General features: G+C 64.0%; 51 protein-coding genes, 1 tRNA gene and 1 pseudogene (2 of these 53 running past the window's edge). 19 read left to right on the top strand and 34 right to left on the bottom strand.

What is annotated here, in order from left to right:
- From AC2CQI_RS22315 to hutC, 16 genes are all read right to left on the bottom strand, one after another.
- On the bottom strand, window positions 1-293 hold the 5' portion of the coding sequence (locus tag AC2CQI_RS22315) for an amino acid ABC transporter permease (RefSeq protein WP_484577910.1). 670 nt of this gene lie to the left of the window's left edge; only the first 293 of its 963 coding nucleotides appear in the window; the start codon lies at window positions 291-293; its stop codon lies beyond the left edge, outside the window.
- A gap of 77 nt (window positions 294-370) precedes the next feature.
- Window positions 371-1,171: a transporter substrate-binding domain-containing protein gene (locus tag AC2CQI_RS22310; RefSeq protein WP_484577909.1), complete on the bottom strand. Its 801-nt coding sequence runs from the start codon at window positions 1,169-1,171 to the stop codon at window positions 371-373.
- Window positions 1,172-1,358: 187 nt separating this feature from the next.
- A complete protein-coding gene (gene mdoH / locus AC2CQI_RS22305; RefSeq protein WP_484577908.1) occupies window positions 1,359-3,932 on the bottom strand; it encodes a glucans biosynthesis glucosyltransferase MdoH in 2,574 nt (857 codons plus the stop codon).
- Window positions 3,925-5,667, bottom strand: a complete 1,743-nt coding sequence (locus AC2CQI_RS22300; RefSeq protein WP_081430305.1) for a glucan biosynthesis protein G — start codon at window positions 5,665-5,667, stop codon at window positions 3,925-3,927. Before AC2CQI_RS22300 ends, mdoH begins: the two co-directional genes overlap by 8 nt.
- 264 nt (window positions 5,668-5,931) lie before the next feature.
- Window positions 5,932-6,369, bottom strand: a complete 438-nt coding sequence (gene dtd, locus AC2CQI_RS22295) for a D-aminoacyl-tRNA deacylase (RefSeq protein WP_075804885.1) — start codon at window positions 6,367-6,369, stop codon at window positions 5,932-5,934.
- Window positions 6,366-7,340: a prolyl aminopeptidase gene (gene pip / locus AC2CQI_RS22290; RefSeq protein WP_075804886.1), complete on the bottom strand. Its 975-nt coding sequence runs from the start codon at window positions 7,338-7,340 to the stop codon at window positions 6,366-6,368. The genes dtd and pip overlap by 4 nt, the downstream gene beginning before the upstream one ends.
- A gap of 195 nt (window positions 7,341-7,535) precedes the next feature.
- Window positions 7,536-8,336, bottom strand: coding sequence for an N-formylglutamate deformylase (gene hutG, locus AC2CQI_RS22285; RefSeq protein WP_484577907.1), 801 nt, complete (start codon window positions 8,334-8,336; stop codon window positions 7,536-7,538).
- 9 nt (window positions 8,337-8,345) lie between these two features.
- Complete coding sequence (hutI, locus tag AC2CQI_RS22280) at window positions 8,346-9,551, bottom strand: imidazolonepropionase (protein ID WP_484577906.1); 1,206 nt, start codon at window positions 9,549-9,551, stop codon at window positions 8,346-8,348.
- Window positions 9,552-9,565: 14 nt separating this feature from the next.
- On the bottom strand, window positions 9,566-11,101 hold the full coding sequence (gene hutH, locus AC2CQI_RS22275) for a histidine ammonia-lyase (RefSeq protein ID WP_484577905.1): 1,536 nt from the start codon (window positions 11,099-11,101) through the stop codon (window positions 9,566-9,568).
- 21 nt (window positions 11,102-11,122) lie between these two features.
- On the bottom strand, window positions 11,123-12,646 hold the full coding sequence (locus AC2CQI_RS22270; RefSeq protein WP_075804890.1) for an HAL/PAL/TAL family ammonia-lyase: 1,524 nt from the start codon (window positions 12,644-12,646) through the stop codon (window positions 11,123-11,125).
- A gap of 8 nt (window positions 12,647-12,654) precedes the next feature.
- Window positions 12,655-13,485 carry a quaternary amine ABC transporter ATP-binding protein gene (locus tag AC2CQI_RS22265; RefSeq protein WP_484577904.1) on the bottom strand — a complete coding sequence of 277 codons (831 nt, stop codon included), beginning with the start codon at window positions 13,483-13,485 and terminating at the stop codon, window positions 12,655-12,657.
- Window positions 13,482-14,333 (bottom strand): ABC transporter permease, encoded by an 852-nt coding sequence (locus AC2CQI_RS22260; RefSeq protein WP_075804892.1) that lies wholly within the window; start codon window positions 14,331-14,333, stop codon window positions 13,482-13,484. The genes AC2CQI_RS22265 and AC2CQI_RS22260 overlap by 4 nt, the downstream gene beginning before the upstream one ends.
- 31 nt (window positions 14,334-14,364) lie before the next feature.
- The gene (locus AC2CQI_RS22255; protein WP_484577903.1) at window positions 14,365-15,333 is read right to left on the bottom strand and encodes an ABC transporter substrate-binding protein; all 969 of its coding nucleotides are present in this window, start codon (window positions 15,331-15,333) and stop codon (window positions 14,365-14,367) included.
- A gap of 116 nt (window positions 15,334-15,449) precedes the next feature.
- The gene (gene hutU / locus AC2CQI_RS22250) at window positions 15,450-17,129 is read right to left on the bottom strand and encodes a urocanate hydratase (protein ID WP_484577902.1); all 1,680 of its coding nucleotides are present in this window, start codon (window positions 17,127-17,129) and stop codon (window positions 15,450-15,452) included.
- 322 nt (window positions 17,130-17,451) lie between these two features.
- The gene (locus tag AC2CQI_RS22245; protein ID WP_484577901.1) at window positions 17,452-18,030 is read right to left on the bottom strand and encodes a HutD/Ves family protein; all 579 of its coding nucleotides are present in this window, start codon (window positions 18,028-18,030) and stop codon (window positions 17,452-17,454) included.
- Window positions 18,027-18,737, bottom strand: coding sequence for a histidine utilization transcriptional repressor HutC (gene hutC, locus AC2CQI_RS22240; RefSeq protein WP_178392032.1), 711 nt, complete (start codon window positions 18,735-18,737; stop codon window positions 18,027-18,029). The genes AC2CQI_RS22245 and hutC overlap by 4 nt, the downstream gene beginning before the upstream one ends.
- Window positions 18,738-18,880: 143 nt before the next feature.
- On the opposite strand from hutC, the gene AC2CQI_RS22235 reads away from it, so the two are divergent.
- A complete protein-coding gene (locus AC2CQI_RS22235) occupies window positions 18,881-20,245 on the top strand; it encodes a formimidoylglutamate deiminase (protein ID WP_484577900.1) in 1,365 nt (454 codons plus the stop codon).
- Window positions 20,246-20,355: 110 nt separating this feature from the next.
- On the opposite strand, the gene AC2CQI_RS22230 is transcribed toward AC2CQI_RS22235, so the two are convergent.
- On the bottom strand, window positions 20,356-20,919 hold the full coding sequence (locus AC2CQI_RS22230) for a lipocalin family protein (RefSeq protein ID WP_075804990.1): 564 nt from the start codon (window positions 20,917-20,919) through the stop codon (window positions 20,356-20,358).
- Complete coding sequence (gene bamE, locus AC2CQI_RS22225) at window positions 20,919-21,173, bottom strand: outer membrane protein assembly factor BamE domain-containing protein (RefSeq protein WP_075804898.1); 255 nt, start codon at window positions 21,171-21,173, stop codon at window positions 20,919-20,921. The genes AC2CQI_RS22230 and bamE overlap by 1 nt, the downstream gene beginning before the upstream one ends.
- A 224-nt stretch (window positions 21,174-21,397) precedes the next feature.
- On the opposite strand from bamE, the pseudogene AC2CQI_RS22220 reads away from it, so the two are divergent.
- Together AC2CQI_RS22220 and AC2CQI_RS22215 are read left to right on the top strand one after the other, a co-directional pair.
- Window positions 21,398-22,387: pseudogene (locus AC2CQI_RS22220) on the top strand (cache domain-containing protein); the annotation flags it as partial.
- A gap of 72 nt (window positions 22,388-22,459) precedes the next feature.
- Window positions 22,460-23,290 carry a methyl-accepting chemotaxis protein gene (locus tag AC2CQI_RS22215; RefSeq protein ID WP_484580654.1) on the top strand — a complete coding sequence of 277 codons (831 nt, stop codon included), beginning with the start codon at window positions 22,460-22,462 and terminating at the stop codon, window positions 23,288-23,290.
- Between the two features lie 113 nt (window positions 23,291-23,403).
- On the opposite strand, the gene AC2CQI_RS22210 is transcribed toward AC2CQI_RS22215, so the two are convergent.
- The 3 genes from AC2CQI_RS22210 to AC2CQI_RS22200 form a co-directional block, all read right to left on the bottom strand.
- Complete coding sequence (locus AC2CQI_RS22210) at window positions 23,404-24,000, bottom strand: DUF924 family protein (RefSeq protein WP_075804900.1); 597 nt, start codon at window positions 23,998-24,000, stop codon at window positions 23,404-23,406.
- 7 nt (window positions 24,001-24,007) lie between these two features.
- On the bottom strand, window positions 24,008-25,018 hold the full coding sequence (locus AC2CQI_RS22205) for a class 1 fructose-bisphosphatase (RefSeq protein ID WP_075804901.1): 1,011 nt from the start codon (window positions 25,016-25,018) through the stop codon (window positions 24,008-24,010).
- Between the two features lie 142 nt (window positions 25,019-25,160).
- On the bottom strand, window positions 25,161-27,611 hold the full coding sequence (locus AC2CQI_RS22200; protein WP_075804902.1) for a glycogen/starch/alpha-glucan phosphorylase: 2,451 nt from the start codon (window positions 27,609-27,611) through the stop codon (window positions 25,161-25,163).
- Between the two features lie 210 nt (window positions 27,612-27,821).
- Between AC2CQI_RS22200 and AC2CQI_RS22195 the strand changes: the two genes are divergently transcribed.
- Window positions 27,822-28,226, top strand: a complete 405-nt coding sequence (locus tag AC2CQI_RS22195; RefSeq protein WP_009396120.1) for a YkgJ family cysteine cluster protein — start codon at window positions 27,822-27,824, stop codon at window positions 28,224-28,226.
- Window positions 28,227-28,492: 266 nt separating this feature from the next.
- Here the strand turns inward: AC2CQI_RS22195 and typA are convergent, their stop codons facing one another.
- A complete protein-coding gene (gene typA / locus AC2CQI_RS22190; RefSeq protein ID WP_484577899.1) occupies window positions 28,493-30,316 on the bottom strand; it encodes a translational GTPase TypA in 1,824 nt (607 codons plus the stop codon).
- 115 nt (window positions 30,317-30,431) lie between these two features.
- A complete protein-coding gene (thiI, locus tag AC2CQI_RS22185; RefSeq protein ID WP_484577898.1) occupies window positions 30,432-31,886 on the bottom strand; it encodes a tRNA uracil 4-sulfurtransferase ThiI in 1,455 nt (484 codons plus the stop codon).
- A 330-nt stretch (window positions 31,887-32,216) separates the two neighbouring features.
- Here thiI and glnA point away from each other — a divergent pair, with 330 nt between their 5' ends.
- The 4 genes from glnA (at window position 32,217) to ntrC (ending at window position 37,103) form a co-directional block, all read left to right on the top strand.
- The gene (gene glnA, locus AC2CQI_RS22180; RefSeq protein ID WP_075804905.1) at window positions 32,217-33,623 is read left to right on the top strand and encodes a type I glutamate--ammonia ligase; all 1,407 of its coding nucleotides are present in this window, start codon (window positions 32,217-32,219) and stop codon (window positions 33,621-33,623) included.
- A gap of 223 nt (window positions 33,624-33,846) precedes the next feature.
- The gene (locus tag AC2CQI_RS22175) at window positions 33,847-34,290 is read left to right on the top strand and encodes a cupin domain-containing protein (protein WP_075804906.1); all 444 of its coding nucleotides are present in this window, start codon (window positions 33,847-33,849) and stop codon (window positions 34,288-34,290) included.
- A gap of 294 nt (window positions 34,291-34,584) precedes the next feature.
- Entirely contained in the window at window positions 34,585-35,670 is a 1,086-nt protein-coding gene (glnL, locus tag AC2CQI_RS22170) for a nitrogen regulation protein NR(II) (RefSeq protein ID WP_075804907.1), read from the top strand.
- Window positions 35,667-37,103: a nitrogen regulation protein NR(I) gene (ntrC, locus tag AC2CQI_RS22165; protein ID WP_484577897.1), complete on the top strand. Its 1,437-nt coding sequence runs from the start codon at window positions 35,667-35,669 to the stop codon at window positions 37,101-37,103. The genes glnL and ntrC overlap by 4 nt, the downstream gene beginning before the upstream one ends.
- Before the next feature lie 294 nt (window positions 37,104-37,397).
- On the opposite strand, the gene AC2CQI_RS22160 is transcribed toward ntrC, so the two are convergent.
- Window positions 37,398-37,838 carry a hypothetical protein gene (locus AC2CQI_RS22160; RefSeq protein WP_075804909.1) on the bottom strand — a complete coding sequence of 147 codons (441 nt, stop codon included), beginning with the start codon at window positions 37,836-37,838 and terminating at the stop codon, window positions 37,398-37,400.
- Here AC2CQI_RS22160 and trmL point away from each other — a divergent pair.
- On the top strand, window positions 37,837-38,292 hold the full coding sequence (gene trmL / locus AC2CQI_RS22155; protein WP_075804910.1) for a tRNA (uridine(34)/cytosine(34)/5-carboxymethylaminomethyluridine(34)-2'-O)-methyltransferase TrmL: 456 nt from the start codon (window positions 37,837-37,839) through the stop codon (window positions 38,290-38,292). The genes AC2CQI_RS22160 and trmL overlap by 2 nt on opposite strands.
- A 164-nt stretch (window positions 38,293-38,456) precedes the next feature.
- Here the strand turns inward: trmL and secB are convergent, their stop codons facing one another.
- Genes secB through AC2CQI_RS22140 form a run of 3 tightly spaced genes read right to left on the bottom strand, consistent with a single transcriptional unit; the run spans window position 38,457 to window position 39,650 of the window.
- Entirely contained in the window at window positions 38,457-38,936 is a 480-nt protein-coding gene (gene secB / locus AC2CQI_RS22150; protein ID WP_075804911.1) for a protein-export chaperone SecB, read from the bottom strand.
- Between the two features lie 41 nt (window positions 38,937-38,977).
- On the bottom strand, window positions 38,978-39,232 hold the full coding sequence (grxC, locus tag AC2CQI_RS22145; RefSeq protein ID WP_075804912.1) for a glutaredoxin 3: 255 nt from the start codon (window positions 39,230-39,232) through the stop codon (window positions 38,978-38,980).
- 1 nt (window position 39,233) lies between these two features.
- Entirely contained in the window at window positions 39,234-39,650 is a 417-nt protein-coding gene (locus AC2CQI_RS22140; RefSeq protein WP_484577896.1) for a rhodanese-like domain-containing protein, read from the bottom strand.
- 214 nt (window positions 39,651-39,864) lie between these two features.
- Here AC2CQI_RS22140 and gpmI point away from each other — a divergent pair, with 214 nt between their 5' ends.
- From gpmI to AC2CQI_RS22120, 4 genes are all read left to right on the top strand, one after another.
- The gene (gpmI, locus tag AC2CQI_RS22135) at window positions 39,865-41,400 is read left to right on the top strand and encodes a 2,3-bisphosphoglycerate-independent phosphoglycerate mutase (RefSeq protein WP_484577895.1); all 1,536 of its coding nucleotides are present in this window, start codon (window positions 39,865-39,867) and stop codon (window positions 41,398-41,400) included.
- A 151-nt stretch (window positions 41,401-41,551) separates the two neighbouring features.
- On the top strand, window positions 41,552-42,862 hold the full coding sequence (locus tag AC2CQI_RS22130; RefSeq protein ID WP_484577894.1) for a murein hydrolase activator EnvC family protein: 1,311 nt from the start codon (window positions 41,552-41,554) through the stop codon (window positions 42,860-42,862).
- An 88-nt stretch (window positions 42,863-42,950) separates the two neighbouring features.
- Complete coding sequence (locus AC2CQI_RS22125) at window positions 42,951-44,288, top strand: S41 family peptidase (protein ID WP_484577893.1); 1,338 nt, start codon at window positions 42,951-42,953, stop codon at window positions 44,286-44,288.
- Window positions 44,288-45,055 (top strand): divergent polysaccharide deacetylase family protein, encoded by a 768-nt coding sequence (locus AC2CQI_RS22120; protein WP_484577892.1) that lies wholly within the window; start codon window positions 44,288-44,290, stop codon window positions 45,053-45,055. The genes AC2CQI_RS22125 and AC2CQI_RS22120 overlap by 1 nt, the downstream gene beginning before the upstream one ends.
- Here AC2CQI_RS22120 and AC2CQI_RS22115 read toward each other — a convergent pair.
- From AC2CQI_RS22115 to AC2CQI_RS22085, 7 genes are all read right to left on the bottom strand, one after another.
- Window positions 45,046-45,774, bottom strand: coding sequence for a substrate-binding periplasmic protein (locus tag AC2CQI_RS22115; RefSeq protein ID WP_484577891.1), 729 nt, complete (start codon window positions 45,772-45,774; stop codon window positions 45,046-45,048). The genes AC2CQI_RS22120 and AC2CQI_RS22115 overlap by 10 nt on opposite strands.
- Window positions 45,775-45,881: 107 nt before the next feature.
- A complete protein-coding gene (gene hisF / locus AC2CQI_RS22110) occupies window positions 45,882-46,652 on the bottom strand; it encodes an imidazole glycerol phosphate synthase subunit HisF (protein WP_042120547.1) in 771 nt (256 codons plus the stop codon).
- A 101-nt stretch (window positions 46,653-46,753) separates the two neighbouring features.
- Complete coding sequence (gene hisA / locus AC2CQI_RS22105) at window positions 46,754-47,485, bottom strand: 1-(5-phosphoribosyl)-5-[(5-phosphoribosylamino)methylideneamino]imidazole-4-carboxamide isomerase (RefSeq protein WP_484577890.1); 732 nt, start codon at window positions 47,483-47,485, stop codon at window positions 46,754-46,756.
- A gap of 41 nt (window positions 47,486-47,526) precedes the next feature.
- Window positions 47,527-47,787, bottom strand: a complete 261-nt coding sequence (locus tag AC2CQI_RS22100) for a DUF2164 domain-containing protein (RefSeq protein WP_075804920.1) — start codon at window positions 47,785-47,787, stop codon at window positions 47,527-47,529.
- Window positions 47,787-48,425 (bottom strand): imidazole glycerol phosphate synthase subunit HisH, encoded by a 639-nt coding sequence (gene hisH, locus AC2CQI_RS22095; RefSeq protein WP_484577889.1) that lies wholly within the window; start codon window positions 48,423-48,425, stop codon window positions 47,787-47,789. Before hisH ends, AC2CQI_RS22100 begins: the two co-directional genes overlap by 1 nt.
- Window positions 48,425-49,018 carry an imidazoleglycerol-phosphate dehydratase HisB gene (gene hisB, locus AC2CQI_RS22090; protein ID WP_075804922.1) on the bottom strand — a complete coding sequence of 198 codons (594 nt, stop codon included), beginning with the start codon at window positions 49,016-49,018 and terminating at the stop codon, window positions 48,425-48,427. Before hisB ends, hisH begins: the two co-directional genes overlap by 1 nt.
- 237 nt (window positions 49,019-49,255) lie before the next feature.
- Window positions 49,256-50,914: an OFA family MFS transporter gene (locus tag AC2CQI_RS22085; protein ID WP_484577888.1), complete on the bottom strand. Its 1,659-nt coding sequence runs from the start codon at window positions 50,912-50,914 to the stop codon at window positions 49,256-49,258.
- Window positions 50,915-51,245: 331 nt separating this feature from the next.
- Between AC2CQI_RS22085 and AC2CQI_RS22080 the strand changes: the two genes are divergently transcribed.
- The 6 genes from AC2CQI_RS22080 to ppk2 all read left to right on the top strand — a co-directional run.
- Window positions 51,246-53,480, top strand: coding sequence for an AsmA family protein (locus AC2CQI_RS22080; RefSeq protein ID WP_484577887.1), 2,235 nt, complete (start codon window positions 51,246-51,248; stop codon window positions 53,478-53,480).
- A complete protein-coding gene (gene mutY, locus AC2CQI_RS22075) occupies window positions 53,477-54,544 on the top strand; it encodes an A/G-specific adenine glycosylase (protein WP_484577886.1) in 1,068 nt (355 codons plus the stop codon). The genes AC2CQI_RS22080 and mutY overlap by 4 nt, the downstream gene beginning before the upstream one ends.
- A complete protein-coding gene (locus AC2CQI_RS22070) occupies window positions 54,541-54,813 on the top strand; it encodes an oxidative damage protection protein (protein WP_484577885.1) in 273 nt (90 codons plus the stop codon). Before mutY ends, AC2CQI_RS22070 begins: the two co-directional genes overlap by 4 nt.
- A gap of 91 nt (window positions 54,814-54,904) precedes the next feature.
- A tRNA-Phe gene (locus AC2CQI_RS22065) sits at window positions 54,905-54,980 on the top strand.
- A 125-nt stretch (window positions 54,981-55,105) separates the two neighbouring features.
- On the top strand, window positions 55,106-55,507 hold the full coding sequence (locus tag AC2CQI_RS22060; protein ID WP_075804927.1) for a hypothetical protein: 402 nt from the start codon (window positions 55,106-55,108) through the stop codon (window positions 55,505-55,507).
- Between the two features lie 408 nt (window positions 55,508-55,915).
- On the top strand, window positions 55,916-56,149 hold the 5' portion of the coding sequence (ppk2, locus tag AC2CQI_RS22055) for a polyphosphate kinase 2 (protein WP_484577884.1). Its footprint extends 813 nt past the window's final position; the window shows 234 of its 1,047 coding nt (coding positions 1-234); it begins with the start codon at window positions 55,916-55,918; its stop codon lies off the right edge, out of view.

Below are 56,149 nucleotides of genomic sequence, written 5' to 3'. Positions count from 1 at the left end.
CCCTGGGACAGCTGCACGCTGGCCTGGTCGACTTCCAGCACCTGGTCGTTGCCGTCTTCATCACGCAGGGTCACCACGGCAGTGTCGCCCTTGCGCACGATCTCCTGCACCGTGCCGTAGCCGGCAGCGCGATGGGCTTCTTCGGCCTGGTAGGCGAAGTATTGCGGCACACGGTTCCAGCGCCACTCGTAGGAAATCATCGAGGTGGCGAAATACAGACTCACCGCCAGTCCGACCAGGACCAGCGCGGTCAGCCCGTGCCAGGGCCACTGGGCTTTCTTGTGTTTGATCACGTTGAGGGTTCCGTAAATGCGAACGCGCAGGACAAGCCTGCGCGTCGGGTTTCAAGCCTGGGCGTGGAGCCTGGGCCTTATTCCATGTCCTTCAGCCACTCGGTCTTCTTGAACCACTTGTCGTGGATCCGCTCGTAGGTGCCGTCGTGCTTGATCTGGTGCAGGAAGTTGTTGATGAAGTTGATGCTGTCGTAGTCGCCTTTCTTCAGGCCGAAGGCCAGCGGCTCGTAGGTGAACGGCTCCTCCAGGTAGACCAGCTTGCCGTTGCCGACCTTGGTCAGGGCCACGACGTTGTACGGGGCGTCGTAGACGAAGGCGTCAGCCTTGCCGTTGACCACGTCCAGCACGCCCTCCTGCTCGTTGTCGTAGCCGTGGTACTGGGCCTTGCTGATCATTTTCTTGGCCATCATCTCGCCGGTGGTCCCCAGCTTGGAGGTCAGGCGGTACTCAGCGCTGTTCAGGTCCTTGTACGACTTGACCTTGCCTTCCAGTTCCTTGCGGATCAGCAGGGTCTGGCCGACGACGATGAAGGGCTCGCTGAAGTTCAGCTTCAGGTTGCGCTCCTGGGTCAGGGTCATGCCGCTGCCGATCATGTCGAACTTGTTGGTCATCAGGGCCGGGATGATGCCGTCGTAGCCAGTGGAAACCAGTTCCAGCTTGACGCCCATGGACTTGGCCATGGCCTTGAGGATGTCCACTTCGAAGCCGATGATCTCACCGCGCTTGTTGGTCATCTCGAAGGGCATGTAGGTCGGGTCCATGCCGACGCGCAGGGTGCCGCGCTTGGTCGCGTCATCGATCACGCCAGCCTGGGCGGAGCACACCGCCACGGTGGCCGCGACGCCGGCCAGCAGCATCGACAGATACTTTTTGAACATCACCACTTCCCCCAAACAGAAAACCGCTCGAATTTTATTGTGTGCGCGAAAAGTCCTACAGACGACGCGCCATAGTCGGGGTGGGATGCTAACGCATGAGCGGCACGGGACCTAGCGTCCGTGAAGACTTTGTTACTTATTGATACCAGAAAACGCAACGGGGCGACGAATGTCGCCCCGTTGCGGGTCAGGCGTTGGCCAGGGCCGGCTGCGGCGCCGGCTCGGGGTGCAACGGCAGCAGCGGCGAGTGCGGATCGCTGGCGATGGACTTGCGCCACACGTCCAGCCAGGCCGGGGTCTGCTCGGCCCAGATCTGCTCGTGCAGGCGGGCCAGGGCCACCGGGTCGCTGAGCAGGGCCAGGCGGGTGTTGCCGTCCAGCCCGGACGGGCCGACCTGCAGGGCCTTGGCGATACGCTCGGCGCGCAGTGTCTCGATCGGCGCCGCCTCGCGGTGACGGGCAGTGGCCAGGGCGCAGGCCAGGGCGTTCTGCTTCGGATCGACCACGGCGCGGACGAAACCGTCCTTCAGCGCGTGCCAGCGGTTCTCGTGGGTGTACTGGTCGGTCGCCAGCAGTTCCTGCGGCGTCGAGTACTCCTCGGGAATCAGGAACAGCTTCTCGTCCTTGGCACGCAGGCCCAGGTTGACCCGGCTGGAGATCACCGAGACCGGGATCGACAGGGTCAGCGAACCGACGATAGGCACCAGCCACCACAGGAAGCTCGGGTTCAGCCAGGCCACCAGCAGGGCCCAGGCCACGCCCAGCAGGGTCTGCGGGCCATGGCGGCGTACCGCTTCGCTCCACGGCGTGGAGTCGTCGTCACGCTGCGGCGAGTTCCAGGTCGCGGCCCAGCCGAGGAACGCGGCGAGGACGAAACGGGTGTGGAAGATCATCCGCACCGGCGCCAGCAGCATGGAGAACAGCATCTCCAGGAGCATCGACAGGGTCACCTTGATGCGCCCGCCAAATTCCTTCGCGCCCTTGGCCCAGATCAGGATGACGCTGAGCAGCTTGGGCAGGAACAACAGCACGATGGTGGTGGAGAACAGCGCGATAGCCTTCTCCGGGTGCCACTGCGGCCACAGCGGGTACAGCTGCCGTGGTTCGAGGAAGTACTGCGGCTCCATCAGGGTGTTGGTCGCCAGCAAGGCCGTCGACAGCACCAGAAAGAAGAACCACAACGGCGCCGACAGGTACGACATCACCCCGGTGAGGAACACCGCACGGTGCACCGGGTGCATGCCCTTGACCAGGAACAGGCGGAAGTTCATCAGGTTGCCGTGGCACCAGCGCCGGTCGCGCTTGAGTTCATCAAGCAGGTTCGGCGGCAGTTCTTCGTAGCTGCCCGGCAGGTCGTAGGCGATCCACACGCCCCAGCCGGCACGGCGCATCAGCGCGGCTTCGACGAAGTCGTGGGAAAGAATCGCACCGGCAAAGGCGCCCTTGCCCGGCAACGGCGCCAGGGCGCAGTGCTCGATGAAGGGCTTCATGCGGATGATCGCGTTGTGGCCCCAGTAGTGCGACTCGCCCAGCTGCCAGAAGTGCAGGCCGGCGGTGAACAGCGGGCCGTACACGCGGGTGGCGAACTGCTGCATGCGCGCATACAGGGTGTCCATGCCCGAGGCCTTCGGCGCGGTCTGGATGATCCCGGCGTCCGGGTTGGCTTCCATCAGGCGCACCAGGCTGGTGAGGCATTCGCCGCTCATCACGCTGTCGGCGTCGAGCACCACCATGTAGCGGTAGTCGCTGCCCCAGCGACGGCAGAAGTCGTCGAGGTTGCCGCTCTTGCGCTTCACGCGGCGACGCCGGCGACGGTAGAAGATCCGCCCGAAACCGTTGGTTTCGCGGCAGACATCCAGCCACGCCTGTTGCTCGGCAACGGCGATGTCGGTGTCGTTGGTGTCGCTGAGGACGAAGAAGTCGAAGCGGTCCAGGTCACCGGTGGCGGCAACGGACTCGAAGGTGGCGCGCAGGCCGGCGAACACCCGTGGCACGTCTTCGTTGCAGATCGGCATGACGAGCGCGGTACGGGCGCCCTTCTCGATCGGCTCGTTGCCGGCGCTGCTTCCGGAAATACGGTACTTGTCGCGCCCGGTGAGCAGTTCGAGGAAGCCCATCAGCGCGGTCCAGAAACCGGCCGAGACCCAGCAGAAGAGGATGCCGAAGAGGATCAGGATGCTGGTCTGCAAGGCATACGGCCAGACCTGCGCCGCGGTCTGCAGCAGCGGCTGGTGCATCACCTCGTCGAGGTCGACGAAGGACCAGCCTTGATAAGGCAGGATGCCCTTCATGTACCAGCCGGCGACCAGGGTCTGGCCGATCATCAGGGCCAGCAGGATATAGCGGCGCATGGAGCCGACCCAGCGCCAGCGCGCGGCCGGCAGCTCGCGCTTTTCCGGGGCCGGGGCGTTGGTGCGCCCGGTCAGCCGGCGCCAGCCGCGGATCAGGATGTTGGTCCGCCATGGCTCCGGGACGACCCGGGTCCGGCGGATCGGCGGGGTCGCCTTGAGGCAAACCCGGCCGTTGGCGTCGAGGCCGAGCATCTCGACCTCTTCCATATCGGTTGCGGTCAGCAGGTTCAGCCGGCTGCCGACCGAGCCCTGGGGGGACTCGGCATCGGCAGGTGCCGGATGCACCGACAGGCGCTGGTGCAACTCGCTGAACGAGTTGCAGCGGGCGAGTTCCGCCCGTTGCTCATCGCTCAGTGGTAGGTGGGCCAGATACTCGACGAGCGGTTCCGGCCGTGCTGAAGAGTTACTCATCGGCAGGCAACTGATAGCTCCAGGTCTCGGTCAGCACCTGTTCGGTGGTGGCCGGGGCCTCGGTGGTGGGCGCCGCGTCGGCGGCAGGCTGCTCGGCAGGTTGCTCGGCCTTCGCGGTTTTCGCCGCGGCCTTGTCATGCTTCGCAGGTTTTTCCTGTTTCTTCGGCTCTTCCTGCTTTTCAGGCTTGGCCGGCTCGACCGGCACATCGCGAACCAGGGCGGCGCGCATTTCCACGGCCTTGCCCGGATCCTTGACCTTCATCCGCAGGGTCAGGCGCCAGCCCTTGATTTCAGGGTTGTAGCGCAGGTTGTTTTCCACAAGCTCCGCGTTGTCGTCCAGGCTGACCTGGGTACGCACCGCGGTATCTGGCGCCAGCTTGGCCAGGGCCGGACCTTCGAAGTCGACCAGGAAGGCCACGCTGCCGTCCGGCTGGCGAATCAGGTTGGATTGCTTGACGTCGCCGGTGGAACGCATGGTCTGCTTGACCCAGCCTAGCTCAGGCGAGTGGAACTCGGACTCGTCCATGGTCCAGTGCAGGCGATATTCGTATTCGATCGGGGTCCCTGGCTCCGGCAGCTTCTCCGGGCTCCAGAAGGCCACGATGTTGTCGTTGGTCTCGTCGGCGGTCGGGATCTCGACCAGGTCGACGGTGCCCTTGCCCCAGTCGCCCTTCGGCTCGATCCAGGTGCTCGGACGCTTCTGATAGTTGTCATCCAGGTCTTCGAAGAAGCCGAAGTCGCGGTTGCGCTGCAGCAGACCGAAGCCACGCGGGTTCTCGACGCTGAAGTTGCTGACGGCCAGGTGTTTCGGGTTGTTCAGCGGACGCCACAGCCATTCGCCGTTGCCGGCATGGATCGACAGGCCTTCGGAGTCGTGCAGCGAAGGACGGTAGTTCGGCACGCGGGACGGCTGGTTGCTGCCGAACAGGTACATGCTGGTCAGCGGGGCGATGCCCAGGCGGCTGACGTGGTCACGCAGGAAGACTTTCGACTGCACATCGACGATGGTGTCGGAACCCGGACGCAGGATCAGCTTGTAGGCACCGGTGGAGCGCGGCGAATCCAGCAGGGCGTAGATCACCAGGTGCTTGTCGTTGGCGCTCGGGCGCTCGACCCAGAACTCGGTGAAGCGCGGGAATTCCTCGCCGGACGGCAGCGCGGTGTCGATCGCCAGGCCGCGGGCCGACAGGCCGTACACCTGGCCCTTGCCGACCACGCGGAAGTAGCTGGCGCCGAGCAGGGTCATGATTTCGTCCTGCTTGTCCGCCTTGTTGATCGGATAGAGAACGCGGAAACCGGCGTAGCCGAGCTTCTCGGTGGCCTTGGCATCGAACTGCAGGTCGCCGAAGTCGAAGCGGCTCGGGTCGTACTTGATTTCTTCGACGGTGGTGGCGGTGACTTCATTGATTTTCACCGGCGTATCGAAGTGCATGCCCTGGTGATAGAAGGACAGCTCGAACGGGGTCTTCTCCCCGGCCCACTCGGCTTTCTCGGTGCGGAAATGAATCTTCTGGTAGTCAGCGAACTTCATGTCGCGGAACACGGCCGGCAGATTGCTTTTCGGGGCTTCGTACTTCTGTCCGGCCAGGTCCTTCGCCTTGGCCGCCACGTCGTCAAGGTTGAACGCCCAGAGCTGGCCGGAGCCGAGCAGGCACATCAGTGCCGAACCCGCGATCAGGGCCTTGCGCAGCCGGCTGGCAGGCATTCTTGGAGCATCAAAGGGACTTACAATCACGAGCAACCCTCGCCGAATACTGATCTAAAGAACCAACGGCCAGCGACACATGCCGGGTTGGCGAGCACTGTTCGGACTCCGAAAGGGCTCAATGATTCCCCAAACGGTTCCGGACAGTTCTCGAGTCAAGGTAAACAGGCCGTCGAACGCCGGCCCTGTGTAGCGCGCGATTATCTAGCAGGCTGCGTTACAACGCATCAGGGCCAGCCAACTATTTTTGCTGCTAAACCCCTTGTTTTCCTGCAAACAAGGGGATTTTTGTCTTCATATTTGTAACATAAATGTTACGGGGCCATCATTGACCAGGTGAACCTGCATGTCGGCCCCGAAGCGACCGCTGCCGACAGTGCCGTGCTTGAGCCTCGCCTGGGCCAGCAGGTAGTCGAACAGCTCGGCGCCGAGGGCCGGCGGCGCGGCGGTAGAAAAGCTCGGGCGCAGGCCGCTGCGGGTGTCCGCGGCCAGGGTGAACTGGGACACCAGCAGCAGGCCGCCGTCGATGTCCTTGAGGGAGAGGTTCATCTTGCCCTGCGGGTCGCTGAAGACCCGGTAGTTGAGGAGCTTGTGCAGCAGCTTGTCGGCGTGTTCCGGGGTGTCGCCGGGTTCCACGGCGACCAGCACCATCAGGCCCTGATCGATGGAACCGACGATCTCCCCTTCCACTTCCACCCGGGCGCCACGCACCCGTTGCAGCAGGCCCTTCACGCTTCTTCCAGAGGCAGGTCGAGCAGGCGCCGGGCCATCTGCTCGGCGGCGCGCACCAGGGCGTCGGTGATGCCCGGCTCGGAGGCGGCGTGGCCGGCGTCGCGGATCACCTTCAATTCACTGTTCGGCCAGGCCTGGTGCAGTTCCCAGGCGTTGTCCAGCGGGCAGATCACGTCATAGCGGCCATGCACGATCACCGCCGGCAGGTGGGCGATCTTCGGCATGTCGCGGATCAGCTGGTTTTCGTCGAGGAAGGCATTGTTGACGAAGTAGTGGCATTCGATGCGGGCAATCGACAGGGCGCGCTGCGGCTCGGAGAAGCGATCGACCACCAGCGGGTTCGGGCGCAGGGTCGCGGTGCGGCCTTCCCAGGTGGACCAGGCCTTGGCCGCGTGCATCTGGGCGATCTGGTCGTTGCCGGTCAGGCGCTTGTGGAAGGCCTGGACCAGGTTGTCGCGTTCGTCCACCGGGATCGGCGCGATGTAGTCCTGCCAGTAGTCCGGGAACAGGCGGCTGGCGCCACCGGTCTGGTAGAACCAGTCGATCTCCTGCGGACGGCAGAGGAAGATGCCGCGCAGGATCAGGCCATGGACGCGCTCGGGATGGGTCTGGGCGTAGGCCAGGGCCAGGGTCGAGCCCCAGGAGCCGCCGAACAGGACCCATTTCTCGATGCCGAGGTGCTTGCGGATGCGCTCGAGGTCTTCGACCAGGTGCCAGGTGGTGTTGTTTTCCAGGCTGGCGTGGGGCGTGGAGCGGCCACAGCCGCGCTGGTCGAAGGTGATGATGCGGTAGACGGTGGGGTCGAAGTAGCAGCGGCTCTGGGCATCGCAGCCGGCACCGGGGCCACCGTGAATGAACACCACCGGCAGACCTTCCGGTGAACCACTTTCATCGACGTACAGCACATGCGGTGCTTCGACTGCCAGATCGTGCCGGGCGTAGGGTTTGATCTGTGGGTACAAGGTCTGCATTACGCACTCCGTGTGGGAATTATTCTGCCGTTGGGCATCATAAACCCGAAATGCGCTTTGAGCATGCCCCGTTGGGTCAAGTGTTCTTCAGGTAACCATGTGCTGCTCTCAGGGGCCTCATCGCTGGCAAGCCAGCTCCCACAGGGTTCGGCGGCGCCGCGGACACTGTGGGAGCTGGCGTTGCCAGCGATGGCGTCAGTCGTATCGCCGCTGAGCCCAGGCCAGAACCTCTTCGAGCAATCCCCGCAATACCACCTGCGTCGGCCCCGCCAGATCCTCCCGATAGGCAAACGGCTCCACCTCTTCCATATAAGTGCTCTGCGCCAGCTCCAGCTGCACCGCATGGATATCCCCGGTCGGATCGCCGTAATGCCGGGTAATATGCCCGCCCTTGAAGCGCCCGTTCAGCACATGGGTGTAGTCCGGCGCCCCGGCACACACCGCCTTCAACCGCTCGGCCAGCTCGGGGTCACAACTCGCCCCGTTGAACGTCCCCAGGTTGAAGTCCGGCAGTTTCCCGTCGAACAGATGCGGCACAAGGGAGCGGATCGAGTGCGCATCCCACAGCAGCGCATAACCAAACTCCGCCTTCAACCGCGCCAGCTCGTTGCGCAGGGTGTCGTGGTACGGCCTCCAGATCGCCTCCAGATACTCCGCCCGCTCCGCCGCCGACGGCACCTTGCCTTCCTCGAACAACGGCTCGCCATCGAACAGCGTCGCCGGGAACAATCCGGTAGTCGCGCCGACATACAGTGGCTGGTCATCCTCGGGCCGGTTCAGGTCGATGACGAAGCGCGAATACTCCGCCACCACCACACTGGCGCCCATCTCGCGGACGAAGTCGTAGAGCCGGGGGATATGCCAGTCGGTATCCGGCAGGCTGCGGGCCGCCGGCACCAGGCCGTCACGCACCGCCGGGGTCAGTTTCAGGCCGGCGTGCGGCATGCTGACCAGCAGCGGCAGCCTGCCCTGGTGAAAACTCAGAACCTTGTCCATCGTCATGCCTCAATCAGTCAGTTCGACGCCGTGGCGGACCACGCGCTTGTCCAGTTCGCCGCCGAGCCAGTACGCCAGGTCGGCCGGGCGCTCGATAGCCCAGGCCACGAAGTCGGCGACCTTGCCCGCTTCCAGCGAGCCATGGCTGTGCCCCAGCCCCAGCGCCGTGGCGGCATGGGTGGTCACCCCCGCCAGCGCCTCTTCCGGGGTCATGCGGAACAGGGTGCAGGCCATGTTCAGCATCAGCCGCAACGACAGCGCCGGCGAGGTGCCGGGGTTGAGGTCGCTGGCAATGGCGATCTTCACCCCGTGCTTGCGCAGGGCATCCATCGGCGGCAGCTGGGTTTCCCGCAGGTAATAGAAGGCACCGGGCAGCAGCACGGCGACGGTGCCGGCAGCGGCCATGGCGATGCAGTCGTCCTCGGTCATGAACTCAAGATGATCGGCGGACAACCCGTGATAACGCGCCGCCAGGCTCGACCCGGCCAGGGACGACAACTGCTCGGCATGCAGCTTGACCGGCAGGCCCAGCTCCCGTGCCTTGATGAACACCCGCTCGACCTGCGCCGGCAAGAACGCCAGGTACTCGCAGAAGGCATCCACCGCGTCCACCAGCCCCTCGGCGGCCAGGGCCGGGAGCATCACCTCGCAGATATGGGCGATGTAGTCGTCGCTGCGGTCCTTGTACTCCGGCGGCAGCGCATGGGCCGCAAGACAAGTGGCGCGCACGGTCAGCGGCAGGCTCTCGCCAAGGCGGCGGGCGACCTTGAGCATCTTGCGTTCGTTTTCCAGATCCAGCCCGTAGCCGGACTTGATCTCCAGTGTGGTCACCCCATCGCGCATCAGCGCCCGTACCCGGCGCAGGGCGCTGGCGTACAGTTCGTCCTCGCTGGCGGCGCGGGTAGCGCGCACGGTGCTGGCGATACCGCCGCCCTGGGCGGCGATTTCGGCGTAGCTGACGCCCTGCAGGCGCTGTTCGAATTCGCCGCTGCGGTTACCGCCGAACACCGTATGGGTGTGGCAGTCGATCAGCCCCGGGGTGACCCAGGCGCCGCCCAGGTCGACCCGCTGCCCGATATCCAGGTCCGGCAGCGAGCCACGCGGCCCGATCCAGTCGATATGCCCGTTGGACGTGACGATCGCCGCGTCCTCGATGATCGAGTAGCTGCCGTTGGCCATGCTCGCCACATGGCAGTGCTGCCAGAGGGTCTTCATCGTTTTCCCTCCGTTCAGCCCAGGCTCGGCAGCACGCCGGCCGGCAGCAGGCCGGTCAGGCGACCTTCGGCCAGCAGTTCCACGGCGATCTCGATATCCGGAGCGAAGAAACGGTCCTTGTCGTAGTGCGGTACGCGGTCACGCAGGATCTTGCGCGCCTCTTCCAGCTTGGCCGAGCTCTTCAGCCCGGTACGCAGGTCCAGGCCCTGGCAGGCGCCGAGCCATTCGATGGCGAGGACGCCACGGGTGTTCTCGGCCATCTCCCACAGGCGCTTGCCGGCGGCCGGAGCCATGGACACGTGGTCTTCCTGGTTGGCCGAGGTCGGCAGGCTGTCGACGCTGTGCGGGTGCGACAGCGCCTTGTTCTCGCTGGCCAGGGCCGCGGCGGTGACCTGGGCGATCATGAAGCCGGAGTTGACCCCGCCGTTTTCCACCAGGAACGGCGGCAGCTGGGACATATGCTTGTCCATCATCAGCGAGATGCGCCGCTCGCTCAGCGAGCCGATCTCGGCAATGGCCAGGGCCATGTTGTCGGCGGCCATGGCCACCGGCTCGGCGTGGAAGTTGCCTCCGGAGATCACATCGCCCTGCTCGGCGAACACCAGCGGGTTGTCGGAGACGGCGTTGGCCTCGATGGCCAGCACTTCGGCGGCCTGGCGCAGCTGGGTCAGGCAGGCGCCCATGACCTGCGGCTGGCAGCGCAGGGAGTACGGGTCCTGGACCTTGCCGCAATGTTCGTGGGAGGCGGACACCTCGGTGCCGTCGGTGAGCAGGTCGCGGTAGCAGGCCGCCGCATCGATCTGCCCGCGCTGGCCGCGGGCGGCATGAATGCGCGCATCGAACGGCGAACGCGAGCCCAGCACGGCCTCGACCGTCAGACCACCGCAGGCGATGGCGGCAGCGAACAGGTCTTCGGCTTCGAACAGCCCGCGCAGCGCGTAGGCGGTCGAGGCCTGGGTGCCGTTGAGCAGCGCCAGCCCTTCCTTGGCCGCCAGGGTCAGCGGCTTCAGGCCGGCAACAGCCAAGGCATCCACCGCCGACAGCCATTCGCCCTTCTGCCGGGCCTTGCCTTCACCAAGCAGCACCAGCGACATATGGGCCAGCGGCGCCAGGTCGCCAGACGCCCCGACCGAGCCTTTCAGCGGGATATGCGGGTAGACCTCGGCATTGACCAGGGCGATCAGCGCATCGATCACCACCCGGCGGATCCCGGAGAAACCCCGGCTCAGGCTGTTGATCTTCAGGACCATGATCAACCGCACCATGGCGTCGTCCAGCGGCGCGCCGATCCCGGCGGCATGGGACAGCACCAGCGAGCGCTGGAGGTTTTCCAGGTCGTGGCTGGCGATGCGGGTCGAGGCCAGCAGGCCGAAACCGGTGTTGATGCCGTAGGCGGTGCGGTCCTCGGCGAGGATCTGCTCGACGCAGGCAACGCTGGCATCGATCTGCGCCGCGGCGCTGGCCACCAGGCTCAGGCGTGCCGGGGTGTTATAGATGCCGCGCAGTTCGGCGAGGCTGACCTGGCCGGGAATCAGGTTGAAGACTTGCATGTTCAGGCTCCTTGTATGAGGTCAGAGCAGGGTCGGCAGCACGGACTGCGGGCCCTGCGGCTGTTTGAGCAATGCGGCCGCGCGGGCGATGTCCGGCGCCAGCCAGCGGTCCTGCTGGTAGGCCGGAACCTGTTCGCGCAGCAACTGCCAGGCGCGTTGGGTGCCGGCGCCAAAGCGCTGCTCCTTGAGAAATTCGAAGGCCTGGGCCGCCAGCAAATACTCGATGGCGAGGATCTGCGTGCAGTTTTCCAGGGCCTTGTGCAGCTTGAGCGCGGCACTGGTGCCGAGGCTCAGGTGGTCTTCCTGCAGGCCCGAGGTAACGAAGTTATCCACAACCGCCGGCTGCGCCAGCTGGCGGTTTTCGGCGCACAGCGAGGCGGCGACGTACTGGACGATCATCATTCCGGAGTTGACCCCCGGCTCGCTGACCAGGAACGCCGGCAGCCCGCTGACATGCGGGTTGACCAGGCGATCCAGGCGGCGCTCGGCAATCGAGCCGGTCTCGGCCACGGCGATCGCCAGCAGGTCGGCGGCCATGGCCACGGACTGGCCGTGGGGGTTGGCCTGGGACATCACCCGGAAGTTGTCCGGGGTGCCCAGCAGCAGCGGGTTGTCGGTGGCGGAGTTGAGTTCGGTCTCGATCTGTTGCGTCGCGTGGGCCAGCTGGTCCCGCGCCGCGCCGTGAACCTGGGGAATGGAACGGATGCTCAGGGCGTCCTGGGTGCGGATGCCCTTGCTGCTGGCGATCACTTCGCTGCCGTCGAGCAGGGCGCGCAGGTTGGCGCCGACCTGCTGCATGCCCGGGTGCGGCTTGAGGGCGATGATCTCGGCATCGAACGCAGCGATCTGCCCGCGCAACGCCTCGAAACTCATGGCCGAGACGATATCGGCCCAGTGCAGCAGGTGGGTGGCGTCAGCCAAAGCCAGGCAGCTCAGGCCGGTCATGCACGGCGTGCCGTTGACCAGGCACAGGCCGTCCTTCGCCCCCAGTACCGCCGGCGTCAGGCCTTCCTCGGCCAGCGCTTCGGCGGCCTCGACGATCCGCCCGCGATAACTGACCTTGCCCACGCCCAGCAGGCAGATGCCGACATGGGCCATGTGGGTCAGGTAACCCACCGAGCCCTGGGACGGCACCTGCGGGGTGATCCCGCGCTCCAGCAGGGCCAGGAGCATTTCCACCACCGGCCGCTGGATCCCTGACTTGCCGTGGCTGTAGTTGACGATGGCGGCGCAGATGATCGCCCGGGTCTGCTCGTCGGCCAGCACCGGCCCGACGCCGCAGGCGTGGCTGAGCAGGGTGTTGCTCGACAGCCGGCTCAGTTGCTCGCCTTCCAGGGCCACGTTGCACAAGGCGCCGAGGCCGGTGTTGACGCCATAGGCCCGCTCGCCACTGTCGACGATACGGCGGACGATGGCCTGGGCATTCTCGATCCGCGCCCAGGCGCTGTCGGCCAGGGTCAGGCGCGCACCGTGGCGGGCCACGGCGACGATGTCCTGCCAGCGCAGCGGGGCGTCGGCGATCACGACATTCTCGGGTTGCTGCATGGCGGTCCTCATACGGTGGCGGCGCGGCGCTGGACGAAGCGGTCGACGTATTCGTCGGCCGGCGAATGGAGGATCTCCCGCGGCGTGCCGACCTGGATCAGGCGGCCGTCCTTGAGGATCGCGATGCGGTTGCCGATGCGCACGGCTTCATCGAGGTCATGGGTAATGAAGACGATGGTCTTGTTCAGGGTCTTCTGCAGTTCCAGCAACTGGTCCTGCATCTCGGCGCGGATCAGCGGGTCGAGGGCGCTGAAGGCTTCGTCCATGAGGATGATGTCGGTGTCCGCCGCCAGGGCCCGGGCCAGGCCGACGCGCTGGCGCATGCCGCCGGACAGCTGGTGCGGGTAGGACTTCTCGTAGCCTTTCAGGCCCACGGTGGTGATCCAGTGCTGGGCGCGCTCGGCGCACAGCTGCTTGCTCTCGCCACGCACCTTGAGGCCGTAGGCGACGTTGTCCAGCACGGTCTTGTGCGGCAGCAGGCCGAAGCTCTGGAACACCATGCTGATCTTGCGCCGGCGGAATTGGCGCAGGGCTTCCATGTCGTACTGCAGGATGTCCTCGCCATCCACCAGGATCGCCCCGCTGGTGGGGTCGATCAGGCGGTTGAAGTGGCGCACCAGGGTCGATTTGCCGGAGCCGGACAGGCCCATGATCACGAAGATCTCGCCGGCACCGATGGACAGCGACAGGTCGTTGACTCCGACCACGCAGCCGGTCTTCGCCAGCACCTGCTCCTTGCTCTGGGCGTCGCGGATCAGTTGCAGCGCTTCCTCGTGCCGCTGGCCGAAGATCTTGAACACGTTCTTCACTTCGATCTTGTTCATCGCCGCCGTACTCATTTGCTCACCTCATGCCGCGCCCGGCCGTAGGCCTGGGTAATGCGGTCGATCACCACCGCGAGAATCACGATTGCCAGCCCGGCTTCCAGGCCGCGGCCGACGTTCAGGGTCTGGATGCCCACCAGCACGTCCTCGCCCAGGCCACGGGCGCCGATCATCGAGGCGATCACCACCATCGACAGGGCCATCATGGTGGTCTGGTTGATCCCGGCCATGATGCTCGGCAGGGCCAGCGGCAACTGCACGCCGAACAGCTGCTGCCAGCGGTTGGCGCCGAAGGCGTTGATCGCTTCCATGACCTCGCCGTCGACCTGGCGGATGCCCAGGTCGGTGAGGCGGATCAACGGCGGTGCGGCGTAGATCACCGTGGCGAAGATCGCTGGCACCTTGCCCAGGCCGAACAGCATCAGCACCGGGATCAGGTACACGAAGCTGGGCATGGTCTGCATAATGTCGAGCAGCGGCATGAGGATCGAACGCAGGCGGTTGCTGCGCGCGGACAGGATCCCCAAGGGGATGCCGATCAGCACCGAGATCAGCGTCGCCACCAGCATCAGCGCCAGGGTCTGCATGAGTTTGTCCCACAGCCCCACGGCCCCTACCAGGAACAGCAGGCCGACGATCACCAGAGTCGGCAGCACGCGACGGGTGGCATGCCAGGCGATACCGGCGACAATCGCCAGCATCAGCCACCAGGGCGTGGCCCGCAGCAGGCCTTCGAGGTTGACGATGGCCCAGAGCAGGGTGTCGGAGATCTGCCGGAACACATCACCGTAGTTGGTCACCAGCGCATCGACCCAGCCGTTGACCCAGTCGGCGATGGAGAAGGTAAGTTTTTCGGGGAACATAGGACTCACTCATCAGGTGAAAAGGGGAACGTCAGAGCGCGGCGTCGATCTTCTTCGCGGCGTCTTCGCTGACCCATGCATGCCAGATTTCAGGATGTTCCTTGAGGAAGGCTTTCGCCAGTTTCGGCGACTCGATGCGTTCCTTGGTCATGCGCGCGAGGTTCTGGTTGAGCAGGTCGATGGGCAGGTTGACCTTTTCCAGCACCGCCACCAGTTCCGGGGCACCTTCGTGGAAGGCCTTGGACAGGCCGACCTTGATGCTCACGCTCTTGTCGACGCCGGGTTTTTCTTCCAGCTTGACCAGGTCGACCTGGCCCATCAGCGGGGTCGGGGTCCAGTAATAGAAGAGGATCGGCTCGCCGCGCTTGTAGCTCGACAGCACCGCCGCATCCAGGGCCGGGCCGGTGCCCGGGCGGAAGTTGGTGTAGCTGCCTTCCAGGCCGTAGTCCTTGAGCATCTCGGAGTTGTCCAGCTCACAGGTCCAGCCGGCCGGGCAGTTGTAGAAGCGGCCCTTGGACGGCTCTTCCGGGTCCTTGAACACCGCCGAGTACTGGCCAAGATCGGCAATGGCCTTGAGGTTCGGCGCCTTGGCTTCCAGCTTGCGCTTGGCATCGCCCTCGATCACGTAGCGCGGCACGTACCAGCCTTCGATCGCGCCCACCACCGGGGCACCGACGCCGACCACCTTGCCGGCCGCCTCGGCCTTCTTCCACACCTCGCTGCGACCTACCCACTCTTCGGCGAAGACCTGGATGTCATTGGTGCCCAGGGCGTTTTCCATGGTGATGGAGTTGCCCGGCAGGCTGTCGGTCTCGCAGCCGTAGCCATTCTTCAGGACGAACTGCATGACGTCGGTCAGCAGCATGCCGCTTTCCCAGTTCAGCCCGGCGAACTTCACCGGTTTGCCGGATTCGCACCAGCCGGCGGCCTGGCTCACCCCGGACAGACTCAACAGGCCAAGGGCACACAGCGACGCAAGCAGGGTCTTGTTGGTTTTCATTGCATGACGCTCCCAAACAGGAAAGTGGATATCGGCAGTTCAGAGGCCTTCCGGTCGTCCCTTCCATGAAACGCCGCGTTGGCAGGGGCCGGGTTCGACGGCCCCTGCCCTGCGGATCAGCCGGTGATCATCGGCAGGTTCAGGCCCTGCTCTTTGGCACACTCGATTGCAATGTCGTAACCGGCATCGGCGTGACGCATCACACCGGTGCCCGGGTCGTTGGTCAGCACGCGGGCGATACGCTCGGCCGCTTCGTCGGTCCCGTCGCAGACGATGACCATGCCCGAGTGCTGGGAGAAGCCCATGCCCACGCCACCACCGTGGTGCAGCGAAACCCAGGTGGCACCGCTGGCGGTGTTCAGCAGGGCGTTGAGCAGCGGCCAGTCGGACACGGCATCGGAACCGTCCTTCATCGCTTCGGTTTCACGGTTCGGGCTGGACACCGAGCCGGAGTCCAGGTGGTCGCGACCGATAACGATAGGCGCAGACAGCTCGCCGCGACGGACCATTTCGTTGAACGCCAGGCCCAGCTTGGCGCGCTGGCCCAGGCCAACCCAGCAGATCCGCGCCGGCAGGCCCTGGAAGCTGATGCGCTCGCGGGCCATGTCCAGCCAGTTGTGCAGGTGGGCGTCGTCGGGGATCAGTTCCTTGACCTTGGCGTCGGTCTTGTAGATGTCCTCGGCATTGCCGGACAGCGCGGCCCAGCGGAACGGGCCGATGCCGCGGCAGAACAGCGGACGGATATAGGCCGGGACGAAGCCGGGGAAGTCGAAGGCATTGGCGACGCCCTCTTCCTTGGCCATCTGGCGGATGTTGTTGCCGTAGTCGAAGGTCGGGATGCCCTGCTTCTGGAAGTCGAGCATGGCCCGGACGTGCACGGCCATGGATTGCTTGGCGGCTTTCACCACGGCAGTTGGCTCGGTCTTGGCGCGGTCACGGTATTGCTCCCAGGTCCAGCCGGCCGGCAGGTAGCCGTTGAGCGGGTCGTGGGCGCTGGTCTGGTCGGTGACCATGTCCGGGCGCACGCCGCGCTTGATCAGTTCCGGGAGGATTTCCGCAGCGTTGCCCAGCAGGGCGATGGAAATGGCCTTGCCTTCGGCGGTGTATTGGGCGATGCGCGCCAGGGCGTCGTCGAGGTTCTTGGCCTGCTCGTCGACGTAGCGGCTGGCCAGACGGAAGTCGATGCGGCTCTGCTGGCACTCGATGTTCAGCGAGCAGGCGCCGGCCAGGGTTGCGGCCAGTGGCTGGGCGCCGCCCATGCCGCCGAGGCCGGCGGTCAGCACCCATTTGCCCTTGAGGTCACCGTTGTAGTGCTGGCGGCCGGCTTCGACGAAGGTTTCGTAGGTGCCCTGGACGATGCCCTGGCTGCCGATGTAGATCCAGCTGCCGGCGGTCATCTGGCCGTACATGGCCAGGCCCTTGGCATCCAGTTCGTTGAAGTGTTCCCAGTTGGCCCAGTGCGGCACCAGGTTGGAGTTGGCGATCAGGACGCGGGGGGCGTTGGCGTGGGTCTTGAACACGCCGACCGGCTTGCCGGACTGCACCAGCAGGGTCTCGTCGTCATTCAGGTGGGTCAGGCTCTCGACGATCTTGTCGTAGCACGCCCAGTTGCGCGCCGCACGGCCGATACCGCCGTACACCACCAGTTCCTTCGGGTTCTCCGCCACTTCCGGGTCGAGGTTGTTCATCAGCATCCGCAGCGGCGCTTCGGTCAGCCAGCTCTTGGCGGTCAGCTTGGTGCCGCGCGGGGCGCGGATTTCGACATCACGGAATTTGTTCAGGTTGTTGTCAGTCACGAAAAGGGCTCCTCGAGCGATCTATCCAATCCCAACCCAGGCAGTGGGCCAGCGGTGAAAACCGGTTTGCGAACAGCGCTGAGGGGACGGCCTATCCACTCATACGCACACATCTTTACTTGTACATACAAGCATATGCAATTGAATTGCCAATCCCGGGAAACGCTTCATGAAAAAACTCCGCACAGGGCTGCAGCCCTTGTGGAACAAGGCCGGGAAATCTTGCAGAGGGAGAGGAGAACGGCTGGAGGGTGGTGCGAGGACCAAGGCGGCATTGCGCCACCTTGGGGCATTCGGTAACAAAATGTGCGCAGGCGGTGCGTTACTCGGAAACAGCGATCAGCTCGATCAGGCAACAGCGACCGGTGATATCCAGCGCGCGCAATTGCGTGTTGTCCTTGAGGTAGAGGCAGTCGTACAGGCCGAGGTTTTGCTCGGGCTCGCCGCTGATACCGATCTGTAGCGAAGCCTGGGCGCTAAACAACAGAACGGTGCTGGCGGAGGTGAAGACCCGGCTGTAACCGCTGAACCACTGCAACCGTGCGCGGTAGCGCTGCGGTGCATAGATCAGGTTGAAATCACGGATCGCCCCGCCCAGCAGGCGGCAACTGACCTGGCTTTCGCCGCTGAAGACATAAGCATCGAACGGCAGTAGCACGCGGCTGGCTTCGCCATCGACCTCCAGCACCATGCCGTCGCCCTGCAGCACGCTGATGATCCGCTGGTAGCCGGCGAAGCTGGAGAAGTCGCCCGACTCAGCGATATCGGCGATCGACAGGCGCCAGCCGAAACCGTCGAGGCCCTGGCCGGCATCGCGGGTGATCTCTTCGGTGCTGCCGCCGCCGTTCTTCCACGGCATGCGCGGGTAATCGGCGGCGCGTAACAGGGTCAACTCGGTCATTTGCTGAAGCGTCCTTCGAGGCGATGGCGGGAACCGGGGTGGATTAGGCGTGCGGCGGTGACCGGCTGACGGCCCGACCAGGTGCGCCGGCGAATCAGCAGGCACGGCTCGCTGTGTTCGATCTGCAGCAGGCTGCATTCATAGGCATCGGCGAGGATCGCCTCGACCACATGCTCGCCCTCGGTCAGCGGCGCGACCTGGGACAGATAGGCATAGGGGGTCTGCCGGGTGAAGTCCTGCTTGAGGTAGTCCGGGGCGATCTGCGCGTTGACGTAGCGGTCCTCGATCTGCACCGGGATGCCGTTCTCGTAGTGCACGATCAGCGAATGAAACACCCGCCCGCCCTCGCGCATGTCCAGGGCCAGAGCACGCTCGGAGCCGGCGGCCTCCTCGGCCAGGGTCACCACCTTGCAGCTGTGCTGGTGGCCACGGGCGGAGATTTCGTCGGCGATGTTATGCACGTCGAACAGCGCGGAATGAGTCTTGGGTTCCGCCACGAAGGTACCGACGCCCTGCATGCGCACCAGCAGCCCTTCGGCGGTGAGTTCGCGCAGGGCACGGTTGATGGTCATGCGGCTGAAGCCCAGTTCGGCGACCAGTTCGCTTTCCGAGGGCACCCGGTGGTGCGGCGGCCAGGTGCCGCTCTCGATCTGCTGGACGATCATCTGCTTGACCCGGGCATACAGCGGCGCCGGCCCCTCGCCCATCTGGGCAACCAGCGTGGAGACAGGAGGTTTCGGCACTGGAAAAGTCCTTGTTCTATTGAATGAACGGTAGCTTGCCGGAGTTTACCGGGCAGGCAAACGTCTGTATATGTATATACAAATAACCAGAATGAGGTGCCGTGTCGATGTCCGTGTACTTTGCCGAACGTGCTTTGTTGCCCAGCGGCTGGGCGGAACAGGTCCGCATCGAGGTAGGCGCGGACGGCGTATTGACGTCGATTCAGGCCGGCGCTTCGTCGGACGGCGCGCAAAAGCTCGCCGGCCCGCTCCTGCCGGGCATGCCCAACCTGCACTCCCACGCCTTCCAGCGGGCCATGGCCGGGCTGGCGGAAGTGGCGGGCAACCCGAACGACAGCTTCTGGACCTGGCGCGAGCTGATGTACCGGCTGGTGGGCAAGATCAGCCCGGAGCAGCTCGAAGTCATCGCCCGCCAGCTGTATATCGAGATGCTCAAGGCGGGCTACACCTCGGTCGCCGAATTCCATTACGTGCACCACGACACCCAGGGCCAGGCGTATGCCGACCCGGTGGAGCTGTCGCGGCGGATCAGTGCGGCGGCGGCACACAGTGGCATCGGCCTGACCTTGCTGCCGGTGCTCTATACCCATTCCGGCTTTGGCGGGCAGGCACCGAATGACGGGCAGCGGCGCTTTATCAACAGCACCGAACAGTATCTGGATCTGCAATCACGCCTGAAACCGCTGCTGGCCGCGCAACCGGCGCAGGCCCTGGGGCTGTGTTTCCACTCGCTGCGCGCGGTGACGCCGGAGCAGATCGCCACGGTCCTGGCCGCCAGCGACAAGGCCTGCCCGGTGCATATCCATATCGCCGAGCAGCAGAAGGAAGTCGACGACTGCCTGGCCTGGAGCGGCCGGCGGCCGTTGCAATGGCTGTACGAGAATGTCGAGGTGGATGAACGCTGGTGCCTGGTGCATGCGACCCATGCCGAAGCGGATGAAGTGACGGCGATGGCCCGGAGCCGGGCGATTGCCGGGTTGTGCCTGACCACCGAGGCGAACCTCGGGGACGGGATCTTCCCGGCGGTGGATTTCCTCGCCCAGGGTGGGCGCATGGGGATTGGGTCGGACAGTCATGTGTCGTTGAGCGTGGTGGAAGAATTGCGCTGGCTGGAATATGGCCAGCGGCTGCGGGATCAGCGGCGTAATCGGCTGTATGGGGCTAGTCAGCCGATGGTTGGGCGGACGCTGTTCGATGCGGCATTGGATGGCGGGACCCAGGCGCTGGGGCAGCCGGTGGGGGAACTGGCGGTCGGCAAGCGGGCGGACTGGATCGTGCTGGATGGGCGGGATCCGTATCTGGCCATGGCGGATGGCGACAGTATCCTGAACCGCTGGCTGTTTGCCGGTGGGGATCGGCAGGTTCGGGATGTGATGGTGAACGGGGTTTGGGTGGTGCAGCAGGGGCGGCATGCTGCTGAAGAGGACAGCGCCGAGGCGTTTGGCCGGGTGCTGAAGGAATTGCTGGGTTGAACTTCAGGGCCTCATCGCTGGCAAGCCAGCTCCCACAGGTCCGGCGGTGCACGCGGTCACTGTGGGAGCTGGCTTGCCAGCGATGAGGCCCTGAAGAGCACTAAAAAACCTCAGGGCTTGCGCGCGATATCCCGGTCCGAAACCCGCCACACCAAGCGGGTCGTGTCATACCCCTGCTGCCGCGCCTTGGCCAGCAGGCTCTCCCGCTCCACCGCCGGCAAGGTCGGCGTGCGCGACAGCAACCACAGGTACTTGCGGTCCGGATTCCCCACCAGCGCCGTCTGGTAGTCGCTGCTCACATACAACACCCAGTAATTGCCCTTCGGCGCGCCCGGCAGCTTCATGAACCAGTTGTCGAACTGCACCCACAGCTTGTCGGTCTTGCCCGGCTCCTGCGGCGTGGCACTGCCGCTCGCCTCCTGCCATTTGCCCTCCAGGGTCAGACAACGGTTGAGCACCCCGACACTGCCATCGGCCCGCAGGTTGTAATGCGCCTCGGACTGCGCGCAATCACGCTGGAAGAACATCGGCAGCCGGGCCAGCTCGTACCACTTGCCCTGGTAACGCTTGAAATCGACGTGATCCACCGTCTTCGGCGGCAGCGGCCCGACCTCCGGCGTGGCGCAACCCGCCAGCGCCAGGGCGGCACAGCCTGCCAGCAGAACGCGACGCATCATTTCAGGCCCTGCCCCGCGTACATCAACACTTTGTCACCTGCGTACTGGACACTGATAAAGGTCTTCTCATCCCCCCAGGTACAGCTGGACACGCCAAGGGCGCCGGAACATTCGGTCGGGCTCCCCAGGAGCGCCTCGACTTCCGCCTTGGTCATACCGGTCTTGAGCTTGGAATAGTTCTCCTGGTTGAGCTTGCTGCAGGCAGCCAGCAACACGCACAGGGACAAGAGGGCGAGGGAACGCACGGACATGAAGGAAACTCCTGGGAATGAAGGTGACAGGGCCAGACCACTGCCGACAGCTTAGAAGGGAAAAACTCACTCCGGTTCCCGAAGGCCCGCGCTTTCAGTCCACAGCTGGCATTCGCCTTTGGTCGACTGCCGGCGGAACCGATTAATCTTTTTCGTGCGACGGACGACACAGGGGGCGCGACGGCGGATTGCCGCGCCCTCTCCGTAGATTGCGTGACCTCGAAATGACCAAAAACCTGAAGTTCAGCCACAAGATCCTGCTGGCCGCCGCCCTCGTCGTGGTGGTCGCCTTTACCTGCTTCGTCTTCTTCAACGACTACCGCCAGCGTCAGTCCCTGCGGGTCAGCACCGAAGCTTCGATGCAGGAGCTGGGCAGCCTGACCGCGGGCAATATCCGCACCTGGCTGGACAGCCGCATCCAGATCCTCGATTCCTTCGCCCAGCAGGTCGCCGTCGACGGCCCCGGCAAGGACGCTCTCGGCCGCAGCCTGGCGCTGCCGGTGTACAACGCCAACTTCGCCCTGACCTACTTCGGCGGCAAGGACGGCGCCATGCAGTCGGTGCCCGCCGGCAACCGCGCCGCCGACTACGACCCGCGGGTACGCGGCTGGTACAAGAGCGCCAGCGCCGCCAACCAGACCGTGGTCACCGAACCCTATATCTCCGCCTCCATGGGCAAGCTGGTGGTGACCATCGCCACCCCGGTGCAACAGGCCGGCCAACTGATCGGCGTAGCCGGCGCGGACATGGCCCTGGACACCATCAGCGCGATCATCAACTCGCTGAACTTCGATGGCCACGGCCACGCCTTCATCGTCAACGGCGAAGGCAAGATCCTCATCCACCCGAATGGCGAACTGGCCCTGAAAACCCTGGCCGACGCTTATCCACAGGGCGCCCCGGTGATCGGCAAGGGCCTGAAGGAAGTCGAGATCGACGGGCGCAGGCAGTTCATCAACTTCAGCCATGTCGACGGCATCCCGTCGGCGGACTGGTATGTGGCGCTGGTGCTGGACCAGGACGCCGCCTTCTCCATGCTCGCCGAACTGCGCAGCTCCGCCGTGGTGGCGACCATCGCCGCCGTGCTGATCATCATCGCCCTCCTCGGCCTGCTGATCCGCGTGCTGATGGAGCCGCTGCACGTCATGGGCCGGGCCATGCACGATATCGCCGAGGGCAAGGGCGACCTGACCCGCCGGCTGGCCATCCATGCCCACGATGAATTCGGCACCCTGGGCCATTCGTTCAACCGTTTCGTCGAGCGGATCCACGAGTCGATCCGCGAAGTGTCGTCGGCCACCGGCCAGGTCAACGAGGTTGCCCTGCGCGTGGTCAGCGCCTCGAATGCCTCGATCCACAACGCCGACCAGCAGGCCAACCGCACCAGCAGCGTGGCGGCGGCAATCAACGAACTCGGCGCCGCCGCCCAGGAAATCGCCCAGAACGCCGCCCTCGCCTCGCAGCACTCCAGCGATGCGCGCAACCTCGCGGAAGACGGCCAGCAGGTGGTCAACCAGACCATCGAGGTGATGAACCAACTGTCAGCGAAGATCAGCGATTCCTGCGGCAACATCGAGACGCTGAATGCCAACACGGTGAATATCGGGCAGATCCTCGAAGTGATCGCCGGAATCTCCCAGCAGACCAACCTGCTGGCGCTCAATGCGGCGATCGAAGCGGCGCGGGCTGGCGAAGCCGGGCGTGGCTTTGCGGTGGTGGCGGACGAGGTGCGCAACCTGGCGCACCGCACCCAGGACTCGGCGCAGCAGGTGCAGCGGATCATCGAGGAATTGCAGTCGGGTGCGCAGGTAGCGGTCAGTACCATGACCGAGAGCCAGCATCAGAGCCAGCACAGCGTCGGCATCGCCAACCAGGCGGGCCAGCGGCTGGGCAGCGTGACCCAGCGCATCGGCGAGATCGACGGGATGAACCAGTCGGTGGCGACGGCGACCGAGGAACAGACCGCGGTGGTGGAATCGATCAATGTCGATATCACCGAGATCAATACCCTGAACCAGGAAGGGGTGGAGAACCTGCAGGCAACGTTGCGGGCCTGCAATGACCTGGAGAACCAGGTGGAGCGGCTGAAGCATCTGGTAGGCAGCTTCAGGATTTGATGTGAACTTCAGGGCCCCATCGCTGGCAAGCCAGCTCCCACAGGTCCGGCGGTACACGCGGTCACTGTGGGAGCTGGCTTGCCAGCGATGAGGCCCTCAAGAACAGCAGAGATTCAGAAGCGCGAGCCAGGCTCCAGCAGGAAGTCCATCTCTTCCCCCGTACTAGGCCGCCCCAGCACCAGGTTCCGGTGCGGGAACCGCCCAAACCGCGCAATAACCCGCTGATGCTGCTCGGCATAGTCAAGGAACCCCTCGAACAACCGCCGATCCGCCGCCGGCTGCGCCGCCAGCAAGCTCTGGTAGCGCTCGACACAGGTGTTCTGCCAGTCCAGCACTTCGGCATGCTCCAGCACCAGCAGGATGAACACCCGCTGCAGCGGCAGCAGCTGGTAATCCCAGGCCCGGTCCAGGCCCTGCATCACCAGTACCTGCGCACGCCGGTCACCTTCGAAGGCACGCGGCGTGTCGCGATAGATCATCCGCGGCAACTGGTCCAGCAACAGCACCAGGCCCAGCCAGCCCTGCGGGCTTTCCAGCCACTCCTCAAGACCACCAGCCAACGCCTGCTCGACCAGCGGCCCGAAGCGCTCGTGCGCCTCGGCGTCATGCTGCTTGCCGAACCACAGCGTGCTCTTCTCGTCAGCGACGTCCTGCGGGCTGGTGCCCCATCCGAACCACCATTCCAACAACGGCTGCCAAGGTGCGAGCATGGCCTGGTTACTCCTGGTGATAACCGGTGACGCGCTGGACTTCCTCTTTCGAACCGAGGAAGACCGCGACGCGCTGGTGCAGGCTGTCCGGCTGGATGTCGAGGATGCGCTGCTTGCCGTCGGTGGAAGCACCACCGGCCTGCTCGATGATGAAGGACATCGGGTTGGCCTCGTACATCAGGCGCAGTTTGCCCGGCTTGGACGGCTCGCGCGCGTCACGCGGGTACATGAACAGACCGCCACGGGTCAGGATGCGATGCACGTCGGCCACCATCGAGGCGATCCAGCGCATGTTGTAGTTCTTCTTCAGCGGGCCGGTCTCGCCTGCCAGCAGCTCGCCAACGTAACGGGTCACAGGCGCTTCCCAGTGACGCTGGTTGGACATGTTGATGGCGAATTCGGCGGTGGTTTCCGGAACCTTGATGTTCTCGTGGGTCAGGACGAAGCTGCCCAGCTCGCGGTCCAGGGTGAAGCCCTTGACGCCGTTGCCCAGGGTCAGGATCAGCATGGTCTGCGGGCCATAGATGGCGTAGCCGGCAGCGACCTGCTGGGTGCCTGGCTGGAGGAAGGCCTTTTCGTTGAGGCTTTCGTTCTGGCTCAGGTATTCGTTAGGGCAGCGCAGTACCGAGAAGATGGTGCCGACCGAAACGTTGACGTCGATGTTCGACGAGCCGTCCAGCGGGTCGAAGACCAGCAGGTAGGCGCCTTTCGGGTATTTGCCCGGGATCTGGTAGGCGTTGTCCATCTCTTCGGACGCCATGCCGGCCAGGTGACCGCCCCATTCGTTGGCTTCGAGAAGGATGTCGTTGGAAATCACGTCCAGTTTCTTCTGGACTTCGCCCTGCACGTTTTCAGTGCCCATGCTGCCCAGAACACCGCCGAGGGCGCCCTTGGACACGTTGTGGCTGATTTCCTTGCATGCGCGCGCCACCACTTCGATCAGGAAGCGCAGATCGGCAGGGGTGCTGTTGCTACGGGTCTGCTCAATCAGATAGCGACTCAGGGTAACGCGGGACATGTATGGCTCCGAAGGAATGAGGGATCAGGAAACCCGCGCAGTTTACAGGGAGAGGCCTGCGCGGGCGAGCATCAGGACACGCTTGCCCGATCAGACGGCGAAAAGCCCGTTGGGTTCACGCCGTTCGCCGGGTCAAGCACGGTCATTCCAGGGCGGTCCAGATTTCCCGAGCGTATTCGCCGATGGTCCGGTCCGAGGAGAACCAGCCCATCCGTGCGGTGTTGAGCACCGCCGAACGCCACCAGCGGTTGGGCTCGTGCCACAGCTCGTCGACCCGGCGCTGGGCCTCCCAGTAGGCGTCGAAGTCAGCGCAGAGCAGGAAGCGGTCGTAGGACACCAGCGAGTCCACCAGGCCGACATAGCGCGCCGGATCGTCCGGCGAGAACACCCCGCCGCGGATCGCCTGGAGCACGTCGTTGAGCCGGTGCGAGGAGCCAACGATGGAGCTGGCGTTGAAATCGCCATTGCGCTTGCGGCTTTCCACCTGCTGGGCCGTCAGGCCGAAGATGAACATATGGTCGGCGCCGACCTGCTCGCACATCTCCACGTTGGCGCCGTCGAGGGTGCCAATGGTCAGCGCACCGTTGAGGCCGAACTTCATGTTGCTGGTGCCCGAAGCCTCGTAGCCGGCAGTGGAGATCTGCTCTGACAGGTCCGCCGCCGGGATGATGCTTTCCGCCAGGCTGACGTTGTAGTTGGGCAGGAACACCACCTTGAGCAGGCCGCGCACGGTCGGGTCGTTGTTGACCACCTGGGCGATGTCGTTGGCCAGCTTGATGATCAGCTTGGCCTGGTGATAGCTGGCCGCCGCCTTGCCGGCGAAGATCTTCACCCGAGGTACCCAGTCGGTGCCCGGCTCGGCACGGATCGCCTGGTACAGGGCGACGGTGTGCATCAGGTTGAGCAACTGGCGCTTGTATTCGTGGATCCGTTTGACCTGAACGTCGAACATCGCTTCCGGATTGACGGTGATGCCCAGGCGTTCCTGGATGATGCTCGCCAGGGCGCGCTTGCTGTGCAGGCGCTGCTCGGCGAATTTCTTGCGGAAAGCGGCCTTTTCGGCGAAGGGCTCCAGGCCGCGCAGCTTGGTTTCCGGGCTGTCCAGCAGGTCTTCGCCGAGGGCGTCCACCAGCATGGCGGTGAGTTGCGGGTTGGACTGGTACAGCCAGCGGCGGAAGGTGATGCCGTTGGTCTTGTTGTTGATCCGCTCGGGGTAGAGCTTGTGCAGTTCGGAGAACACCGTGCTGCGCATCAGCTTGGTGTGCAGCGCCGACACACCGTTGACGCTGTGGGAGCCGAGGAACGCCAGGTTGCCCATGCGCACGCGGCGGCCGTTGTCTTCCTCGATCAGGGAGACGGCGCGCAGCACGTCGAAGTCATGGATGCCTTTGGCCCGCAGCGAATCGATATGGTAGGCGTTGATCAGGTAGATGATCTGCATGTGCCGCGGCAGCATGCGCTCCATCAGGTTCACCGCCCAGGTTTCCAGGGCTTCCGGCAGCAGGGTGTGGTTGGTGTAGGCCAGGGTGTCGACGGTGATTTTCCAGGCCGTGTCCCACGGCACTTCGTGCTGGTCGACCAGCAGGCGCATCAGCTCGGCCACGGCAATCGACGGGTGGGTGTCGTTGAGCTGGATGGCCGCCTGCTCGGACAGGTTGAGCAGGGTGTCGTGCATGTTCAGGTGGCGGCGCAGCAGGTCCTGCAGCGAGGCCGAAACGAAGAAGTATTCCTGGCGCAGGCGCAGCTCCTGGCCGGCCTCGGTGCTGTCGGCCGGGTACAGGACCCGGGAAATGCTTTCGGCCCGGGCCACTTCGGCCACGGCGCCAAGGTGGTCGCCGGCGTTGAAGCGTTCCAGGTGCAACTCTTCCAGCGCCCTCGCCCGCCACAGGCGCAGGGTATTCACGCTGGCGCCGCGCCAGCCCACCACCGGGGTGTCATAGGCCACCGCCCGCACGGTTTCCGCCGGCCACCAGACCTGGCGCGGCTCGCCGCTGCCGGTGTGCACGGTCTCGACGCGGCCGCCAAAGCTGATCGGGTAGATCACCTCGGCCCGCTCGAACTCCCAGGGGTTGCCGAAATCCAGCCAGTTCTCGGTCTGCTCCTGCTGCCAGCCGTCCACCACCGCCTGGCGGAACAGGCCGTGTTCGTAGCGGATGCCATAGCCGTGGGCGGCGATGCCGAGGGTCGACATGGATTCCATGAAGCACGCCGCCAGCCGGCCGAGGCCGCCGTTGCCCAGCGCCGCATCCGGTTCCAGCAGGCGGATGCGTTCCAGGTCGACATCCAGCCCTTGCAGGGCCTCGCGGGCCACTTCGAGCATGCCGAGGTTGCTCAGGCTGTCGTAGAGCAACCGGCCGATGAGGAATTCGAGGGAGAGGTAATAGACCCGCTTCTGGCTGCTGCGGTAGATCTGCCGCGTGTGGTCCATCCAGTGATCGACCATATGGTCCCTGGCGGCCAGGGCGATGGCTTCGAACCAGTCATGGTCGAAGGCGTGTTCCGGGTCCTTGCCGACCGCATAGGTCAGTTTTTCCAGTACAGCGGTGCGAAACGCGGCCACCTCTGCGTCACGAGCGTTCGAATCCTGAGACATGCGGGGTCCTCGAGCGGGTTTGACGATTGCCGATGGTGATCAGACAGACTAGACGGTTCGACACAGAGCGTCGGCGTGGGTTCGTCGGGGCTTTTTCCAGGTAGTTGCAAAAGTGGGACCGACTGCCAGGGATTTCGCAAATGGTTGTTCACATTTTGATCAACTCCGGTATGATCGCGCGCCTTCCTATACCTATATGCCTGACCCCTGATGAAACCGACCCTGATTGCCGCCGCCGAGCTTGACCGTCTCGAGACGTGGCAGAAATACGCCAGCCATATGTGCGGCGGCTGCATGTCCACCTGCTGCACCTTGCCGGTGGAAGTGAAGTTGAAAGACCTGATCCGTATTGGCGTGGTGGATGAGTTCGAAGTGGGCGAACCGCCGAAGAATATCGCCAAGCGGTTGCAGAAGGATGGCATCGTCGAGCGTTTCAACCAGAAGTCCGGAATCTTCACCCTGACCCGGATGAGCAACGATGACTGCCTCTATCTGGACCGCAAGACCCGCCTGTGCACCATTTACGACAAGCGCCCGGACACCTGCCGCAACCACCCGCGGGTCGGGCCGCGGCCGGGGTACTGTGCGTACAAGCCGAAGCCGGCCAGCCGCTGAAAGATCAGCTCAGCCCCCTGTAGGAGCTGGCTTGCCTGCGATGGACCGCGCAGCGGTCCCAAAACCATCCAGCACGAGCTCCTGAACAGACAGTGATCGAAATTCAGCGCCTGTTCGATCCTGTTCATCCAGAGGCTCTGAATTGGCAGGATTTGGGACCGCTATGCGGTCCATCGCAGGCAAGCCAGCTCCTACAGGTACCGCGACAGCAGGCAAAAAAAAGCCCCCGGCCTTTCGACCGGGGGCTTTTTCATTTCAAGCCGGGCTTAGTTGGCCTTGGCTTTCTTGGCAGCGCGGGTACGCTCGCCTTCGTCGAGGATCTTCTTGCGCAGACGGATCGACTTAGGCGTCACTTCGCACAGCTCGTCGTCCTGGATGAATTCCAGGGCCTGTTCCAGGGTGAAACGAACCGGCGGAACCAGGGCGATGGTCTCGTCCTTGCCCGAAGCACGCATGTTGTCGAGCTTCTTGCCTTTGGTTGGGTTCACACCCAGGTCGTTGTCACGGCTGTTCAGACCAACGATCTGACCGTTGTAGATTTCCTGGCCGTGCTCGACGAACAGCTTGCCGCGCGCCTGCAGGGTTTCCAGGGAGTAGGTCAGGGCCTTGCCGGTCTCGACCGAAACCAGTACGCCGTTCAGGCGGCCGGACATGTGGCCGGACTTCATGGTGTCGTAGCGGTCGAAGATCGAGGTCAGGATGCCTGCACCGTTGGTCAGGGTCAGGAACTGGTTACGGAAACCGATCAGACCACGGGCTGGAATGTTGTACTCCAGACGTACACGACCCTTGCCATCCGGCGCCATGTTAGTCAGGTCGCCCTTACGCAGACCCATTTCTTCCATGACCTTGCCCTGGGATTCTTCAGGGATGTCGATGGTGACGTTTTCGAACGGTTCGTGCTTGGCACCGTTGACTTCGCGGATGATCACTTCAGGACGGCCTACAGCCATCTCGAAGCCTTCGCGACGCATGGTTTCGATCAGAACCGACAGATGCAGCTCACCACGGCCGGAAACCTTGAACTTGTCAGCCGAGTCGCCTTCTTCAACGCGCAGTGCAACGTTGTACAGCAGTTCCTTGTCCAGACGCTCCTTGATGTTACGGGAGGTCACGAACTTGCCTTCTTTACCGCAGAACGGCGAGTCGTTCACCTGGAAGGTCATGGAAACGGTCGGCTCGTCGACGGTCAGCGGCTTCATCGCTTCCACTGCGTCCGGGGAGCACAGGGTGTCGGAGATGAACAGCTCGTCGAAACCGCTGATGCAGACGATGTCGCCAGCCTGGGCTTCTTCGACGTCGATGCGGTGCAGGCCGTGGTGACCCATCAGCTTCAGGATACGACCGTTGCGGCGCTTGCCGTCGGTGTCGATGGCGACGACCGGGGTGTTCGGCTTGACGCGGCCACGGGCGATACGGCCAACGCCGATAACACCGAGGAAGCTGTTGTAGTCCAGAGCGGAGATCTGCATCTGGAACGGACCGTCACGGTCGACAGCCGGCGCAGGTACGTTGTCGATGATCGACTGGTACAGCGGGGTCATGTCTTCGGCCATTTCGGTGTGGTCCAGACCGGCGATGCCGTTCAGGGCCGAGGCGTAGACGACTTTGAAGTCCAGCTGTTCGTCGGTGGCACCGAGGTTGTCGAACAGGTCGAAGATCTGGTCCAGAACCCAGTCAGGACGCGCGCCCGGACGGTCGACCTTGTTGATCACGACGATCGGCTTCAGACCGGCTTCGAAGGCCTTCTTGGTCACGAAACGGGTTTGCGGCATAGGGCCGTCTTGAGCGTCGACCAGCAGCAGCACGGAGTCGACCATCGACATTACGCGCTCTACTTCGCCACCGAAGTCGGCGTGGCCGGGGGTGTCGACGATGTTGATGTGGTAGCCATTCCAGTTAATGGCGGTGTTTTTCGCCAGAATGGTAATACCGCGCTCTTTTTCCTGGTCGTTGGAGTCCATGACGCGCTCGTCGTTGAGCTCGTTACGCTCCAGGGTGCCGGACTGGCGCAGGAGTTTGTCGACCAGGGTGGTTTTACCATGGTCAACGTGGGCGATGATGGCGATGTTGCGCAGATTCTCAATCACTGTGTGTATCTCGATCTCAGGTATTCGGTGCCGCCGCCAGGGCAGCGGGTTTCAGTAAACGGAGCAGGAAATCCGGTCGGGAGGACGATGGCGGGAACGATCGCCATCGTGCTTCCTAGGCGGGGCGATAAACGCGCACATTGGCGTGTCCCTCACTGAGCAGGTGATGAGCATGCAGGCGGCTCATGACACCTTTATCGCAATAGAGCAAATACTGACGATTGCCATCCAGGTGCTTGAAGCGGCTGTTCAGTGCATAGAACGGCACGGCCTGGACTTCGATGCCGTCGAGCAGCAGAGGTTCGTCTTCCTGGGCATCCGGGTGACGGATGTCGATGACGATCTGGCCCGGCAGGGCCTCGGCCAGTTCTTCGACCTGGATGTCCTGGCCCAGTTCGTCGATCACGTGGTCGATGGAAATATAGCGGGCGCGCTCCAGGGCGCGGTCCAGCACTTCCATGTCGAACTGCTTTTCTTCGTGGTCGACGCGGTGGCGCTTGGCGCAGGTGGTCGGGTTCACCGAGATCACGCCGCAATATTCAGGCATGTGCTTGGCGAACTCGGCGGTGCCGATTTCGTTGGCCTGGTCGATGATGTCCTGCTTGTGGCTGGCCAGCAGCGGACGCAGTACCAGTTTCTCGGTGGCCGAGTCGATCACCGCAAGGTTCGGCAGGGTCTGGCTGGAGACCTGGGAAATGGCCTCGCCGGTAACCAGCGCATCGATTTCCAGACGGTCGGCAACCCGGGTCGCGGCGCGCAGCATCATGCGCTTGAGGGTCACGCCCATATAACTGTTGTCGACCTTGCCGAGGATCTCGCCGACCACTTCCTCGAATGGCACGCTGACGAACAGCACGCGCTGGCTGCTGCCGTACTTCTTCCACAGGTAGTGGGCGACTTCCATCACGCCCAGCTCGTGGGCACGGCCGCCAAGGTTGAAGAAGCAGAAGTGGGTCATCAGGCCGCGACGCATCATCTGGAAGGCGGCGACGGTGGAGTCGAAACCGCCGGACATCAGTACCAGGGTCTGCTCCAGCGCGCCCAGCGGGTAGCCGCCGATGCCCTTGTGCTGGTTGTGGATCACGTAGAGGCGCTTGTCGCGCACTTCGATACGCACTTCCACTTCCGGGTTGCGCAGGTCGATGCCGGCGGCGCCGCACTGCTGGCGCAGCTGGCTGCCGACGTAGCGGTCGACGTCCATCGAGGTGAAGTCGTGGTGGCCGCCGCGCTTGCAGCGCACGGCGAAGCGCTTGCCGGCCAGCAGGTGGCCGAAGTGGGTCTTGCACTTGGCGACGATATCGTCGAAATCACCCAGCGGGTATTCGTCGACCTGCAGGAAGTGCGCGATCCCCGGCATGCAGGTCAGGCGCTCGGTCATCTCGCGCAATACTTTCTCGTCCTCGATGCGGGTGACCACTTCGAGGTTGTCCCAGACGCCATCGACCTTGACCTCGGGGTCGAGCTCACGCAGCACGGCGCGGATGTTGCGGCCGAGCTGACGGATGAACCGCTTGCGGACCGGGCGGCCCTTGATGGTGATTTCTGGAAAGACTTTGACGATCAGTTTCATGGAAAACAGCGCGCGAGCGGCCAGCCGAAAAAGGGGGGCGCGGATTATAGCGGAAATTGCTCAAGGTTTGACCAACTTTTGTCCGAATGCTTTCTCGTGCATCAAGTTGGTGCATTTAGGCGATCTTGCGCACTCAAAGAGCGCAGAAAAAATCGACATTTCCTACAGAAAAGGCTGAAACGCGAGAAAACGGGGCATAAATCCCGTTTTCGGGCACTGGCATGCAATTTGCTCCCTTGTGAGGCAGGTTGCCTTGGTCGAGTATTCCGGCCCGGCATCACCCAAATTCAAGGGCTGCACAGGCAAGCTCTACCCCACCCGGAGGACACCATGTCGAAGTCGGTTCAACTCATCAAAGATCATGACGTTAAATGGATTGATCTGCGCTTCACTGACACCCGCGGCACTCAGCACCACGTCACCATGCCAGCCCGTGACGCGCTGGAAGACGACTTCTTCGAAGTCGGCAAGATGTTCGACGGTTCCTCCATCGCTGGCTGGAAAGGCATCGAAGCCTCCGACATGATCCTGATGCCGGTCGACGACACCGCCGTCCTGGACCCGTTCACCGAAGAGCCGACCCTGATCCTGGTCTGCGACATCATCGAGCCTTCCAGCATGCAAGGCTACGATCGCGACCCACGTGCGATCGCCAAGCGCGCCGAAGAGTACCTGAAGAGCACCGCCATCGGTGACACCGTCTTCGCCGGTCCGGAGCCAGAGTTCTTCATCTTCGACGAAGTGAAGTTCAAGTCCGACATCTCCGGCTCGATGTTCAAGATCTTCTCCGAGCAAGGCTCCTGGATGTCCGACCAGGACGTCGAAGGCGGCAACAAAGGCCACCGTCCAGGCGTCAAGGGCGGCTACTTCCCGGTTCCGCCGTTCGACCACGACCACGAAATCCGTACCGCCATGTGCAACGCACTGGAAGAGATGGGTCAGACCGTCGAAGTTCACCACCACGAAGTGGCGACTGCCGGCCAGAACGAAATCGGCGTCAAGTTCAACACCCTGGTGAAGAAGGCTGACGAAGTTCAGACCCTGAAATACGTCGTGCACAACGTTGCCGATGCCTACGGCCGCACCGCGACCTTCATGCCGAAGCCTCTGTACGGCGACAACGGCTCGGGCATGCACGTGCACATGTCGATCTGGAAAGAAGGCAAGAACACCTTCTCCGGCGAAGGCTATGCCGGCCTGTCCGACACCGCCCTGTACTTCATCGGCGGCATCATCAAGCACGGTAAGGCCCTGAACGGCTTCACCAACCCGTCGACCAACTCCTACAAGCGTCTGGTCCCAGGCTTCGAAGCTCCGGTCATGCTGGCCTACTCGGCGCGCAACCGTTCCGCCTCGATCCGCATTCCTTACGTCGGCAGCCCGAAAGCCCGCCGTATCGAAGCCCGCTTCCCGGATCCGGCTGCCAACCCGTACCTGGCCTTCGCTGCCCTGCTGATGGCCGGCCTGGACGGTATCCAGAACAAGATCCACCCAGGCGACGCAGCGGACAAGAACCTGTACGACCTGCCACCAGAAGAAGCCAAGGAAATCCCGCAAGTCTGCGGCAGCCTGAAAGAGGCCCTGGAAGAACTGGACAAAGGCCGTGCGTTCCTGACCAAGGGCGGCGTGTTCTCCGACGACTTCATCGATGCCTACATCGCGCTGAAATCCGAAGAAGAAATCAAGGTCCGCACCTTCGTACACCCACTGGAATACGAGCTGTACTACAGCTGCTAATTCTCCGCTGGGGAGCTGCAAGCTATAAGCTTCAAGCCACAAGAAAAGCAGACCACGCTGTTCCTGCTTTTCTCTTATGACTTGCAGCTTGAAGCTTGCGGCTCAACATGGAAAAGGCCTCCTTCGGGAGGCCTTTTTCGTACAGGCTTCAGCTCCAGGGCTGATAGTCCGGGATTTCCCCCTGCCCCATGCTGGTCCGCTCCCCACTCAGCGAGGCCACGTCATGCTCACACGTCTCTTTCTTCTCGGTTCGCTGGCGCTGATCAGCGCTTGCTCCAGCACTCCCGCCACCCAGCCCGTCGATGCACAGGTGCTGTTGCGCACCAGCACGGCCTGGGACGGCTCGCCCTACCCCGACTACCCCACCGGCAGTCCCGAACTCAGCCTGTTGAAGATCCGTATCGCACCCGATACCTCGCTCGACTGGCATCATCATCCCGCCCCCAATGCCGGCTATCTGCTCGCTGGCGACCTGCGCGTCGAAACCCGCGACGGCCGCGAGAAACACCTGCGGGCCGGCGAGGCCCTGGCGGAGCTGACCGGCATCGTCCATCGCGGCCACAGCGGCAGCCGCGGCGCCGAGCTGATCGTGTTTTATGCAGGGAGCCCGGGCCTTCCTCTTTCCGTGATCGCGGTGGAAGAAGAGCAGGCGTTGCCTGCACGTTGATCCACACCCAGTCACGTCCGTGGCAGGCAAGCAGCATCTTTCACTCTATGCTTCATCTTGGTGCGTAAACTGGCATTCCGGGGAATAATCCAGCCCATTTTGGGTCACAAATTCTTGCAATTCCGGACTTTGTAGGCCTTTTTCGGGCAGATTCAGGGGTTTCCCCGGAGATTCCGCTTCTTTTCGGAGCCTTGGTTTGCTTTTTGCATTTTCCTCGGATCAGCGAATGACCAGCGTTCGCGCCCCTGGCCGTTGCCGGGTCCGACATGTGCCAAAAGAGGTCAAAGACGCCACATGACCATCAGCGATGCACTGCACCGACTACTACTGGACAACCTGACCACCGCCACCATCCTGCTCAACGCCGAATTGCGCCTTGAGTACATGAACCCGGCGGCGGAGATGCTCCTGGCCATCAGCGGCCAGCGCAGCCATGGGCAATTCATCAGCGAACTCTTCACCGAGTCCAGCGAGGCCCTGAACTCCCTGCGCCAGGCGGTGGAGCACGCCCACCCCTTTACCAAGCGCGAGGCCCAGCTCACCTCGCTGACCGGGCAAAGCCTGACCGTCGACTACGCCGTCACGCCGATCCTCAGCAACGGCCGCACCCTGTTGCTGCTCGAAGTGCATCCCCGCGACCGCCTGCTTCGCATCACCAAGGAAGAGGCCCAGCTGTCCAAGCAGGAAACCACCAAGATGCTGGTGCGCGGCATGGCCCACGAGATCAAGAACCCGCTGGGCGGGATTCGCGGTGCCGCCCAGTTGCTGGCCCGCGAGCTGCCCGACGAGGGGCTCAAGGACTACACCAACGTCATCATCGAAGAGGCCGACCGCCTGCGTAACCTGGTCGATCGCATGCTTGGCTCGAACAAGCTGCCGCTGCTGGCCCTGACCAACGTCCACGAAGTGCTCGAGCGGGTCTGCAGCCTGGTCGAGGCGGAAACCCAGGGCGGCATCACGTTGGTGCGCGACTACGACCCGAGCCTGCCGGACGTGCTGATCGACCGCGAACAGATGATCCAGGCCGTACTCAACATCGTGCGCAACGCCATGCAGGCCATCAGCGCGCAGAATGAACTGCGCCTGGGGCGTATCACCCTGCGCAGCCGGGCCATGCGCCAGTTCACCATCGGCCATGTGCGCCATCGCCTGGTGGCCAAGGTCGAGATCATCGACAACGGCCCCGGCATTCCTGCGGAACTGCAGGACACCCTCTTCTATCCCATGGTCAGCGGCCGCCCGGACGGTACCGGGCTGGGCCTGGCCATCACCCAGAACATCATCAGCCAGCACCAGGGCCTGATCGAATGTGACAGCCATCCGGGCCACACCACCTTCTCGATCTTCCTGCCACTGGAACAAGGAGCCGCTTCCTCATGAGCCGTAGTGAAACTGTCTGGATCGTCGATGACGACCGCTCCATCCGCTGGGTCCTGGAAAAAGCCTTGCAACAGGAAGGCATGAACACCCAGAGCTTCGACAGTGCCGATGGCGTCATGAGCCGCCTGGCCCGCCAGCAGCCGGACGTGATCATCTCCGACATCCGCATGCCGGGCGCCAGCGGCCTCGACCTGCTGGCGCAGATCCGCGAACAGCACCCGCGCCTGCCGGTGATCATCATGACCGCCCATTCCGACCTGGACAGCGCGGTGGCCTCCTACCAGGGCGGTGCCTTCGAATACCTGCCCAAGCCGTTCGATGTTGACGAGGCGGTGTCGCTGGTCAAGCGCGCCAACCAGCATGCCCAGGAACAACAGGGCATGGACGTCGCGCCAGCCCTGACCCGCACTCCGGAAATCATCGGCGAAGCGCCGGCGATGCAGGAGGTGTTCCGCGCCATCGGTCGCCTCAGCCACTCCAACATCACAGTGCTGATCAACGGCGAATCCGGGACCGGTAAAGAGCTGGTAGCCCACGCCCTGCACCGCCACAGCCCGCGCGCCGCAGCGCCGTTCATCGCCCTGAACATGGCGGCGATTCCCAAGGACCTGATGGAGTCCGAGCTGTTCGGCCACGAGAAAGGCGCCTTTACCGGCGCGGCCAACCTGCGTCGCGGCCGCTTCGAGCAGGCCGACGGTGGCACCCTGTTCCTCGACGAGATCGGCGACATGCCGGCCGACACCCAGACCCGCCTGCTGCGGGTCCTGGCCGATGGTGAGTTCTACCGTGTCGGTGGCCACACCCCGGTCAAGGTCGACGTGCGCATCATCGCGGCCACGCACCAGAACCTGGAAACCCTGGTCCAGGCCGGCAAGTTCCGTGAGGACCTGTTCCACCGCCTCAACGTGATCCGCATCCATATCCCGCGCCTGGCCGACCGTCGCGAAGACATCCCGACCCTCGCCCGCCATTTCCTCGGCCGCGCCGCCCAGGAGCTGGCCGTCGAGCCCAAGCTGCTCAAGGCGGAAACCGAGGAATTCATCCGCAACCTGCCGTGGCCGGGCAACGTGCGCCAGTTGGAGAACACCTGCCGCTGGATCACCGTGATGGCTTCCGGTCGCGAAGTGCATGTCGGCGACCTGCCGCCCGAGCTGCTGAGCCTGCCACAGGACGCAGCACCGGTGACCAACTGGGAGCAGGCGCTGCGTCAGTGGGCCGACCAGGCGTTGTCCCGTGGCCAGTCGAGCCTGCTCGACAGCGCCGTGCCGAGCTTCGAGCGGATCATGATCGAGACGGCCCTCAAGCACACTGCCGGGCGCCGCCGCGATGCCGCCGTGCTGCTGGGCTGGGGTCGCAACACCCTGACCCGGAAGATCAAGGAGCTGGGCATGAAGGTGGACGGTGCGGACGACGGAGACGACGAAGAGTCCTGATCCACCTCTTGAAAAGAACGCGGGGCCGGCGCCTGTCACAGGATTCTGTGAACAGGCCCGGCCCCGCGGTCGTTTCAGCCGGAGCACGGCGTGAATGCCCCATTGATGAACCCGAATCGCACCCGGCGCACCGCCTGAAGGCAAAAATCCTTATCCAGCCTGCGGGAAATACCCTAAAACACGCTGAAACCCTTGATCTACAGCGGCCCCACAAAGTTGGCACGGGGTCTGCATTAATACAGACATCTCCAGTTTTGGGGGCCTTGGTACAGGCAGGCCGGGGATTCCCCTCTTTTATTCGTGCAGTCTCACCTGCACACGCCAGCGGTCCTCCACTGACTCACCCGCCCAGCGGGCCTGCAGTGGACGGGCCGCCACCAGGCTCAGCAACAGACCCTGATCGGTCTTGCGCAGCCGCCAGCTCACCGGCTTGTCGCCGAAGCTCAGCTGACCCTTCCTCGCTTTACCTTCCGCATCGAACAGCAGCGCCACGGTACCGTCGACGGTCTCGCCGTGCAGCTTGGGCTCCTCGTTGAACCACAGGTCCAGTCCGCCAGCCACCACTTCAACCTGTTCCAGCACCCGGGGTTCGGGCGCGGTCAGGCGGCCGATCATCAGGCCAACCAGCATGCCGAACAGGGCCAGGGAAAACAGGACGCGCGGCCAGGATTTCGAACGCGGGTCCGGCTCGTCGGGGGTAGAATGCTCGTCATCTTTATGCTCGGAGCCGTGCATGTTTCACGTGATCCTTTTTCAACCGGAAATTCCGCCTAATACCGGCAACATTATCAGGCTCTGTGCCAACAGCGGCTGCGACCTGCACCTGATCGAGCCGATCGGCTTCGAACTGGACGACAAGCGCCTGCGCCGGGCGGGCCTGGACTACCACGAGTACGCCTCGCTCAAGCAGCATGCCGACCTGGCCTCGTGCCTGGAAAGCCTGGGGCAGCCCCGGGTGTTCGCCTTCACCACCAAGGGCTCGCAGCCGTTCCATGAGGTGGCGTTCGAGCCGGGGGATGCGTTTCTGTTCGGGCCGGAGAGCCGTGGCTTGCCGGCAGAGGTGCTGGATGCGCTGGAGAGCGGGCAGCGCCTGCGCCTGCCGATGCGGGAGGGGTGCCGGAGCCTGAACCTGTCCAATACCGTTGCCGTGGCCGTCTACGAGGCCTGGCGCCAGCAAGGTTTCGCCTGATGGATCATCGCTGGCAAGCCAGCTCCCACAGGTACTGCACAAGTCTCAAAGCCTGTGCTGAACCTGTGGGAGCTGGCTTGCCAGCGATGAGGCCCTCAACCCCACCACAAATCCCACCTGCATAAAAAAACGCCCCGAAGGGCGTTTTCTCAAACCACCACCGCTTACTGCAGCGAAGGCGCTTCGCCTGCTTCCTGCATGCGCTGCATCTCTTGCGCGTACAGGGCGTCGAAGTTGACCGGGGACAGCATCAGCGCCGGGAACGAACCACGGGTCACCAGGCTGTCCAGGGCTTCGCGAGCGTACGGGAACAGGATGTTCGGGCAGAAGGCACCCAGGGTGTGGCTCATGGAAGCCGCGTCCAGGTTCTTGATCAGGAAGATACCGGCCTGCTGGACTTCAGCGATAAAGGCCACTTCGTCAGCGTTCTTCACGGTGACCGACAGGGTCAGCACGACTTCGTGGAAATCACCTTCCAGACCTTTCTGCTTGGTGTTCAGGTCCAGGGAAACGCTCGGCTCCCACTGCTGGCGGAAGATCGCCGGGCTTTTCGGCGCCTCGAACGACAGGTCACGCACGTAGATGCGCTGCAGGGAGAATTGCGGTGCGCTGTCTTCGGCAGCGCCGTTGTTTTGCTCGGTCATGACAGATCCTTCTTTGCAGGGTCTTTAGAGGGTTTGGGGATTCACGCCTGGAGCAAGGCGTCGAGCTTGCCGGCGCGCTCCAGCGCATACAGGTCGTCGCAGCCACCGACGTGGGTGTCGCCGATCCAGATCTGCGGCACCGAGGTGCGCCCGGCCTTCTGGGCCATCGCTGCGCGCACCTGGGGCTTGCCGTCGACCTTGATTTCTTCGAAGGCCACGTCCTTGCTTGCCAGCAGTTGCTTGGCACGCATGCAGTACGGGCAGTAATCGCTGGAATAGACGGTGACCGGCTTCATGTCACTTCACCAGCGGCAGGTTGTCGGCTTTCCAGTTGGACACGCCACCGGACAGCTTGGCGGCGGTGAAGCCGGCCTTGAGCAGGTCGCGGCAGATGGTGCCGGAGTGCTGACCCATGTTGTCGACGATGATCAGGGTCTTGGTCGCCTTGTGCTTTTCCAGCTCGCCGGTACGGGCCGCGAACTTGTCCTGCGGAATGTTGATCGCGCCGGCGATGTGGCCAGCGGCGTATTCCTTGCTCGAACGGATGTCGATCACCACGGCCTTGTCGCCGTTGACCAGCGCGGTCAACTCGCCGTTGCTCAGGCTGCGGCCGCCTTTGCGGGCTTCGTAGACGATCAGCAGAACCAGCAGAACCAGGAAAAGTGCAACCAGCAGGTAGTGATTTGTCGCGAATTCAATCAGATGAGCAACCATCGGAGGGTGTTCCAGGTCATTAAAAATGGCGGCCAGTATACACAGCAGCAATGGGCCGCCAAAGCCTGCCGCACAGGGTAAACGACAGTAATTCTCATCATGGTGCTACTGTCTGTCGGGACGGCCATTGCGCGAGGGACGCGGAATTCGTCAAGACTGGCCAATTTGCCCTAAAATGCGGACCTTTCTCATCTACAACCGTGAGTAGATTTTGATGACGAGCACGCCCAAGCCTTTGGTCCTGATCATCCTGGATGGTTTCGGTCACAGCGAAAGCCCCGAGTACAACGCCATCTTCGCCGCCAACACGCCGGTCTACGATCGCCTGCGCGCTACCCAGCCGCACGGCCTGATCTCCGGCTCCGGCATGGACGTCGGCCTGCCCGACGGGCAGATGGGCAACTCGGAAGTCGGCCACATGAACCTCGGCGCTGGCCGGGTCGTGTACCAGGACTTCACCCGGGTGACCAAGGCCATTCGCGACGGCGAGTTCTTCCAGAACCCGGTACTCACCGGTGCCGTGGACAAGGCCGTGAGCGCCGGCAAGGCCGTGCACATCCTCGGCCTGCTCTCCGACGGCGGCGTGCACAGCCACCAGGACCACCTGGTCGCCATGGCCGAGCTGGCCGCGCAACGGGGCGCCGAGCGCATCTACCTGCACGCCTTCCTCGACGGCCGCGACACCCCGCCACGCAGCGCGCAATCGTCCATCGAACTGCTCGACGCCACCTTCGCCAAGCTGGGCAAGGGCCGCATCGCCAGCATCATCGGCCGCTACTACGCCATGGACCGCGACAACCGCTGGGACCGCGTCAGCGCCGCCTACAACCTGATCGTCGACAGCGTCGCCGACTACAGCGCCGACACCGCCGTGGCCGGCCTCGAAGCCGCCTACGCCCGTGACGAGAGCGACGAATTCGTCAAGGCCACCCGTATCGGCGAAGCCGTGAAGGTCGAAGACGGCGACGCCGTGATCTTCATGAACTTCCGCGCCGACCGCGCCCGCGAGATCTCCCGCGTGTTCGTCGAGCCGGACTTCAACGAATTCCCCCGTGCGCGCCTGCCGAAACTGGCGGCCTACATCGGCCTGACCCAGTACTCGGCGAAGATCCCGGCCCCGGCGGCCTTCGCCCCGGCCAGCCTGCACAACGTGCTTGGCGAATACCTGGCGAACAACGGCAAGACCCAGCTGCGCATCGCCGAAACCGAGAAATACGCCCACGTCACCTTCTTCTTCTCCGGAGGCCGTGAAGAGCCGTTCCCGGGCGAAGAACGCATCCTGATCCCGTCGCCGAAGGTCGCCACCTACGACCTGCAGCCGGAAATGAGCGCCCCGGAAGTCACCGACCGCATCGTCGAGGCCATCGAGCAGCAGCGCTACGACGTGATCGTGGTCAACTACGCCAACGGCGACATGGTCGGCCATACCGGCGTGTTCTCGGCTGCGGTCAAGGCCGTGGAAGCCCTGGATGGCTGCGTCGGGCGCATCACCGCGGCGCTGGACAAGGTCGGCGGCGAAGCCCTGATCACCGCCGACCACGGCAACGTCGAGCAGATGGAAGACGAATCCACCGGCCAGGCGCACACCGCGCACACCACCGAGCCGGTGCCGTTCATCTATTACGGCAAGCGTGACCTGAAGGTCCGCGAAGGCGGCGTGCTGGCGGACGTGGCGCCGACCATGCTGACCCTGATGGGCATGGAAATTCCGGCGGAAATGACCGGTACCTCGATCCTGATCAAGCCTTAAGCTGTAAGCCTCAAGCTGCAAGAAGGGTACGCGCTGCCTTTTCTTGCAGCTTACTGCTTGAAGCTTGCAGCTATACGTCCCTAAGGCGTTTTTTTTGGCGCCAGCGGCGGGCATACTAGGCCAGTCTCCATCCCCTGGTTATCGCCATTCCATGCTCCGCGCCCTGATCCTCCTAGCCCTGACCTGCCTGCTCGGCCCGGCCTTCGCCGACGAGCGCGCGCAAACCCAGCAGCAACTGGACGCCACGCGCCAGGACATCGCCGAGTTGAAAAAGAAGCTCGGTGCGCTGCAGGAAGAGAAATCCGGCGTGCAGAAAGACCTGCGCGGCACCGAAACCGACATCGGCAAGCTCGAGAAGCAGGTAGAGGAGCTACAGAAAGAACTAAAAAAGAGCGAGGGCGAACTGGAGCGCCTCGACACTGAAAAGAAGACACTCCAGTCCGCCCGCACCGAACAGCAACGCCTGATCGCTATCCAGGCGCGCTCCGCCTACCAGAACAACGGCCGCGAGGAATACCTCAAGCTGCTGCTCAACCAGCAGAACCCGGAAAAATTCGCCCGGACCCTGACCTATTACGACTACCTGAGCAAGGCCCGCCTGGCCCAGTTGCGCAGCTTCAACGAGACCCTGCGCCAGTTGGCCAACGTCGAGAAGGACATTGCCCAGCAGCAGGCCCAGCTACTGGTCCAGCAAGGCACCCTCGACGCCCAGCGCCAGGAACTGGAAAAGACCCGCGCCGAGCGCCAGGAAATCCTCGCCAAACTCAATGGCACCCTGAAGACCAACGACCAGAAGCTCGCTGCCCGCGAACAGGAGCAGGCCGAGCTGGGCAAGGTGCTCAAGACCATCGAGGAAACCCTCGCCCGCCAGGCCCGCGAGGCCGAGGAAGCGCGCCAGCGCGCACTGGCCGAGCAGGAAGCCGAGAAGAAACGCCAGCGTGAAGCCGCCCTCGCCGCCCGCGAATCGTCACGCCCGGCACGGGACGAAGAGGCCCCGAAGAAGCCCGTACGCAGCCCTGGCCCGCTGGTTTCCAGCGACGGCGCAGTCTACGGCGGCGCATTTTCTGCGGCCCGGGGCAAACTTCCGTGGCCGGTCAATGGTCGATTGTTGGCACGCTTCGGTGAAAGCCGCGGCGACGATGCCCGGGCCAAGTGGGACGGGGTGATGATCAGCGCTTCAGCCGGCAGCCAGGTTCACGCGGTACACGGCGGACGCGTAGTGTTCGCCGATTGGTTGCGCGGGGCTGGACTTCTGGTCATTCTCGACCATGGTAACGGTTACCTCAGCCTCTACGGTCACAACCAGACCCTGCTCAAGGGCGCGGGCGACATCGTCAAGGCCGGCGAGGCGATCTCCACCGTTGGCAACAGCGGTGGCCAGAGCACCCCGGCGTTGTACTTCGCCATCCGCCAGCAGGGTCAGCCAAGCGACCCGACGCAGTGGTGCCGTGGTCAAGGATAGGCTTTACCCTTTTTAAAAAGCGCCAGCCGCCCGGCGACCGGCGCCAGGCTCCTCTCGGGGCTCACACAGGATCAGGAGTTCGTTCGACATGCTGCATTCGCCTCGCCTTACCTCGCTGGCCCTGGCCGTCGCCCTGGTCGGCGGCGCGTCCCTGGCGTTCGCCGCCGAGCCGGCCAAGCCCGCGACGGCCCTCGCGCCGACCACGGTCAACGGCCAGGCCCCGCTGCCGCTGGACGAGCTGCGCACCTTCGCCGAAGTCCTGGACCGGGTGAAAGCCGCCTACGTCGAACCCGTGGATGACAAAACCCTGCTGGAAAACGCCATCAAGGGCATGCTCAGCAACCTCGACCCGCACTCCGCCTACCTCGGCCCGGAAGACTTCCAGGAGCTGCAGGAAAGCACCAGCGGCGAATTCGGCGGCCTGGGCATCGAAGTCGGCCAGGAAGACGGCTTCGTCAAGGTGGTGTCGCCGATCGACGACACCCCGGCCTCTCGCGCCGGCATCGAGGCGGGCGACCTGATCGTCAAGATCAACGGCCAGCCGACCCGCGGCCAGACCATGACCGAAGCCGTGGACAAGATGCGCGGCAAGATCGGCGAGAAGATCACCCTGACCCTGGTCCGCGACGGCGGCACGCCGTTCGATGTGACCCTGGCCCGTGCGGTGATCCAGGTGAAGAGCGTGAAGAGCCAGTTGCTGGAATCCGGCTACGGCTACATCCGCATCACCCAGTTCCAGGTCAAGACCGGCGAAGAAGTCGGCAAGGCCCTGGCCAAGCTGCGCAAGGACAACAACGGCAAGCTGCGCGGGGTCGTCCTCGACCTGCGCAACAACCCCGGCGGCGTGTTGCAGTCGGCGGTGGAAGTGGCCGACCACTTCCTGACCAAGGGCCTGATCGTCTACACCAAGGGCCGCATCGCCAACTCCGAACTGCGTTTCTCCGCCGACCCGGCCGATGCCAGCGAAGGCGTGCCACTGGTGGTGCTGATCAACGGCGGCAGTGCTTCGGCCTCGGAGATCGTCGCCGGCGCCCTGCAGGACCAGAAACGCGGTGTGCTGATGGGCACCGACAGCTTCGGCAAGGGCTCGGTGCAGACCGTGCTGCCGCTGAACAACGACCGCGCCCTGAAGATCACCACCGCGCTGTACTACACCCCCAACGGCCGCTCGATCCAGGCCCAGGGCATCGTTCCGGACATCGAGGTGCGCCAGGCCAAGGTCACCAGCGAGCAGGACACCGAGAACTTCAAGGAAGCCGACCTGCAGGGCCACCTCGGCAACGGCAACGGCGGCGCCGACCGGCCGTCCAGCAGCAAGACGTCGGGCGCGGCCTCGAGCAAGAAGGAGCGTCCGCAGGACGGTGACTTCCAGCTCAGCCAGGCCCTCAGCCTGCTCAAGGGCCTGAGCATCACCCGCGACAAGTGATGCGTGCGTTCTGCCTTGCCCTGCTCTGCCTGCTGACCGGCCTCGCCCACGCGGCGCCGGTCCAGCCGCCGCGGGCCTATCTCAGCCTGATCATCGACGACCTGGGCCAGAACCCGGCCCGGGACTCGCGCACCCTCGCCCTGCCCGGCCCGGTGACCATGGCGATCATGCCCGACACCCCCCACGCCACCGACTTCGCCCGCCAGGCGCACAAGGCCGGGCGCACGGTGATCCTGCACATGCCCATGGACCCGGCCACCGGCCCCTATGCCTGGCACCCGGGTACGCCGCTGCCGGAACTGGAGCAGCGCCTGAATGCGGCGCTGGCGAAGGTGCCCTATGCGACCGGGGTCAACAACCACATGGGCAGCCGCATGACCGCCCAGCCGGAGGCCATGGCCTGGTTGATGGGCGAGTTGCAGCGGCGTGATCTGTTCTTCGTCGACAGCCGTACCAGTGCCGCCACCGTGGCGGCAGCCAAGGCCCAGGCGCTGGGTCTGGCGAGCCTGTCGCGGGATGTGTTTCTCGATGACGTGCGTACTTCGGAAGCTATCGCCGGACAGTTGCGCATCGCCGTGGAACTGGCGCGCAAGCAAGGGACCGCGGTGGTGATCGGTCACCCTTATCCACAGACCCTGGAAGTGCTGGAGCGCGAGCTGCCAAGGCTCAAGGCCCAAGGTGTCGAGCTGATCGGCCTGCGGCAGATGATCGGCGAACGCAGCAACCGCGCCATGCCCGCCCATGGCAAGGGCGGGATCTACAGGTAACGGGCGTAGGTGGCGTCGACGAAGCCATCCTGGCGCATCTGCTCCAGGGCGTCCTGCAGGCGCTTCACCACGTCATCCGGCACACTCGGGTTCAGCGCCAGGTACAGCTCGGTACCGTTGAAACGCAGCACGGTCTTGAACGCGGTCATGCCGATCTGCCGGGCCAGGTAGCGGCCGGCGGGGTCGCCGGTGGCCCAGAGGTCGATCTCGCCGTTTGAAAGCTTCTTCGCGTTGTCCTGGTCGCGCAGCACCAGCACCGGCTTCAACCCCTGCTTTTGCAGGTTCTCGGCGATGGCGTCGCCCTTGTAGGCACCGATGCGCAAGCCTTTGGCCTGTTGCAGGTTGTCCAGCTGGATGCGGCTGCCCGCCGGCGCCAGCAGCACCCAGTCATCCGGGCCCAGCGGGCCGACCCACTTGAACAGCTTCTCCCGGTCCGGCAGGCGGGCGAGAACGAAGACGCCATGGTTCGCCGTGTCCCTGGCCTGCTGGTAGACCCGGGTCCAGGGGAAGCGCAGGGTCATGCTGTAGGGGACTTCGGCGCGGTGGAACATCTCCCGTACCAGGTCGGCGGCGATGCCATCGATGTCCGCCTCGTGGGCGAAACTCTTGCCGTCGCGGGACATGTTGTAGGGCGGGAAGTTTTCGGTCACCAGGACCACGGGCTCGCTGGCTTGCGCGGCGGTGGTCAGGGTGAGGAGGAAGAGGAGTCTGGTCAGCATCGGGAGGGATCTGATTTTTTGGGGTGATGCTGATGGCCTCATCGCTGGCAAGCCAGCTCCCACAGGTCCGTGTGGGAGCTGGCTTGCCAGCGATAGGGCCCTGAAGGTCAGCGCACGACGATGCCGCGCTGCGCCATGTAGGCCTTGGCCTCCGGCACGGTGTACTCGCCGAAGTGGAAGATGCTCGCCGCCAGCACGGCACTGGCATGCCCTTCCAGGATCCCGTCGGCCAGGTGCTGCAGGTTGCCCACGCCACCCGAGGCAATCACCGGGATCCCCAGCGCATCGCTGATCGCCCGGGTCACGCCCAGGTCGAAGCCGCTCTTCATCCCGTCCTGGTCCATGCTGGTCAGGAGGATCTCGCCAGCGCCCAGGCCTTCCATCTTCTTCGCCCATTCCACCGCATCCAGCCCGGTAGGCTTGCGCCCGCCATGGGTGAAGATCTCCCAGCGCGGGGTTTCGCCCGGGCCGGAGACTTTCTTGGCGTCGATGGCGACCACGATGCACTGCGAACCGAAATGCGCCGCCGCTTCACCCACGAACTCCGGGTTGAACACCGCCGCGGTGTTGATCGACACCTTGTCGGCACCCGCGTTGAGCAGGTTGCGGATGTCCTGCACGGTGCGCACGCCACCGCCCACGGTCAGCGGGATGAATACCTGGCTGGCCATGCGCTCGACGGTATGCAGCGTGGTGTCACGGCCATCGACGCTGGCAGTGATGTCGAGGAAGGTGATCTCGTCGGCCCCCTGCTCGTCGTAGCGACGGGCGATTTCCACCGGGTCGCCGGCATCGCGGATGTTCTCGAACTTGACGCCCTTGACGACCCGGCCGTTGTCCACGTCCAGGCAAGGGATGATGCGTTTGGCCAGGGCCATATCAGAATCCTCAGCTGCAAGCTTCAAGCTTCAAGTCATAAGTAAAGGCAGATCGCGGTCTCGCTCTTACTTGCAGCTTACGGCTTGAAGCTTGGGGCTTCTCAGTAGCTGTCGCAGAAGGCCTGGGCCTCAGCGACGTCGAGGGTGCCTTCGTAGATGGCACGACCGGTGATGGCGCCGATGATGCCCGGGGCCTTGGCGTCCAGCAGGGCCTTGATGTCGCCCAGGTTGTGGATGCCGCCGGAAGCGATCACCGGGATCTTCGTGGCTTCGGCCAGGGCCTTGGTGAAAGGCACGTTGCAGCCCTGCATCATGCCGTCCTTGGCGATGTCGGTGTAGACAATCGCCGAGACGCCATCAGCCTCGAAACGCTTGGCCAGGTCGATGACCTGCACCGAGCTGACTTCGGCCCAGCCGTCGGTGGCGACGAAGCCGTCTTTCGCGTCCAGGCCGACGATGACCTTGCCCGGGAAGGCCTTGCACGCTTCGGCCACGAACTCAGGCTGCTTGACCGCCTTGGTGCCGATGATCACGTAGCTGACGCCCGCCTTGACGTAGTGCTCGATGGTTTCCAGCGAGCGGATGCCGCCGCCGATCTGGATCGGCAGGTTCGGGTAGCGCTTGGCGATGGCGGTGACCACTTCGCCGTTGACCGGCTGGCCTTCGAAGGCGCCGTTCAGGTCGACCAGATGCAGACGGCGGCAGCCACCTTCAACCCATTTGGCGGCCATGCTCACCGGGTCGTCGGAGAATACGGTGGAATCTTCCATGCGGCCCTGGCGCAGACGTACGCAGGCACCGTCCTTGAGATCGATAGCGGGGATAATCAGCATCTGGAAAACCTGTCTAATCGGTAAACGGTGAGCCCGGGAAGTCAGTTCTTCTCGAGCGCCCACAGGTCGACTTCAATGCTCTCGAAGCGCTCCTTGAGCTGCGTCTGAACATCGAAGATCGCCCGGTTGTAGTAGTGCGGCGCAATTTCCTTGGCGAACAGCTCGAGCACCTCGGCCACTTCGAACGAGCCCAGTTGCAGCTCGAACCGGTCTTCGAGGAAGCGCTTGAGGGTGTCCAGTGCCTCGCGCTCCTGTTCGGGCGCGAGGGTGATGGCCGGGGTCTTGCTGCGTGAGCGGTTCATTACCAGCGGCCATCCCAGGCGGCGAAGTTCTGCAGGAGCTGCAGGCCGTGGGTGTGGCTCTTCTCCGGGTGGAACTGGGTGGCGAAGCGCGAGCCTTCGGCCAGCACCGCAGCGAAATCGACGCCGTAGTGGCCGCGACCGATCACCTGGGACGGCTTGCCGGACTCGATGTAGTAGCTGTGCACGAAATAGAAGCGCGCCAGGTCCGGAATGTCGTGCCAAAGCGGGTGGTCGATCACCTGGCTGACCTGGTTCCAGCCCATGTGCGGCACCTTCAGGTGCTCGCCGTCTTCATGCAGGTCCTTGCCGAAGAAGCGCACCTTGCCAGGGAACATGCCGATGCAATCGACACCGTCGTTCTCCTCGCTGTGCTCCAGCAGGGCCTGCATGCCGACGCAGATGCCGAGGAACGGACGGTCCTGGCTGACTTCCTTGACCAGGCTGTCGAAGCCCAGGCGGCGGATCTCGCCCATGCAGTCGCGGATCGCGCCCACACCGGGGAAGACCACGCGGTCGGCTTCACGGATGACTGCGGCGTCGCTGGTGATCAGCACCTTGCCGGCGCCGACGTGCTCCAGGGCCTTGGCCACCGAGTGCAGGTTGCCCATGCCATAGTCGATAACGGCTACGGTCTGCATTACAGGGTTCCCTTGGTCGAAGGCATCTGCCCGGCCATGCGCTCGTCCAGCTCGACGGCCATGCGCAGCGCGCGGCCGAAGGCCTTGAACACGGTTTCGATCTGGTGGTGGGTATTGTGACCGCGCAGGTTGTCGATGTGCAGGCTGACATTGGCGTGGTTGACGAAGCCCTGGAAGAATTCCTGGAACAGGTCGACGTCGAAGCCGCCCACGGTCGCGCGGGTGTACGGCACGTGCATCTGCAGGCCCGGGCGGCCGGAGAAATCGATCACCACCCGCGACAGCGCTTCGTCCAGCGGGACATAGGCGTGGCCGTAGCGGCGGATGCCCTTCTTGTCGCCTATGGCCTGGTTGAAGGCCTGGCCCAGGGTGATACCGACGTCTTCGACGGTATGGTGGTCGTCGATATGCAGGTCGCCCTTGCACTCGATGTCCAGATCGATCAATCCGTGACGGGAAATCTGATCCAGCATGTGCTCCAGGAAAGGCACGCCGATATCGAATCGGGCCTTACCAGTGCCATCCAGGTTGATCGAGGCTTTGATCTGGGTTTCCAGAGTATTGCGCTCGACGGACGCCTTACGTTCGACCATCACCAGCTCCGCAAAATCATTGGGCGAAAAAGGCGGTCATTATAGGCGCAGAACGTCGCATCTTGAAACGAAGATGACGTGTGGTGTGTGGGGTTTTGCGCCCGATTTTCGGGCTGATGGGCAATTCGAGGGCCTCATCGCTGGCAAGCCAGCTCCCACAGGGTCCGCGGTGCATGCGATCCCTGTGGGAGCTGGCTTGCCAGCGATTGGGCCGCAAGAGCGACCCAAAACCCCGGATCAGTGGAACAGAACAGCCGTCTTCTGCAGCGTCGCCCACACACCCCAGGCCAGCGGAATGCCCACGGCCAGCCAGGCCGCGATCACCAGCGGCAGGGTGCCGTCGGCGGCTTTCCACTCCAGCACGGTACTGCCATCAGCGCCCTTGTCATGCCCGATCGCCTGCTCGGCGGCCAGTTGCTCTTCGGTCATGAAGTACTTGTCGGCCACCGGACGCACCATCGCGTTGCAGATAAAGCCCAGCACCAGCAGGCCGGCGAGGATGTACAGGGTGATGTCGTAGGCCGCAGCCCGCTCCACACCAATGCTCAACTGGTACTCGCGCAGGTAGTTGACCAGCACCGGACCGAGCACGCCCGCCGCCGCCCAGGCGGTCAGCAGGCGACCGTGGATCGCACCGACCATCTGCGTCCCGAACAGGTCCGCCAGGTACGCCGGCACGGTAGCGAAGCCGCCACCGTACATCGACAGGATGATGCAGAACGCCGCCACGAACAGCGCGACGTTGCCCAGGTGGCCCATGTTCGGCACCAGCGCGTACAGGGCGAAGCCCAGCGCGAAGAAGGCGAAGTAGGTGTTCTTGCGCCCGATGTAGTCGGAGAACGACGCCCAGAAGAAGCGGCCGCCGATGTTGAACAGGCTGAGCAGGCCGGTGAAGCCGGCGGCGATCGCGGCGATCTGCGCCAGTTGCGCGGTGTCCAGTTCGCTGAAGGTCAGGTTGTTGCCCAGCAGCTTGCCGGCAAAGACTTCCTGCAGCAGCGGCGAAGCCATGCCGAGGATGCCGATACCGGCGGAAACGTTAAGGCACAGCACCAGCCAGATCAGGGCGAACTGCGGGGTCTTCCAGGCCACGCTGACGTGCACGTGGCGGTGGGTGATCATCGAGTTGCTGGCCTTCTTCGCCGGGGCGGTCCAGCCTTCAGGCTTCCAGCCGGTCGGCGGAACGCGGTACGACAGGGCACCGCCGATCATGAAGATGAAGTAGATCACCGCCATCACCACGAAGCTCTGCCACACGCCGACGCCTTCAGGGCTGGCGAAGTGGTTCATCAGCGCTGCGGCCAATGGTGCACCGACCATCGCACCACCACCGAAGCCCATGATCGCCATGCCGGTGGCCATGCCGCGCTTGTCCGGGAACCACTTGATCAGGGTCGACACCGGTGAGATATAGCCCAGGCCCAGGCCGATACCGCCGATCACCCCAGAGCCCAGCCACATCAGCCAGATCTGGTGGGTATACACGCCCAGCGCGGAAATCAGCAGACCACCGCACCAGCAAAGTGCCGAAACAACACCGGCCTTGCGCGGCCCTGCGTGTTCCAGCCAGCCACCCCAGATCGCCGCCGAGCAGCCGAGGAAGATGAAGAACAGGGTGTAGATCCAGCCGAGCATGGAGATCGGCCAGTCACAGGTGGAAGAGAACATCTGGGCGAAGAAGCCCATGTCCGGGGCGCAGGCCACCGGCGCGGTGATGCCGATCGCCTTCGACAGCGGCAGCCAGAACACCGAGAAGCCGTAGGCCATGCCGATGCACAGGTGGATGGCGAGTGCGGCAGGCGGAACCAGCCAGCGGTTGAAACCGGGTCGAGCGACGATGCGCTCCTTGGACAGGAAACCAGGCGCGCTGGCCGTGGCTCCCGCAGTGATGGTGCTCATTATTGTTGCCCTCGTAGATAGGTAGTGTTCCCACATCGGGGCCGATACCCAGCGACTTTGGCGCACGCAGGCAACGAGTCGTTTTTTGAGGCAGCCGACCCTGTCGCGACAATTTGTCGCAAAAAGATTCAGGAACTGCGCAAGAGTAGCATTTAGCTAGCTAACAAAAACCAAACTGACATCACTGTTTTTCTTGTAACTGAGACTTTCTTCCGCGGAACTGCCGGGGCACGAGGGGTCAAAACCGCCGCGCGCAGCAATCGCGGCGGCCAAGGTCGCAAGGCTATACTCTGCGGCTGACTTTTCAGATACCGACTACAAGGACTCGCCCATGAAAGCGTTCGGCAAAATCCTGGGGCTGGTGGTTCTCGGGCTGTTGCTGATCGTGGTGGCCGGCGGCTTCGCCCTGACCCACCTTTTCGATCCCAACGACTACAAAGACGAGATCCGCCAACTGGCTCGCGACAAGGCTCACATCGAGCTGACCCTGAACGGCGACATCGGCTGGAGCCTGTTCCCCTGGCTCGGCCTGGAGCTGCACGAGGCGAGCATTGCCACGCTGAACAAACCGGCCGAACCGATCGCCGACCTGCAGATGCTCGGCCTGTCGGTGCGCGTACTGCCGCTGCTGCGCCGCGAAGTGCAGATGAGCGATGTGCGGGTCGAAGGCCTGAACCTGAACCTGGTCCGCGACGAAAACGGCCACGGCAACTGGGAAGACATCGGCAAGCCGCTGCCGGCCAAGGCGCCGGAAGGCAGCGCCGAGACCGCGCCGGCCACGCCTGCGCCAGCCGAAGGCGACAGCAAGCCGGCCGCCAGCGAGCGTCCGCTGAAGCTGGACATCGACAGCCTCACCGTCAACAACGCCCGGGTGCAGTACAACGACGTGCGCAGCGGCAAGAGCTTCAGTGCCGAAAGCATCCAGCTGAGCACCGAGGCCGTGCATGACGGCGTGAACATCCCGCTCAAGCTCACCGCTTTCCTCAGTTCCGGCCAGCCGGTACTGCGGGCGCGCATCGAGCTGGCCGGCGAAGCCCGCTTCGACCGCGCCCTGCGCCGCTACCAACTGGAAGACATGAAGCTGCATGGCGAACTCTCCGGCGAGCCGCTGGCGCAGAAGAGCATGACCTTCTCCGCCCAGGGCCAGTTGCTGGCCGACCTGGCCGCCAACGTTGCCGAATGGAACGGCCTGAAGCTCTCCGCCAACCAGCTGCGCGCCCTCGGCGAGCTGCATGTGCGCGACCTGAACAGCGAGCCGAAGGTCAGCGGGGGCATTTCCATTGCCCAGTTCGACCTGCGCAAGTTCCTCGACAGCGTCGGCGTGGTCCTGCCACCGATGAAGGACCTGACCACCCTGACCAACGTCGAGCTGGTCGGCCGCCTCGAAGGCACGAAAACCAGCCTGGCCCTAGAAGACCTGGCGCTGAAGCTGGACGACAGCACCTTCACCGGTCGTGTGGCCGTGGAAGACTTCGCCAAACAGGCCCTGCGCCTCCAGTTGAAGAACGACAAGTTCGACGCCGACCGCTACCTGCTGGCCAAGAGCGACGACGCGAAGAACGCCAATGCCGCGCGCAAGGCCGAAGTGCAAAGCACCGAAGCCACCGCCGTCGCCGGCCCGGGCACCTCGCCGCTGCCGGACGCACCGACCCAGGTCGCCTGGAGCACCGACAAGCTGCTGCCGGTGGACCGCCTGCGCGCCCTCGACCTGCAGGCCGACCTGAGCTTCGGCGTGCTGACCCTGGACAAGCTGCCGATCCAGAACGCCGAGCTGAAGGCCAACGGCCAGGGCGGCCTGATCACCCTGGAAGCCCTGCGTGGCGGCCTGTACAACGGCACCTTCGACACCCGCGGCACCCTCGACGTGCGCCCTGCCGTTCCGCAGATCGGCGTCAACGCGAAGATCGTCCGGGTACCGGTGGAACACTTCATCAAGCACGACGGCGACACCCCGCCGGTGAAGGGCCTGCTCACCCTCGACAGCGACCTGACCGCCACCGGCAACAGCCAGAAGGCCCTGGTCGATACGCTCAACGGCAAGGCCAGCTTCGTCATCAACAACGGCGTGCTGGTCAACGCCAACCTCGAACAGCAACTGTGCCAGGGCATCGCCACCCTCAACCGCAAGACCCTGAGCGGCGAGCCACGGGGCAAGGACACGCCGTTCCAGGAGCTCAAAGGCAGTCTGGTGCTGAGCAACGGCGTGGCCAGCAACCCGGACCTGAAAGTCCGCATCCCTGGCCTGACCGTCAACGGCAACGGCGATATCGACCTGCGCGTGCTGGGCATGGACTATCGCGTCGGGGTCATCGTCGAAGGCGACACCCGCGAAATGCCGGACCCGGCCTGCCAGGTCGGCGAGCGCTTCGTCGGGCTGGAATTCCCGCTGCGCTGCCGTGGCCCGCTGGAGCTGGGTGCACGGGCCTGCCGCATCGACAAGGACGGGGTCGGCAAGCTGGCCGGCCAGGCGCTGGGCAACCGGATCAACGAAAAACTCGAAGAGAAGCTGGGTGACAAGGTCAGTCCCGAGCTCAAAGACGCATTGAAGGGCCTGTTCAAACGATGACCCCCGAGCAGTTTTCCACCGCGGTGCTCGACTGGTTCGACCGCCACGGCCGCCACGACCTGCCCTGGCAACAGGGCATCACCCCGTACCGGGTGTGGGTCTCCGAGATCATGCTGCAGCAGACCCAGGTCAGCACCGTGCTCAATTACTTCGGCCGCTTCATGGACGCCCTGCCGGACGTCCAGGCCCTGGCCGCAGCGCCCGAAGACGAAGTGCTGCACCTGTGGACCGGGCTGGGCTACTACACCCGCGCACGCAACCTGCAGAAGACCGCGAAGATCGTGGTCGAGCAGTACGGCGGCGAATTCCCCCGGGATGTCGAGAAGCTTACCGACCTGCCCGGCATCGGCCTGTCCACTGCCGGCGCCATCGCCAGCATCAGCATGGGCCTGCGTGCGCCGATCCTCGACGGCAACGTCAAGCGCGTCCTGGCGCGCTACACGGCGCAGGAGGGCTACCCCGGCGAGCCCAAGGTGGCCAAGGCGCTGTGGGCCAACGCAGAGCGCTTCACGCCGCACCAGCGGGTCAACGACTACACCCAGGCGATGATGGACCTTGGCGCCACCCTCTGCACCCGCAGCAAGCCCAGTTGCCTGCTGTGCCCGCTGGAGCGTGGCTGCGAAGCGCACATGCTCGGTCAGGAGATCCGCTACCCGCTGCCCAAGCCGCGCAAGACCCTGCCACAGAAGCGCACATTGATGCCGCTGCTGGCCAACGACGAGGGCGCCATCCTGCTTTACCGGCGCCCCTCCAGCGGGCTCTGGGGCGGGCTCTGGAGCTTGCCGGAGCTGGACGACCTGGACGACCTGGAGCACCTCGCCGACCAGCACCGCCTGAACATCGAAACCCGCCACGAACTGACCGGCCTGACCCACACCTTCAGCCATTTCCAGCTGGCCATCGAGCCTTGGCTGGTACGCGTCGGCCAGCAGGGCGACCACGTGGCCGAGGCCGACTGGCTCTGGTATAACCTCGCCACCCCGCCGCGCCTGGGCCTCGCCGCCCCGGTGAAGAAGCTGCTGAAGCGCGCGGCCGACGTATTGATTGCAGGAGAGTCGCGATGACCCGCACCGTAATGTGCCGCAAGTACAAAGAAGAACTGCCGGGCCTGGAGCGTCCGCCGTACCCGGGGCCGAAGGGCCTGGACATCTACGAGCACATCTCGCAGAAGGCCTGGGCCGACTGGCAGAAGGAGCAGACCATGCTCATCAACGAGAAACGCCTGAACATGATGAACGCCGATGACCGCAAGTTCATCCAGGGCGAGATGGACAAGTTCTTCTCCGGCGAGGATTTCGAGAAGGCCGAAGGCTACGTTCCACCGGCCCAATGACCCCCGAAAACCGTAAGCGTCGGTATTAATTAAAAAAATTTTGAAAATGTTGTTGACGCAATCCTGAAAAACGCTTTTAATGCGCCCCGTTGCCCAGATAGCTCAGTCGGTAGAGCAGAGGATTGAAAATCCTCGTGTCGGCGGTTCGACTCCGTCTCTGGGCACCAAGACAACGCAAAGCCCCTGAATCGAAAGATTCAGGGGCTTTTTGTTTGCCTGCGTTTTTTTGGCATTTCGCTAGCAGGAAAAGTTACCGCGAAATGTAGGGCTAATCCTCCCCAGGGAGATGGAGATGAGAAAGCTTGCACTGCTTTGGTCGGTAATTCTCCTGAGCGGATGCGTTGGCATCACGATAACGGCCCCGGAAAAGCAAAAAATCCTGTCTTACGACGATCGGCACCTCCTCAAGCAGGAACCCGAACCAGTGATCAGCAAGGTCGTGATCCACAACCAGAGGCGCGAGTGGTGCGGGGCGACGCTATGGGCTCTGGGCCTGCCTATCCCCCTGAAGCTTCCCGTCTGCCAATCTTTCGAAGAAACCTCATACGGTGTCGACAACAGAGGGCGGGCAGTGCCACTCGTGATTTCGCGACAGGAGATGCAGTCCCCGTTCTATGGATGCGGTCCACTCATGGGGCTGTCGGCGATGATCCACGGCTACAAAGGAAACATTTTCTGCGGCATGCTTCCATGACACTCGCAACCCAGCTGGGCGTGAGTACCTACACATCTCGGACTGATGGCCGACGCGGTTCAGGTAGGAGCGTGGCTTGCCCGCGAAGGGCCGCAAAGCGGCCCCAAAACCTGCCACTCCGAGCATCCGGGGCACTGAAGCCAAGCAGGCGCTGAATCCAGAAATCTTCCCCCACCTAGCTCGTGCTGGATGGTTTTGGGGCCGCTGTGCGGCCCTTCGCGGGCAAGCCACGCTCCTACAGCTCCTGCGTGGATCCTCCATCCGAGCCTGGACGAGAGATGTGTGGATACCCAGGCCCCAAGGACGGCGCCAAGCCGAGCGCAATAGGTTGACCGACATCAATACGCCATCACTCGATCTATGTAAGTTGTGGAGCTGGACATTCGAAGGAACAGAAGGCCCCTCCCCATGAGTGAAGAAACCCCCGTCCTGCCGTTCCCAGAGCCCGGGGTGACCGCGCACCACGTGACACCGCACAAGCCAGCCGCCGCCCGCCCGCACCGTCGCCCACGCAAGCCAGCGCCGATCGTCGAGACCGAAGTCATCACCGACAGCCCGGCCGCCATCGAAGTCGCCCACGCGCCCCACGGCACCAGCGAGGACAGTTCCTCGGCGAAGCTGCCGCACACCTACCCCTACAGC

This window comes from Pseudomonas sp. P2S-1, assembly GCF_057197725.1.
The sequence above is the reverse complement of the archived record's forward strand: the minus strand, read 5'-3'. Positions and strand labels throughout refer to the sequence as shown.

Bases quoted from the DNA above. Each gene is read 5' to 3' on its own strand.
- hutH (WP_484577905.1), bottom strand. From the start codon at position 11,101: ATGCAAGTCTTCAACCTGATTCCCGGCCAGGTCAGCCTCGCCGAACTG.
- hutG (WP_484577907.1), bottom strand. From the start codon at position 8,336: ATGGACAAGGTTCTGAGTTTTCACCAGGGCAGGCTGCCGCTGCTGGTC.
- AC2CQI_RS22260 (WP_075804892.1), bottom strand. From the start codon at position 14,333: ATGTTCCCCGAAAAACTTACCTTCTCCATCGCCGACTGGGTCAACGGC.
- AC2CQI_RS22245 (WP_484577901.1), bottom strand. From the start codon at position 18,030: ATGACCGAGTTGACCCTGTTACGCGCCGCCGATTACCCGCGCATGCCG.
- AC2CQI_RS22100 (WP_075804920.1), bottom strand. From the start codon at position 47,787: ATGAACCGCTCACGCAGCAAGACCCCGGCCATCACCCTCGCGCCCGAA.
- AC2CQI_RS22085 (WP_484577888.1), bottom strand. From the start codon at position 50,914: ATGAGCACCATCACTGCGGGAGCCACGGCCAGCGCGCCTGGTTTCCTG.
- AC2CQI_RS22120 (WP_484577892.1), top strand. From the start codon at position 44,288: ATGCGTGCGTTCTGCCTTGCCCTGCTCTGCCTGCTGACCGGCCTCGCC.
- AC2CQI_RS22115 (WP_484577891.1), bottom strand. From the start codon at position 45,774: ATGCTGACCAGACTCCTCTTCCTCCTCACCCTGACCACCGCCGCGCAA.
- bamE (WP_075804898.1), bottom strand. From the start codon at position 21,173: ATGTCCGTGCGTTCCCTCGCCCTCTTGTCCCTGTGCGTGTTGCTGGCT.
- AC2CQI_RS22195 (WP_009396120.1), top strand. From the start codon at position 27,822: ATGAAACCGACCCTGATTGCCGCCGCCGAGCTTGACCGTCTCGAGACG.
- glnL (WP_075804907.1), top strand. From the start codon at position 34,585: ATGACCATCAGCGATGCACTGCACCGACTACTACTGGACAACCTGACC.
- pip (WP_075804886.1), bottom strand. From the start codon at position 7,340: ATGCAGACCTTGTACCCACAGATCAAACCCTACGCCCGGCACGATCTG.
- AC2CQI_RS22200 (WP_075804902.1), bottom strand. From the start codon at position 27,611: ATGTCTCAGGATTCGAACGCTCGTGACGCAGAGGTGGCCGCGTTTCGC.
- glnA (WP_075804905.1), top strand. From the start codon at position 32,217: ATGTCGAAGTCGGTTCAACTCATCAAAGATCATGACGTTAAATGGATT.
- thiI (WP_484577898.1), bottom strand. From the start codon at position 31,886: ATGAAACTGATCGTCAAAGTCTTTCCAGAAATCACCATCAAGGGCCGC.
- hisA (WP_484577890.1), bottom strand. From the start codon at position 47,485: ATGCTGATTATCCCCGCTATCGATCTCAAGGACGGTGCCTGCGTACGT.
- trmL (WP_075804910.1), top strand. From the start codon at position 37,837: ATGTTTCACGTGATCCTTTTTCAACCGGAAATTCCGCCTAATACCGGC.
- AC2CQI_RS22205 (WP_075804901.1), bottom strand. From the start codon at position 25,018: ATGTCCCGCGTTACCCTGAGTCGCTATCTGATTGAGCAGACCCGTAGC.
- AC2CQI_RS22060 (WP_075804927.1), top strand. From the start codon at position 55,106: ATGAGAAAGCTTGCACTGCTTTGGTCGGTAATTCTCCTGAGCGGATGC.
- hutI (WP_484577906.1), bottom strand. From the start codon at position 9,551: ATGAAGACCCTCTGGCAGCACTGCCATGTGGCGAGCATGGCCAACGGC.
- AC2CQI_RS22130 (WP_484577894.1), top strand. From the start codon at position 41,552: ATGCTCCGCGCCCTGATCCTCCTAGCCCTGACCTGCCTGCTCGGCCCG.
- AC2CQI_RS22140 (WP_484577896.1), bottom strand. From the start codon at position 39,650: ATGGTTGCTCATCTGATTGAATTCGCGACAAATCACTACCTGCTGGTT.
- AC2CQI_RS22070 (WP_484577885.1), top strand. From the start codon at position 54,541: ATGACCCGCACCGTAATGTGCCGCAAGTACAAAGAAGAACTGCCGGGC.
- AC2CQI_RS22080 (WP_484577887.1), top strand. From the start codon at position 51,246: ATGAAAGCGTTCGGCAAAATCCTGGGGCTGGTGGTTCTCGGGCTGTTG.
- AC2CQI_RS22270 (WP_075804890.1), bottom strand. From the start codon at position 12,646: ATGCAGCAACCCGAGAATGTCGTGATCGCCGACGCCCCGCTGCGCTGG.
- mdoH (WP_484577908.1), bottom strand. From the start codon at position 3,932: ATGAGTAACTCTTCAGCACGGCCGGAACCGCTCGTCGAGTATCTGGCC.
- AC2CQI_RS22160 (WP_075804909.1), bottom strand. From the start codon at position 37,838: ATGCACGGCTCCGAGCATAAAGATGACGAGCATTCTACCCCCGACGAG.
- AC2CQI_RS22175 (WP_075804906.1), top strand. From the start codon at position 33,847: ATGCTCACACGTCTCTTTCTTCTCGGTTCGCTGGCGCTGATCAGCGCT.
- AC2CQI_RS22230 (WP_075804990.1), bottom strand. From the start codon at position 20,919: ATGCGTCGCGTTCTGCTGGCAGGCTGTGCCGCCCTGGCGCTGGCGGGT.
- secB (WP_075804911.1), bottom strand. From the start codon at position 38,936: ATGACCGAGCAAAACAACGGCGCTGCCGAAGACAGCGCACCGCAATTC.
- AC2CQI_RS22235 (WP_484577900.1), top strand. From the start codon at position 18,881: ATGTCCGTGTACTTTGCCGAACGTGCTTTGTTGCCCAGCGGCTGGGCG.
- hutC (WP_178392032.1), bottom strand. From the start codon at position 18,737: ATGGGCGAGGGGCCGGCGCCGCTGTATGCCCGGGTCAAGCAGATGATC.
- grxC (WP_075804912.1), bottom strand. From the start codon at position 39,232: ATGAAGCCGGTCACCGTCTATTCCAGCGATTACTGCCCGTACTGCATG.
- hisB (WP_075804922.1), bottom strand. From the start codon at position 49,018: ATGGTCGAACGTAAGGCGTCCGTCGAGCGCAATACTCTGGAAACCCAG.
- hisH (WP_484577889.1), bottom strand. From the start codon at position 48,425: ATGCAGACCGTAGCCGTTATCGACTATGGCATGGGCAACCTGCACTCG.
- AC2CQI_RS22310 (WP_484577909.1), bottom strand. From the start codon at position 1,171: ATGTTCAAAAAGTATCTGTCGATGCTGCTGGCCGGCGTCGCGGCCACC.
- AC2CQI_RS22255 (WP_484577903.1), bottom strand. From the start codon at position 15,333: ATGAAAACCAACAAGACCCTGCTTGCGTCGCTGTGTGCCCTTGGCCTG.
- AC2CQI_RS22210 (WP_075804900.1), bottom strand. From the start codon at position 24,000: ATGCTCGCACCTTGGCAGCCGTTGTTGGAATGGTGGTTCGGATGGGGC.
- gpmI (WP_484577895.1), top strand. From the start codon at position 39,865: ATGACGAGCACGCCCAAGCCTTTGGTCCTGATCATCCTGGATGGTTTC.
- mutY (WP_484577886.1), top strand. From the start codon at position 53,477: ATGACCCCCGAGCAGTTTTCCACCGCGGTGCTCGACTGGTTCGACCGC.
- AC2CQI_RS22125 (WP_484577893.1), top strand. From the start codon at position 42,951: ATGCTGCATTCGCCTCGCCTTACCTCGCTGGCCCTGGCCGTCGCCCTG.
- hisF (WP_042120547.1), bottom strand. From the start codon at position 46,652: ATGGCCCTGGCCAAACGCATCATCCCTTGCCTGGACGTGGACAACGGC.
- AC2CQI_RS22265 (WP_484577904.1), bottom strand. From the start codon at position 13,485: ATGAGTACGGCGGCGATGAACAAGATCGAAGTGAAGAACGTGTTCAAG.
- ntrC (WP_484577897.1), top strand. From the start codon at position 35,667: ATGAGCCGTAGTGAAACTGTCTGGATCGTCGATGACGACCGCTCCATC.